Here is a 54,921-nt window from a genome sequence, read left to right as displayed (position 1 = left end):
ATTGCCTGGCGCGCATGCTCAGATTTGGCGCGTCGCGATCGCCGCGCTTGCCGTGCTGATGCCCGAGGATGACATTCGAGGAAGGCTGACGGACGAGGCGCTGCGCCGGATGGGCGAGCTGGACAAGGTGGCGGGGTATGCGTCCGCATTTCGCGCGGTCGGCAGGGAAGAGTTGGCCGGACTGGCGGCCCTTCGCTTCAACGGACAACGCCAGCGGGTTCTCGAAGGCGTCTGGTCTTTGCTCGTGCGGCTGACCGACGAGCAGGTCGTCGCTTCGATCAGGCGCGCGTTGGCCGATGCCGACGACGAGACGAGAAGCAGCGGGCTGGAGGTGCTCGCCGAAGGCGCCGGAGACCGGCGGCTGGCGCAACGGCTCTCCGTCGTCCTTCAAACGGACTATGACGACCGGAGACGGCTGTCCACGACGATGGAAGAGGCGCGTACAGCGCTCGAGCATGCTTCGCGATCGACTGACGATTGGTGGCCGGAGATGGCGGCGGAAGCGGGAAGGGAGCGTGGCGGTCTAGTGGAAGCGCAAGGAGCGCTCGGCAGGCTCGGTAAAGTCATTTATTTGAAAAATGTGCCTTATTTCGCGGATTTGACGCTGGAGGAGCTCGGCCTGATCGCCGGCATCGCATCGGAGCGCGTCTTCGAGGACGGCGAAGCGCTGCTGCTCCGGGGTTCGACCAGCGACGCGCTCTATGTCATCGTGGACGGCAACGTAGAATTGACGAGCGTCACTGCGGCAGGACTCGAAGCGACGCTTGGCGTGCTGGGGGCGGGCGATGTGTGCGGCGCCACGTCGGCGCTGGACGAATCGGCGTCGACGGTATCGGCTCACGCGCTGCTTGGCGACGTGCGTGCGCTCGGCTTGCAGCGCGAGGCGCTAATCCGGCTTGTCCGGCTTTACCCGGACATCGGTCTTGGTCTTCTAAGGGCGTCGCTGGCCCGCGTGCGGCTGCTTGAAGAAATGCTGATGCGGATCGACTCTTAATCTAGCCGATCCGCGAACACCGCATGAGGCATTGCGCCCGGCAGGTCCGATTGCATAGATTCAGTCTCTGCTGCGAATGACGAGCAGCGAGCCGCTGCGCAGCGAGATGAAACCTTCTTCGGCGGACAGCAAGTTGCTGACGCCCAATGACATGCCTTGGCGCAGCGTGGCGTCCTGCAGCGGATAGGCAAAGCCGGTCAACGTGACACCTGTCACCTCAGAGGTCAGCGGGAGCAGGGACACATAAGTGTAGCGTTGATCCGCCTGGAGACGGCTGCCTGCGGTCAGCAGGCGAATCTCGTTGTGCGCGTCCACGAGCAAAGCCGCGGCGCCGGCTTCGTTCGCGACGGCGAGCAGTTGAACATTGGCCAGGCTGTGGTCGAACCGGGTGCCGAGACCGCCCGCGATGACAATGTCACGGTAGCCTCGCGCCAGCGCTTCCCGAAGCGCGAGCTCGGTATCGGACCAATCTTTGTCCACCGCGTCGTACTCGGCCGTTTCCTTCGCTTCGGCGCGAATCCGTTCTAGCGCAGCCGCATCCACCGAATCGAAGTCGCCAAGCGCCAGGTGAGGCGCGATTCCGTTCTGGATGAGATAATAGGCGCCTTTGTCCGCGCCGATGAGATAGTCGCCCGGCTGAGCGAGCGCGAGGCTCCAGGGTCCTAAGCTGCCTCCCGTATAAATGACGGCGCGCCGGGTCGAAGATTGCTGTGGCAAGGGCGATTTCCTCCTGCTGGTCATTTGCGGCTCGAGCCGCGTCTTCATTCAGTATAATGGCAGAAGCGACGAGATGCGATGGATGGTCCCTTTGTTTTTGGTTCAAATTCGCCGTTGCAGCCCGCACGCGGTTGCCGATACAATAAATGAGGCGGGCTTCGCAGCACGGCGCCGCCTCGACAAGAGAAACGGCCGGGGGTTATCGTTTTGACTTTGGACGTATTTGAATGGTTCAGCATCATAGGCACCATCGCCTTCGCCGTGAGCGGCGCGATCGTCGCGATGGAGGAGCATTACGACATGCTGGGGGTGTTCGTGCTCGGACTCGTGACCGCGTTCGGCGGCGGGGTCGTTCGCAATCTGCTCATCGGCGTGCCCGTCACGACGCTCTGGAGCCAAGGTCTGCTCTTGAAGACGGCGGTATTTTCGATCGTGATCGTGTTCGTGCTCCCGACCGCATGGATTTATCATTGGAAAAGAAGCGAGGCGTTTTTCGACGCCATCGGATTGGCTGCGTTCGCGATTCAAGGCGCGCTGTACGCCGTGGAGGCGGGACTGCCCGTCAGCGCCGTCATGGTAGCCGCGATGATGACCGGCATCGGCGGGGGCATGATCCGCGATATTATGGCCGGACGCAAGCCGGTCGTCCTTCGCGACGAGATCTATGCCGTATGGGCGCTGCTCGCCGGACTGGCCGTCGGGATCGGGCCGATCCGGGCCGCCTGGGCTTTGCTTGCGCTTTTCGCCGCGACGGTGACGATGCGCATGCTGTCGGTACACTATAAGTGGCGGCTACCGCGCAGAAAGCTGCATGCTTACGGCAGCTTTGACGGAGCGTCTGCAGAAGAAGGGAAGGGAATTTAAGCATGTTTCGCGTATTGTTCGTTTGTCTGGGCAACATTTGCCGCTCGCCGATGGCCGAGGCTGTGTTCCGGGATCGGGTAGAGAAGGCAGGGCTCGCGGAATCGATCGAGATCGACTCGTGCGGCACCGGCGATTGGCACTTGGGCAAGCCGCCGCACGAGGGCACGCGCCGAATTCTGGAAGGCCAAGGCATTTCCTACGAGGGCATGCTGGCGCGCGGCATTCGGGCGGAAGACGGGGAGCGCTTCGATCTGCTCGTCGCGATGGACGAGAGCAATGTGAAGGCGATCCGCGAAGCGCTTGGGAACGAGTCGAAGGCGGAGGTCGTACGCTTCCTGTCGTTCGTACCCGACGCGCGTCTGGCGGACGTGCCGGACCCTTACTATACCGGCAATTTCGAAGAGACGTACGAATTGATCAGCGAAGCGAGCGACAGACTGCTTACACATTTGTTGGAGACCGGCAAAGTGAGCGCGGCCGCAAAATAAGAAGGTGACTGTACCTTAAAAAAAGAATGAAGAAAGCCGAGGCGCATCGTCTCGGCTTTCTTCATTCACTTGAATTTACTGTAAAACTCCTCTTCACTCATCGCGGTTTCTTGAAAAGCATTTTTGTACTTTTCGATGTTGCTCACGGCAATAATGCGTCCTTCTTTTAACTGGTAGATAAAGGGTTCGATAATTCCAAAGTAATTCGGACCGCCTGCGCCGCTTTGCGCAATCGTAAAAATGTATTCCTCACCTGCAACCAAAGTTGCTCGCAAGGGGGCTTTCTCATTTCTGTAATTTCCTCCGCCTATTGCGATCTTAATCTCATCGCCAGCCACTAAATCTCCCTTTAACACTTTAGATACGAGGACACGATAGTCTGTTCCCGGGACAACAACCTCTTGATTTTCTTTAGTCGGGTCAAATACGTCTCGTCTTAGATTTCGCGGTTCTCCTTTGCCGTCTATTACTTTTCCGGTAATAACGAGAGGCGCATTTAAGATTGCGACTTCAATATTGGTTGCTATAGCCTCATCCTGATCTGTATGCGTTCGGTTATTCATGTAAGAAAGACCATAGAACAATACTGTAGCGAGGAAGATCGCAACCAATGCAGTAAGAACCAAGCTGCGGTAACGATAGGTCATTTATTCTGTATCTCCTTTTTTTTTGGATGGGTATGGTATTTCATATGTTTTTATGGGTAAACAGAGTTTAACCCACTTACTTCGTCGGTTTGAGGATACTGATAATAGAGTATTCCAGACTGCATGACGGCTGGCGTTACTGATGAATGTCCAAGAGCTTGGAAATGTCCCAATTCATGGAGTGCTACCTTAATTTGAAGCTCATCTTTTCTATTAGGGGTATTATAGAAATACAAATTATTCAATCCCGAATCTGAACTATTGATTGTTGATCCGAAAATTAGAGTGCATGTGTAAGATGTGGTCCCCATTGTGTTGGAGTCTTCACTATATATTCCAAAGGTATTTGGTGTTGTTCCACCATAATCCAACGACATGTTCGCATTCGTTCCCTCAGCATTAAACCGCACGACTGCAGTTGCAAATATAGTTTTATAGTCGGTTGGTGTGGTGCTGATAAACTTGTATTTTATTGTGCCTGGCGATGCCCATTTGCAACTGTGAATGTCATAATTGTTGTACGCTAAAGCATACGAAGCAAATGTAAAGAAAAGCACAAACATAAAAACTGCTACGTGAACAACTTTGAAATTTTTGGCTTTAAACAACGTCAATATCCTCCTTCATGAAAATGAATGTTTTTAATTCGCATTAAGCGTTGATCGTAATGCAATGACACCTCCACATGTTTGAAATGATTCCTTAAAAATAATAAAAAAGGTAAATTGTTACGAAGAGAATTTATCACAAGAAAAAAATCGAGTTAATACATAAATGGAAAAAAATCAAAATAAATTAAAGTGGAGGATAAAGCCCATTTCACCACAAATGTGCATTCAAAAAAGGCAGTCGTTGAAGTCATGTGATCCATGACTTCAACGATTGCCTTTTTTGTTACATATGCGCCCTCGGCCCGAGGAAAGCGCCGAGCGCCTCAGGAAGCTCCTTCTGCCAAAAGCCCCATTTATGCTCGCCGTCTTTTTCCCGGTAATCGACGTAAGCGCCCTTGTCTTTGAGGATTCGCTTCGCCGCGCGGTTGAGTTCAACGAAGTTGTGCACGCCGCGCTCGGTCTCGTACGCGGTCTCCTGCAGGCCGACGGTCATCCAGGCGGACAGCCAGGGCAAATCGCCGGCTTCCTTCATCTGCGCGATTGAAGCGCCGTAATATGCGCCGGACAGCGACAGGAGGCGATTAAACAAATCCGGGCGCCGCAGGGCGATCGACATAGAGACGGTCGCTCCGAGCGAGTCGCCGGCAAGCAGACGCGCGTCCGCGGAGGAGCGGGCGGCGAACGTATTTTCAACAAAGGGAACGAGCTCATGCACCCAGAAGTTTAAATAAGCTTCGTGCCGCTCGCTTCCCGGCAAATACTCCTCGGTTCGCACCGATTTGTCGACGTCGACTGCTGCGATGATGAAAGGATCCCAGCTCTCTTCAAGAATGAGGCCGTGGGAGATCGTGGCGATTCTGCCGAAATTGAAAAAATCTTCTCCATCCTGGCAATAAACGACCGGATAGCTGAGCCACTCCTGGTACCCGGGGGGTAAATAGAAGCGGACCGCGCGTTCGCCGGCTTGCAGGTAATTGCTGGGAACCGCATGCTTGACGACGGTTCTGCGAACAGGGGTCTCGGACATTGGACATCGTTCCTTTCTCGGAGCCCGAATCGGGTATGACGGCGCCTCGGCATGGGCAAAACATAGGAATGTTCGTTGCCGCGCTTGCCATTTTAAGGACGGCCGATCGGGATTTGTATTAATGTGTTATACAACAAAATCAAAACTGTACTAGAAACATATTGCGCTTTCAACGGCGAAGAATTCAATAAATATGCCTTTTTTTGCTTTGACCAAACCACTAGGGCAGCTATATAATAATTCTATAACAGAAACCCCTCTTCCACAATTCATGACGAGGAGATGTAACGATGAGCAAAGGATCTTTGGACGCACCGGCCAAGCCGGAGCAGCAAGCAGCGCATATTGTACATTCGGAAGACGTCACGCCGCTTCAGGTATTGTCCCCCCGAAGGCGAAGTGGTCAATGCGGCAGCGATGCCGAACCTGACCGACGAGCAATTAAAGGAAGTTATGTACCGCATGGTATTCACCCGCACTTGGGACGACCGCGCGGTCAACCTCGGCCGTCAAGGCCGCCTGGGTTTCTATGCGCCGGTCTCAGGCCAGGAAGGCACGATGGTCGGCAGCGAATACGCCCTGACCAAGGAAGACTTCGTCTGCCCGGGCTATCGCGATATGCCGCAGCTCGTCTGGCATGGACTGCCGCTGTATCAGGCGTTCCTGTATTCCCGCGGTCACCAGCACGGCGGCCAGATTCCCGAAGGCGTGAACGTATTGATGCCGCAGATCATCATCGGCGCGCAGATCCTTCACGCGACCGGCGTCGCCATGGGATTCAAGCTGAAGAATGAAAAGCGCGTCGCCATTACCTACACCGGCGACGGCGGCTCCTCCGAAGGCGACTTCTACGAAGGGATGAATTTCGCAGGCTCGTTCAAGCTGCCTGTCATTTACTTCGTTCAAAACAACGGCTACGCCATCACGACGCCGTTCGCCAAGCAGACGGCCGCCCAGTCGATCGCGCACAAGGCGCTCGCAGCGGGCATTCGCGGCGTCAAGATCGACGGCATGGACGTGCTGGCGGTCATCTCCGCCGTGCAGGAAGCTGCCGAGATCGCCCGTGAAGGCGGCGGCGCGACGCTGATCGAAGCCGTCACGTACCGCTTCCGTCCGCACTCGATGTCCGACGACGCGACCAAGTACCGCACGAAGGAAGAAGAGCAGGAGTGGACGCTTCGCGATCCGCTCGTGCGCTTCGGCAAGTACCTTGAATCGAAGGGCCTGTGGTCGGAAGAGGACACGGCTCGCGTCAAGGAAGAGGCCAAGGCAGCGGTCAACGAGCATATAAAGAAGGCCGAGCAGACCGAGAAGATGACGGTCGCGGGGCTGATCGACTCGATGTTCGAGACGACGCCTCCGCATCTAGAAGAGCAAAAAGCTGATTTCTAAACGTTGCCCGCGGCAGCGCGCGGACGGATAACCGTCCGGCGCCCACGGTTCGGCCCGGCAGCAGCCGGTCCGTTCAATATACATGATACAGCCGCTATGATCGCGGCCGTCATCCTCTAGATGGGAGAGAACAAAATCCAATGGCGCAAATGAACATGATTGAAGCGATCAAGGACGCATTGCGCGTCGAACTGAAGCGCGACCCCGGCGTCCTGCTCTTCGGCGAAGACGTCGGCAAGGTCGGCGGCGTCTTCCGCGCGACGGAGGGTCTCCAAGCCGAGTTCGGCGAACAGCGCGTATTCGATACGCCGCTGGCCGAGTCCGCGATCGGCGGCCTGGCGGTCGGCCTTGCCACCCAAGGCTTCCGCCCGATCGCCGAGATTCAATTCGTAGGCTTTATTTATGAGGCGCTCGACCAGATGTTCGTACAGGCCGCGCGCCTGCGCTACCGCTCCGGCGGCCGCTACAACGCGCCGATCGTCTTCCGCACGCCGTTCGGCGGCGGCGTCAAGGCGGCCGAGCTGCATACCGATTCGCTCGAAGGCCTGGCCATCCAGACGCCGGGCATCAAGGTGGTCGTGCCTTCCAATCCCGCAGACGCCAAAGGCCTGATGATCTCCGCGATCCGCGACAACGATCCGGTCTTCTTCATGGAGCACCTGAACTTGTACCGCGCGTTCAAGGACGAGGTGCCCGAGGGCGAGTATACGGTTCCGCTCGGCAAGGCGAACGTCGTTCGCGAGGGTAAGGATATTACGATCATCGCGTACGGCCTGATGGTACACACCGCGATCAAGGCAGCCGACGAGCTCGCCAAGAACGGCGTATCCGCAGAGGTCATCGACCTGCGTACGCTCGTGCCGCTCGATATCGACACGATCGTCGCATCGATCCAGAAGACGAACCGCGCGATCGTCGTCCAAGAGGCGCAGAAGACTTCCGGCGCCGCCGCCGAGATCATCGCGCAGATCAACGAAAAAGCGATTCTCCACCTGGAGGCGCCGGTGCTTCGAGTCGCGGGTCCGGATACGGTTTATCCGTTCGCGCTCATCGAGGACGCCTGGCTGCCGACGCCTGCACGCATCGTGAAGGCCGCCAACCAAACGCTTCAGTTCTAAAGTGAAGGAGGGATAGCGCATGGCTAGATTTGAATACCGGTTCCCGGAGCTCGGCGAAGGTCTGCATGAAGGCGAGATCGTCAAAATGCACATCGCGGCCGGACAAGCCGTGACCGACGAAGATATTCTGATGGAAGTACAGAACGACAAGGCCATCATGGAAGTGCCTTGCCCGGTTAACGGCAAAGTGCTTGAAGTGTTCGGCAAAGACGGTCAGACGATGCGCGTCGGCGAAGTCGTCGCCATCATCGATGCCGAAGGCGAACTGCCCGAGCAAGCGGACGGCGGCCACGGCGCCGAGCCTTCCGGCCATAGCGGCGAAGCCGCGTCCGCCCAAGGCGGCGCAGACCTGAAGGGTCAGCCTGCCCAAGCGCCGGCTCAAGAGACCGCCGGCGAAGCCGCCAAGCCTGCCGCAGCCGCAGCGCCTGCGCCGGCCGCGAAGGATGCCGCGCTCGTGCTGGCTACGCCTAGCGTGCGCAAGTTCGCCCGCGAGAAGGGCGTCGCCATCGCGGACGTGTCCGGCACCGGCAAGAACGGCCGCATCACCCGCGAGGACGTCGCCGGCTTCGCCGAAGGCGGAGCGCCTGCGAAGAGCGAAGCCCCGTCCGCAGACGCCGCGCCTGCTGCCGCGCAAGCCGCAGCTCCTGCTGCGCGCGCCGCGCAATCCGGCCCTGGCGTCGAAGAGCGCGTGCCGTTCAAGGGCATCCGCAAGGCGATCGCGAACGCGATGGTCAAGTCCGTATACACGGCGCCGCACGTCACGTTGATGGACGAAGTCGACGTTACCGCGCTCGTTGCGCTTCGCAACCGTTCCAAGGCATTCGCCGAAAAGAAGGGCGTCAAGCTGACGTACCTGCCGTTCATCGTCAAGGCGCTGGTCGCCGCCGTGCGCGAGTTCCCGGTCATGAACGCGATGATCGACGAAGCCGCGAACGAGATCGTCTTCAAAAAGTACTACAACATCGGCATCGCAACGGACACGGACAACGGTCTGCTCGTGCCGGTCGTCTTCGACGCCGACCGCAAGAACATCTGGAATATCGCCAAGGAAATCAAGGATCTGGCGACCCGCGGCCGCGACGGCAAGCTGGGCGCAGGCGAGCTGAGAGGCAGCACGATTTCGATTACGAATATCGGATCCGCTGGCGGCCTGTTCTTCACGCCGGTCATCAATTTCCCCGAGTCCGCCATTCTGGGCGTCGGCCGCATCGATCAGAAGCCGGTCATCAAAAACGGCGAGATCGTACCCGCTTCGGTCATGGCGCTGAGCCTCAGCTTCGATCACCGCATCGTCGACGGCGCTACCGCGCAACAATTCGTTAACTACATTAAACAGCTGCTTAGCGATCCTGAGCTGCTCGTCATGGAGGTGTAATCGATGGTAGTAGGAGACGCTTCTCTGGACATCGACACATTAGTAATCGGCGCGGGTCCCGGCGGATACGTCGCGGCCATCCGCGCGGCACAGCTCGGTCAAAAGGTCATCATCGCGGACAAGGGCAAGTTCGGCGGCGTCTGTTTGAACGTCGGCTGTATTCCGTCCAAGGCGCTGATCAACTCCGCGCACCACTACGAATCGATGCTGCATGCCGAGGACTACGGCCTGTCGGCCGAGAACGTCAAGGTCGACTTCGGCAAGGTGCAGTCTTACAAGGATTCCGTCGTCAACAAGATGACGAGCGGCGTCGAGATGCTGCTCAAGGCGAACAAGGTTCAAATGTTCCAAGGCGAGGTCATGTTCATCAACGAAAACGAAGCGCGTCTGTTCAACGACCAAGAGGCGCCTCGCTATCGCTTCAAAAACTGCATCATCGCGACGGGCTCCCGCCCGATCGAGCTGAAGCCTTTCCCGTTCGGCGGACGGATCCTGTCGTCGACCGAAGCGCTGTCGCTGCCCGAAGTGCCGAAGAGCATGGTCATCATCGGCGGCGGCTACATCGGCATCGAGCTCGGCCAGATGTACGCCAAGTTCGGCACCGAGATCACGATTCTCGAGGGCGCGGACACGATCATGCCTGGCTTCGACAAGGACATGAGCAACCTCGTCGTCAAGAAGCTGAAGAAGAACAAGGTCGACATCGTCAACGGCGCGCTCGCCAAGGGCGCCGAGCAGACCGACAAGGACGTCACCGTGACGTACGAAGTCGGCGGCGAACAGAAGACCGTCACTGCGGACTACCTGCTCGTCACCGTCGGACGCCGTCCGAACACCGACGGCGAGCTGGGCCTCGACCTGATCGGCATCAAGACGACCGACCGCGGCTTGATCGAAGTCGACGAGCAATGCCGCACGAACATCAAGCACATCTTCGCCATCGGCGATATCGTGCCTGGCGCGGCGCTGGCGCACAAGGCTTCGTACGAAGCGAAGGTCGCCGCCGAAGCGATCGCGGGCCTGCCGTCGAAGGTCGACTACAAGTGCATTCCCGCCGTCGCGTTTTCCGATCCGGAATGCGCAAGCGTCGGCTACACGGAGAAGGAAGCGAAGGATAAGGGCCTGAACGTCAAGTCGAGCAAATTCCCGTTCGGCGGCAACGGACGCGCGGTCACGCTGAACGGCGCGGACGGCTTCCTGAAGCTGATCTCCGAAGTCGACACGGGCCTTGTCGTCGGCGCGCAGATCGCCGGCGTCGAAGCGTCCAACATGATCGCCGAGCTGGGTCTCGCGATCGAGATGGGCGCCACGATCGAAGACATCGCCCTTACCATCCACGCTCACCCGACGCTGGGCGAGATTACGATGGACGCGGCAGAGCTCGCGATGGGTCACCCGATCCATACGATCGCGCCTAAGAAATAAGCATTCAACGATAAAAGAGGAAAGCGCCGAGAAGTTATCGGTCGCTTTCCTCTTTTTTGCGTGACGGGCGGTCATACGACCTTTTCCAGCCAAATCTGTTTAAAATCAATCCATCCCTGCGGGCTGAAGCTGGCGCCTCTGACGGAAGGATGCATCTGCGTGCTCAAGCGGCGATGGTGGAGAAATACGAGATAGCATTCTTCGCGAAGCCGGTTCTCGATCTCGCGCATATGGCTGCGGCGCTCCTCGGCGCTGTAGGCGGCGAGCGCGCGATCGATCCGCTCGACAATCCAAGCCTTCAGCGTTGCGTTCAGATAGGCGCTGGTCATGCAGGCCTCGTGCTCGTAGAGGTCGATCTCGCAAACCTCGTCCTCGGCCAGGACGATGCCGGATACCGTGAAGTCGCCGCTTGCGACGACGGCCGGATCGACCGATTGCTTCCAATCGGCTATGAAAAGCTCGATGCGTACCCCGTACATTCCGAGACGTGCAGCGATCCAATTTCCGTCTGGTTCGTATTTCTCGTGCACGACCAGCCGCAGCGTCTCGCCGCCATAGCCGGAGGTCCGAAGCGCCTCCCGGATTTGCGATTCGCTGGCGGACTTCGCGATATACTTCAAGCTGTCCTCGGGGCGGATGCAATAGGCGGGCAGCGCGCGTTCTCCGCCGAGATCGGCCTGCATCGCCACAGGGTCGAGCATCGCGCGCACGGCTTTGCGGAAAGCGTCGTTTTGCTGCCAGCCTTGTTTGTTCGTGTTCCAGGTCAGCATCGTACATCCGTTGCAAAGCCGGGCCAGCGCCTGCCAATCCATCGCCGGGTCCAGACCGTCGTCCTCGTGTTCGGCGTCCGGCGCGCGCATGACCGAGGGCATCCCGATCGTGGACCGCTCCCGGCAATCCTCCGGCATAATGACGATATCCACGACATCCAGAAAGGGACGCCCGAGGTAGTACGCCGTATTGGCGCTGAGCTCGATCCGGTGCGGAGACAGCGTGACAAGCCGAAAAGCGCCGGTGCCGACCGGCAGCCGCCAATAGGCTTCGCCTAGGCCGCACAAGGCGAGCGGCAGGATAGAGGCCGCGGCGGCGCACAGGAAACGGTCGAAGATGCGGTTCGGCCGCGAGAGCGAGAAGCGAACGGTGCGCGGCCCAAGGGCTTCGACGCGCGACAGGCTCCGCATCATCCAGCTGTTCGGCACGCCGGGCTGGCGAAGCCGCTCGAACGTGAAGACGACGTCCTCGCTTGTCAGCTCGCGCCCGTCGTGGAAGTGCACGCCTTTTCGCAGGTAAAAGGTCCATTCCGTGCCTGTCGGATCGGAGCTCCACGCATGCGCGATGCCCGGTACGATCCGTCCGAGCGATTCGTCGAAGGTGACGAGCCGGTCGAAAATATGGTACATCAGGTGGCCGTCGAACGCGAAGTTGGCGCAGCCGGGATCGAGCGTCTGCACTTGCCGGTAGACGGGGATCCGGAGCGTGTCGCAGTCCGTGCGCCCGCGAACCGTTTCCTTTTGATAGCCAAACCTGACATTCAGCCAATCGATAAATCGCGCCTTGACGTCGGTGCCGTCGCCGAAGCTCGCGATTAGCTCGAACGACAAGCGATAATCGCCGTGCTCCGCCTTGGCCGTTACAAGGTCGAACAAAAAAAGGCTCCTTTTCCGCCTTGAAGGCGATATGGGAGCGATTGCCGCGGCCCCGGCCGGGCAGCCAGTCGATCAGGCCGTCCTCCTCGAGCTTTTTGAGCACCAGCTTGGCGTTTCGCGTCGTACAGTACAGCGTCTCGGCCAGCTCTTCCAGCGTAGCCTCAACCGGATTGCCCAAGGCGCGTCCGCCTTCGAAGCGATCGAATAGGGTCAAGTATCGTTCCGCCGTCAGCATCCCCGTTCACCCCTCCTGGTTTTGCCGCGTATCTCCTGTAAAAGAGGAAATCCATTAAATGCATTATACGCTTTTTATCCTCTTTTGGACAACGCATAATGGAGACAACGAACAAGCGAGCCGGCCGCAACGTGCGGCCAGGCGATGCGCGGAGGAGGAACCCCCCATGCTGGACATTCAATACACGCTCGAAAAGCTGGCCGAATACAGGGATCTCGGACATCGCGACGATGCGGGACGCTTCGGCGATTCGTTGTTAAACGGCGGCAGATTCAATCGCGTTCGACAATCGATTCTCGCGTTGCTCGTCGCGCTATTCGGACGATAAGGCAGCCCACTGCGGTTGCCTTTTTTTTGCGCCGGGCGCCGAAGCGCGTTTCGCGTTATCTTGCGTTATAATGTAGAGACTTTAGACATCCCGTGACGCGACGGTTCAAACCGGCGCGCAGCAGAAGAAAAGAGGAAATGGATACGATGACCGCTTCATCCAGACCGATCTCGGCGTCGAGGTCCGTGTTGACCGAGATGCTGTTTCCGGGAGACACGAATTATCATGGCACGATGTTCGGCGGCACGCTGATGCAGTATATCGACAAAATCGCGACGATCGCCGCCATGCGCCACTGCCATATGCCCGTCGTGACCGTCTCGCAGGACAGCCTCGACTTCCTCTCGCCGATCCGCGTAGGCGAGGCGTTCGAGCTCGAAGCCTGCGTCACCTGGACGCATCGCAGCTCCATGGAGATTTACTGCGTCGTTCGCGCGGAGGATTTGTTCACGGGCGAACGGCGGCTGACCGTCACCGCGTTCAGCACGTTCGTCGGGCTCGGCGCGGACGGCAAAACCTCGCCCGTACCCGCCGTCTACCCGGAGACCGAGGAAGAACGGCTGCTGCACGAGAGCGCGCCCGCCCGCTACGAGCAGCGCCAGCTGCGGCGCGGCCAGCGGTACTCGTCGACAGATGGACGGGACAAATGATACAATCGGAAATAACGTTACAATGAAAAGGTGAGACGTCTCTTGCGTAATTATTTAGACCTTTTACAGGATATTTTGGATAGCGGCACGGAGAAGGGGGACCGAACGGGCACCGGCACGATCAGCGTGTTCGGCAGGCAGCTCCGGTTCGATCTGCAGGAAGGCTTCCCGCTCGTCACGACGAAGCGGATCCATTTGAAAAGCGTCGTGCACGAGCTGCTCTGGTTCCTGAGCGGAGATACCAACATTCGTTACTTGAAGGAAAACGGCGTCTCGATTTGGGACGAATGGGCCGACGAGAACGGCGATCTCGGTCCCGTTTACGGCTCGCAGTGGCGCGCCTGGGAGACGCCGGACGGGCGTACGATCGATCAGATCGCGCAGGTCGTCGAGTCCATCAAGCGCAATCCCGAATCGCGCCGACATCTCGTCAGTGCCTGGAACGTCGCGGAGATCGACCGAATGAAGCTGCCGCCGTGCCACTTCGTTTTTCAATTTTACGTAGCCGAGGGCAAGCTCTCGTGCATGCTGACGATGCGCTCGGTCGACACGTTCCTCGGATTGCCGTTCAATATCGCCTCTTATGCGTTGCTCACCCATATGGTCGCCCAGCAATGCGGTCTCGAAGTCGGCGAGTTCGTCTGGTCCGGCGGGGACGTGCATATTTACGCCAATCATCTCGAACAGGTGAAGCTTCAGCTCACTCGCGAGCCGCTGCCATTGCCTAAGCTCGTCATCCGCCGCAAGCCGGATTCGATATTCGATTACAAATTCGAAGATTTTGAATTCGAGGGCTACGAATACCACCCCGCGATCAAGGCGCCCGTAGCGGTATAAAAGCTGACGCTGCCGGGGTTCTGTCAAAAAACAGTCGTTTTTTGGCTGATAGTCGCCGGGAGACCTCGTATGTTATGATAGTTACACTAATTCACGATAGCAGGGAGGCGGTGGCGCATGTCCGTCACTTTGATCGCCGCCGTCGCGAAGAACGGCGTCATCGGGGCGGATAACGCCCTGCCTTGGCGTCTGAAGGACGAGATGGCCTACTTCAAAGCCCAGACGATGGGCAAACCCGTGTTGATGGGGAGCAAGACGTTCCGCTCGCTGACGAAGCCGTTGGCCGGTCGGACGAATGTCCTTTTGTCCAGGTCGATGACCGAAGCGCCGGAAGGCTGCGTCATCGTCCGGTCCGTACAGGAGGCGCTTGAGCGCTACGGCGGGGAAGAGCTGATGGTAGCCGGCGGCGCCGACGTCTACGCGCAACTGCTGCCGCACGCGGACCGGATGCTGCTCTCGGAGCTTTCGGAGGACGTAGAAGGCGACGCGGTATTCCCGAGCTTTGACAGGTCGGACTGGATTCTTGCGTCCAAAAAAGTCACAAGCCGCGGACGAGCGCAATCCGATCGCCTTCGATATGTGCGTATACGAGCGCCGCGCAGCGGAAAGTGCAAACAATAGAGGGGATAATCCATTCTGATGACACGGGTCGTCAGGTAAGATGGTCTATCATATATAACGGTGCCCTGACCCTGCGGCTGTATCCGGTCAGACACGCGAATTACCGACAGATGGAGGAAATGGGATGTCGACGCCTACGGGATTTATGGAATATCAACGCGAGCTGCCAAGCGATCGCGACCCCCTTGAACGGATCAAGGACTGGAACGAGTTCCACCGCATGTTCTCCGAAGAACAGCTGCGCACCCAAGGGGCGCGCTGCATGGACTGCGGCACGCCATACTGCCATACCGGCATGGAATTGTCCGGCGGCGCTTCGGGCTGCCCGGTCAACAACCTTATTCCCGAATGGAATAACCTCATCTACCGCGGACTGTGGAGAGAGGCTTACGAGCGTCTGGCCAAGACGAACAACTTCCCCGAGTTCACGGGCCGCGTCTGTCCCGCGCCGTGCGAAGGATCTTGCACCGTCGGCCTCATCGGCGACCCGGTCACGATCAAGACGATCGAGCAAGCGATCATCGACCGCGCCTTCGAAGAGGGCTGGGTGGTGCCCCAGCCTCCGAAGCAGCGCACGGGCAAGCGCGTCGCCGTCGTCGGATCCGGACCTGCAGGCCTGGCTACGGCCGCCCAGTTGAACAAAGCGGGCCATAGCGTGACCGTATTCGAACGCGCGGACCGTCCGGGCGGCCTGCTCACCTACGGCATCCCGACGATGAAGCTCGAGAAAAATATCGTCCAGCGCCGTGTCGACCTGCTGGCCGAAGAGGGCATTCAGTTCGTTACGAACACGGAGATCGGCAAGGACATTTCCGCCAAGCAGCTGGCCGAAGAGTACGATGCGATCGTCCTGTGCGGCGGCGCGACCAAGGCGCGCGGCCTTGGCCCCGTCGAAGGCGCGAACCTCAAGGGCATCCATCAGGCGATGGATTACTTGAACGGCACGATCAAGAGCTATCTCGATTCGAACCTCGAAGATGGCAATTATATCTCGGCCAAGGACAAGCATGTCATCGTCATCGGCGGCGGCGACACGGGTACGGACTGCGTCGCGACGGCGCTGCGTCACGGCTGCACGAGCGTCTCTCAGTTCGGCACGCATGCCAAGGCGCCGCTGACGCGCGACCAGATCAACAACCCGTGGCCGGAATACCCGAACGTCTACACGCTCGATTACGCGCATGAAGAGGCGAAGGTGCTGTACGGCGAAGACCCGCGCGCGTTCTCCGTGCTGACGAAAAAGTTCGTCGGCGACGAAGACGGCAACGTCAAGGAGCTGCACACCGTGCAAATCCGCCGCTATATCGACGAATCGGGCCGCAAAGTGTACGAAGAGATTCCCGGTACGGAAAAAGTATGGCCGGCCGATCTCGTCCTCGTGGCCGTCGGCTTCGAAGGGCCGGAGTCGATCCTCGTCGAGCAGCTCGGCTTGGAGACGGACCGCAGAACGAACGTGAAGGCCGCTTACGGCAAGTATAAGACGAGCGTCGACAAGGTATTCGCGGCTGGCGACATGCGCCGCGGCCAAAGCCTTATCGTATGGGCGATCAACGAAGGCCGCGAGGCTGCCCGCGAGGTCGACCGTTATCTGATGGGTTCGACGATGCTGCCTTAAGGATAGACCAGCCAGCGATTAGATCATATCAGGGTCGCACCCGAGCCGTCTTCGAAACGAAGCCGGCGGGTGACGACCCTTTATTGCGAACGGAGGAAATGCGATGTTTCGATACGGCGAGGATATGCCGAAGGAGCTCAAGTTTACAGAATTCGAAGCGAACGTCGAACGGCGCGACGCGCAGTGGATCGATGCGGAGCTTCGGCTTCGCTTGGACGCGTCTACGCCGCTGCCGGACGACGTCATCGATCTGACGGCGCTTGTCGTCTGCACGCATGCCGGTCATCCGATCCAGATCGAGGCGCTTGACGAAGGCATCGACTGCGAATATCAGTTTACGATGTTCGAGAAGGAGCAGATCGAACGTTATATGAGGAGCGACGAGGTGCAGTCGCGTATTGCGGAAGCTGCGCGCGGGGCACGGGGCTAAACGGTGAACGGCGGGCCGCATGGTGGGTCTACCTGGCGGGTCGCTTGATGTAGAGCGGGCGATGAGGCGGGCTGCGAGGCTGAATCGCTAGCCAGATCGCTTTTTCAGGTCGCGTTCCTATGCTAAACTATGGAAAAGCAGTCGATATGAAAAGCTTCGAGCGGAGGGGGGCGCGGCCGGATATGGCAGGCGAAGCCTTGTTGACGCCGGGAGACGTGTCGGTCATCCGCCGATACGTTCGAACCAAATATGCGCCGATGCCCGCGACGAATCAGGCGGAGATCGTCGCCGACGCGATCGTGCGTACGATTCGGCGGCGGCTGCCCGAATGGCCTGAAGCGCTTAGAGCCGACGTGGCCGACAGGCTCGTGGCGTCTTGCGTCGTTGGCGAGCAGCGTGAGGTGTATCCGCAGGACGTGCTGCGCGTATGCGGGGATTTGACGCTTGCGGACGAGGCGCATGCGGCCAGCCTGCTTCGATGGTTGAACGAACGAACGGCCGCGGCATGGACGCTCGAGCGGATCGCGCGACGAACCGAAAAGGGGCTGGTGCTGAAGCCCGATTTGGCGGCCGAGCTCGATTCTGAGTCCAACGCAAATGATAGCGCTTCATCACTTGAAGCGGCGCATGGCGGCACTGCCGGCCTTGACAATGCATCAACGACACTTGGCGCAGACGGCATTGTCGTGGCCGCCAGCGTAGTCCATTCAGCCGCCGATGTCAACAGGATGCCAAGATCCGGATGGCTGGCGCCAGCCGCCCTGCGTCCGCTTGTTCTCGCGGCAGTGCTGATGCTTGCCGCCGCTGGCGTGCTTTTAACGTCGATTCAGCGCAGCGACAGCGAGGCGGAGTCGCCTCGACCCGAATCGGCCGCAAATCCGGCAGCGCAGCAAACCGTCCGCCAAGCCGCCGGCACGGCTCCGTTTGCTTATTTGCCGTTCGATGCGGAGGCGGTGAAGTCCTATCTGAAGGGCCGGGACTCGATGCTGGCCGAACGCCCTTACTTCGAGGCGATCGTCGAGAGCGCCCGCCAGCATGGCATCGATCCGTTGCTTCTGTTTGCGGTTGCCGGCCAAGAGCAAGGCTTCGTCCCGAAGTCCGCCAAAAAAGCGAAGCAAATCGCGAACAATCCGTTTAACGTCTTCAACAGCTGGGAGACGTACAATACGGACATCGGCGATTCGTCGGGCATAGCCGCGAAGCTCCTCGCGAAGCTGGCAGCCGGCATTCCCGAAGGCGAAGAACCGTTCGCCTGGATGAATCGGACCTATGCGGAGGACCCGCTTTGGTCGGACGGCGTCCGCGCCATTTACGCCAAGCTTCAATCGATTGGACGAGAGCAAGGGGAGTGAGTTTCGTGACGGATCGCGCGCTTTTAAAAAAGGGACTGACCGTCATCGCGTCGTGCCGCGAGCGGGCAGGCGATATTTGGGAGGCGCATTTCGGCGCGGCGGCGATCGCCGCTTATTTTTTTATCGCCGAAAATCGGCTCGACGACGATGTCGCGAGGAAAATCGCGGAGCAAGCCGATCGGATGGTGTCCGAACATCTTGGCGATCGTTTCACCTTCGTTCAGGATCTCGGCCAAGCGGGAAATAAGCCGAAGCGCAGCGCAAGCGATGACGAGCGCGCGATCGTGGAGGCGCTGGAAGAAACGATCGACGGCTTGCACGGGGTCGGTCACAATGCGATCTACGCGGCGGCGAGCTTGAAGGCGATTCGGGAATTGGGCGGTTGGGACGAAGCGGCGGACGTCGATGCAATCTCGCAGCTGATTCGATCTTTCAAGGGGGGAGATTCCGGGGCGCTCTTGGATCGGCTACAAGACGTCCGAGGTCAAGGCGCTGACGCCGCCGGAGGAAGACGGACCCGCATACATCGAAGACGGAGCGGCGCTATCGCGCGCCATGCTAAGAGAGCTGGCCGCCTTCGGGACCATCTATCGGGCGGAAGCCCATCACGACCTGATCGGCCATATGCTGACCTTTTCGCATGCGCTCGTCACGCTCGAGGAGCTGGGCTATCCGGCATTGTTCAGAAGAGGGCTACTGCCGCTGTACAAGCTCGTTCATGTACTGCGCGCAAGCCGGGACCTGCAGCCCGGCGAACCGATCCGACTCTCTTCGCCGGTCGACCGCGAGCCGCTCGCGCTAGCACGGCCGTCTTCCTCGCTGCCGACCGAGTCCGCTTTTTGGGATCGGGAACGGAGCGGGGACGAATGGGATTTTGGACATGCGTTCAAGTTCCCTTACAGCTTTTATCATCATGCCGCCCGCGCCGGCGGCGCGGACGCCGCGGCCTTCGATCGGTTCAAGCGCATCATCGGGACGTGAGCGCGGGTCGGGGTCAGCCTTGCGTCAAATAAGCGTCGATCGCGGACGGCACCTGGCGAAGCGAGGATAATGTGAGGAACGCGCCGCTCGGCTTGGCGTCTGCGATCGGCAGCACGTTGTAGTCCCATTCGCGCTCCTGCTTCAAATAAATGGCATGCAGGCCGCAGGACAGCGCGGGCAGCACGTCCGTGCGCACCGAATTGCCCACCATCCAGGTGCGGTCGATCCGCAGCTTGCCTGCGCGCAAAATCTCCTTCAATGCTTCGACGTTTTTGTGCAATCGGATATAGATGCGGTCTCGAAAGTAACGCTCGAGGCCGGCGGCTTCGATCTTGCGCTTCTGGATGGCCGGATCTCCGCCCGTATATAAATGAAGCTGATGGCCGGCGGCCGCGAGCGATTCGAGCGTCTCGTTCATGAACGGATAAGGCTCGGTCTCCTGCTCGAACACGCTAAGGCCAAGCTTCCACAGAAGCGCCTCCTCGTCGGCGGATTCGGAGCGTCCGTGCAGGGCGCTATAATGGCGGTACGTATCGACGAACGATTGAGGGAAATGCTCGCTGCTGAAGCCGACGATCTGCACGCCGGCGATGTCGATCTCGCTGTGCTTGGCGAGCACGGCCTGCTTGGTCAGGCCGAACGGCGCGAACCAGGTCGTCATCAAGTCCGCGAACTGCTCTTGCACGAAATGAAAATATTTGTTGCAATGGATCAGCGTGTCGTCCAGGTCGAACAGGATGTTCTGCTTCATATCCGTGGCTCCTTCGTCTGCTTGCCGCTCCGGCCGCTCGCCAATCGGACGGCGGACATGAATTTATTATGTCTAACCGGACGGTGTTTGTAAATGTGCCGGGCGGGCAACCTAATCGTACGGTGTGCCCCTAACCGCATCTTAATGCATCCCATGGAGGTGAGTCGGATATGCCGCCCTATCAAGGACCTAAAGCGGGAGCGAAGAGCATTACGGCCGGAGGACGCGGAAAAAGCCAGACGACGAAGCTGGACAAGATGTCCCGCCTGCCGCCCAGCTTGAACGGTATCGACAAAAACCTGCCTTAAACGTAAGCGTGCCAGCGTGCCGGGGCATGACGCCCCGGTACGGTCGCGCGTGCAGGGTCACGCGTACTTCTCGATCTTGGACTTCAGATCGCGCTTGATGAAGGCGAGCCGTTGACGCACATAAAAGTCGTAGCTGCCCCCCGCTTAACTCGCGGGGGGTTCATCGTATTGCCGCTGTCATTGTCCACGATCACGAGACGGCCGCTGTCGTAAAATTTGAAAGTCAGATCTCGTGACGGCCGGGATCCCCTTGAAGGCTCCAAGTAGCGGAGGTGTTCGCAGTTCTCCATCCATCATCCCACCTTTGACTGGAATAGATAGAACACATGTTCTTGTTTATAGTATACCAAACGTTTGTTCGTATGGAAAGCCGTTCCGTAAAGAATTACACTAGAAAAAACGGCAGGAATGAAAGTCAGGGGGGCAATCGGACGGGAATGATACATATCATCGGTCTCACGCGCAAGCTGCCGACAGGCAAAAAGGTACTCGACGGCATCCACGGGCATCTGGAGCCGGGCAAGCTGTATGCGGTCGTAGGGGCGAGCGGCAGCGGCAAATCGATGCTGCTGCGGTGCCTCGGTCTCAAGGAGCCTTGGACGAGCGGGGAGCTGCGCATCGACGGCAAGGACGCGATTGCCGGCGGCGCGTTCGCCAGACTGCGGTTGAAGCGCAAAATCGCTTATCTGGAACAGAAGGCGCTGATGTACGAGAAAAAGACGGCGCTCAAAAACGTCATTATCGGCGCGGTCGGCCAGGTGTCGTGGTTCCGGCGGATGACCGGCATGGTCAGAAGCGACGACTACATGGACGCCATGGAGACGCTGGAGAACGTCGGCTTGATCGACAGGGCGCACCAGCCGGCGGAGAAGCTCAGCGGCGGCGAACGCCAGCGCGTGGCGATCGCCCGCGCGATCGCGCACGGCGCCGAAGTGCTGCTCGCGGACGAGCCCGTGACCGGACTCGATCCTCATTCGCAGGAGAGCATCATGGGCATGCTGAAGCAGCAGGCGATCGATAAGAACATGATCATTGTCGTAGCGCTGCATCGCTTGGAGCTCGCCGAGAAATTCGCGGACGAAATATGGGGCTTGCATGACGGCAGAGCGGTGTTGACCGTACGGGGAAGACGGCTTACGGCAGCCGAAAAGCACCAAATCTCCTAAGCCGTCCTCCCGTCGCGGGGTCCATCTGTCTTGCGGATGCGGCGATTACGGTTGAAGCGGCGCTTCCGGTTCGCCATCCGGCGCCTTCGCCGGGCGGATTTGGGAGCGCTCTTTGCGGCTTTTCCATGCGCTTTCTTTTCTGCGTTTCGACGTGGTCATTTTCATCAGCTCCCATCCCGGGCGTGGACGGCCCGCCGAATTTAGCATGGCAAGGACGAATGCCCCTTATCCATCCCCGGCATGCCGGGGGTTCGGTTAGGGCTTACTGACAACTCTACGCTCAAGGAGGTTCGCGCGATGTCGAATTCAACAGCTTTGCCCGCGACACTCGAACGGTCCTACCCGTTATTGTCGGTGAACGTAGGCGCGGCGCGAGAGGCGCAGTTCAAAGGCAAGCCTGCAAAGTCGGGAATTGATAAGGAAAGGGCGCTAAGCGCCGTTACCGTCCATCACGAGGGGCTGGCGGGCGACGAGCAGGCGGATAACGTGAACCACGGCGGTCCGGACAAGGCGGTGTGCGCCTATCCGTACCGTCATTATGCCTTTTGGGAAGAGAAGCTGGGCAGGTCGCTCGAATTCGGCGCTTTCGGCGAAAACTTCACGATCGACGAAATCGACGAAAACGAGGTTTGCGTCGGCGATGTATTCAAGATCGGCGATTTGACGCTCCAGATCAGCCAGCCGCGCGTGCCTTGCTGGAAGCTTGCGATGAAGTGGGGCGCCGACGATCTGCCGGCGATGGTGCGGGATACGGGGAAAACCGGCTTTTATTTCCGCGTACTGTCGCCTGGCTCGGTCGAACCGGGCGAGCTCGTCCTCGTCTCGCGCGATCCCGCCGGCGTTACGGTCGAAGAAGCGAATGCGGTCATGCATCGGGGAAAAGAAAACCGGGAAGGCATAGAGCGGCTGCTTGCGGTCGACGCGCTGGCGGACAGCTGGAGGGAGACGTTGACGGCGAGACTGTCGCGTCTCTCGCAGTCCTGATGCCGGGCATTTACGCGGGCCGCACCGTTATCGTGACGGGCGCCGCCGGCGGCATCGGGCGCCACCTGTCGCGGGCGTATGCCGAGTCCGGCGCTTCGGTCGCGCTTAGCGACGCGCCCGGCACGGACGGGGGGGCGCTGGCCGCGCATTTGGCGGGCGAGGGCCGCTCCGCGATGTTTATCGCGGCCGACCTGACCGAGGCCGAAGCGGCCGCGCAGATCGTAGCTCGCGCGATGGCTTGGACGGGACGCGTGGACGTACTCGTACACAATGCGGGCATCGGCATCTGGAAGTCGCCGCTCGAGCTGACGCTCGAGGAATGGGACCGCGTCATGAATATTAATCTTCGAGGCGCGTTCCTGTGCGGCCGCGAAGCGGCCAAAGCGATGAAGCTGGCTGGCGGCGGCGCCATCGTCAACATCGCATCGACGCGCGCGCTGCAATCCGAGCCGAACTCGGAAGCGTATGCGGCTTCCAAGGGCGGCATCCTGGCGCTCACGCACGCGCTCGCGCTGTCGCTCGGACCGGACGGCATCGCGGTGAACGCGATCAGCCCGGGATGGATCGAGACCGGCGACTATGACGCCTTGCGGCCTGCCGATCACAAGCAGCATCCCGCCGGCCGGGTCGGCAAGCCGTCGGACGTGGTCAAGGCCTGCTTCTACTTGACCGACCCCGAGGGCGGCTTCGTCACGGGGACGAATCTCGTCGTGGACGGCGGCATGACCCGGAAGATGAACTATGAGCCGTAAGGAACGCCCGCTACGAACGTCGAAAAAATATTTAACGGCCTTAAAGGTTCGCGATATAAATCGCTCGTGAAGGAGACGACGGTCTCCGTTTCCGGAATGACGAACAGAAATTGGCCGCCATAGCCCATCGCGTAATAAATGTGCGGCTTCAGCGGCTCGCGGCCGCCGCCGGTGAACGTCCACCAGTGATAGCCGTACGAGCCGAGCCAATCGTAAGTATGATGCCTGGGGGCGGTCGATTCGGCGATCCAATCCTCGGGCACGATTCGCCGACCGCCGAAGCGGCCGCGGGACAACATGAGTTGGCCCAGCTTGAACAGGTCGCCGCCGCGCAGCGCCAGTCCGAAGCCGCCGATCGACACGCCTTGCGGATCCGTATGCCACTGCCAGGCGTCGATGCCGAGCGGCCCGAACAGATGTCGCGCGGCGTAGGCCTCGGCGGTCATGCCGGTATCCCGCTGCAGGACGAGGCTAAGCAGATGCGAGCAGCCGGAGTTGTACGACATCGCGTCGCCCGGGCGGGATTTCGTCCGTCTTCCCAGGATGAAGGCGACCCAGTCGTCCGATTCGCACATCGGATTGGGACGTCCGCCCCAGGCGCCCCACTCCGGCCAGTCCATGCCGGCCGTCATTGACAGCAGATGATGCAGGCGAATTCGCCCGAGCGGAGCCGAGATCCGGGCAGACAGCCGGCGAGCGGCGTGCCGAGCGAAGGGAATTCGCCCCGCGCGAGCGCGATGCCGACGAGCAGCGAGAGCACGCTTTTCGTCACCGAATTGACCTTGTGAACCCGTTCGGCCGAACGCGCATTGCGTGCGTAATCCAGCGTCCGCGCGGCTCGCCCGCTGCCGATCTGTACGCGGCACGTATCGATTTTGCACGCCTCGGCCGCGCGCTGCAGCCCTTCAAGATCGATCGTCCTGCTCCTCGTCGTCGTCAACGTCATCGCGATCGCCTCCTTATGTCGGCCTATTATACCCGGCGCCGGCATGTCTGAAGCGAATTTATGATATAATGTACAGCAATGCGCTCAAGGTTTTTCTGCCGCTACTAGGGGGGGACTGGCTACAATGGAAAGGCGTTTTGTCATCGAGGCGGTCATGATCGCCATATATGGTCAGCTGCTTCTGCCGAAACGGCCTGTGGAATACCGGATTCCGTATTCGACAGTGATGGAATTGTACGATATGAAGGATAGCGACGAGCCCGTCATGCCCGATCCGGACGACGACCGTCACGTCAAGGGCAAGATCGGGGAGATGATCGCGTACTTCGAAGATCCTTTCAATAAAAAAGAAGCTCGAGCGCTCGCTGCTCGCGCCGTGGCGGGAGAGTCCGCCGCTGCCGATCAACGACAAGGTGACCCTCGTCGTCGTCAACGCGGCCGAGAACATGCAGTACGGCGAGCTGCTCGACCCGATCGAGACGGAGATCGTGCTGACGTCGCTTCGCGCGCAGAGTCCGATCCTGACCGACCATATCGAATTCCAGGACAAAGTCGTCCAGAACGCGATCCCGGTCCAGGTGTTCGATATCGACGATTACGAATTCGCGGTGGAGGAGAGCCCGGCTCCGACCGAATTCAACCCTTGAGAGCTGCCGGCTGACGCCGGCGGCTCTCGTTGTTGTTCGGGGGGAACGGTATGATAGAATGAGGGCGTTCCCATTATCTTCAAGGAGGCTATTATGATGCTCGTGACGACTACGCCCAATGTGGAAGGATACAGGATCACGTCCTATTTCGGACTGGTGAACGGAGAGACGATCATGGGCGCGAACATCTTCCGCGACTTCATGGCTTCGATCACCGACGTCGTCGGCGGCAGGTCCGGCTCCTATGAAAACAAGCTGAAGCAGGCCCGCGACATCGCGGTCTCCGAGATGGTCGAGCAAGCGAGGCGGATGGGCGCCAACGCGATCGTAGGCGTCGATGTCGACTACGAGGTCGTGCGGGAAGGGATGCTCATGGTAGCGGTCAGCGGCACCGCCGTGACCGTCGAAGTTTAATCGTCGTTGACTGAATCTTGGCGAATCTTCTTCTATTAAAATAAAGGGAGGCTGAAGCATGCTGTATCGCAAGTTGGGATCGACCGATCTGAAAATATCCGCGGTAGGCGTCGGTACGTGGCAGTTCGGAGGGGAGTGGGGCAGGAACTACGAGCAGCACGAGGCGGACGCTATTTTGGGCAGGGCCGCCGAGCTCGGCATCAACCTGATCGATACCGCCGAATGCTACGGCGATCATCTGTCCGAGTCGTTGATCGGACCGGCCATCCGCGGCCGCCGCTCCGATTGGGTGCTCGCGACGAAGTTCGGACATCATTTCCATGGGCCCTTCAGCCGGACGGACGACTACGATCCGCAGGATGTCGTGCGACAGCTGGACGCCTCCCTGAAGGCGCTTCAGACCGATTATATCGATCTCTATCAATTTCATTCGGGACCCGATGCCGCGTTCGATACGGACGGGCTCTGGGAGGCGCTCGGCCGGCAGGTCGAAGCGGGCAAGATCCGGCATCTCGGCATTTCGATCGGATCGAACCGCAACGTCTATCAGACGTCCAAAGCGAAGGCGGTCGGCGCGCAAGCGATCCAGGTCGTCTACAACCGGCTCGACCGCGCGCCGGAAGAGGAAGTATTTCCGTCCTGCGAGGCGCAGGGACTTGGCGTGCTCGCCCGCGTGCCGCTCGCCAGCGGCTTCCTGAGCGGCAAGTACAAGCCGGGCGCGACGTTCCCGAGCGACGACGTTCGCTCGCGGCGCGACCGGGAGGAGGCCGACCTGCTGCTTCGCGAAGCGGAGGGAATCAAGCGCACGGAGGTGCCCGAGGGCGTCGACATGGCTTCCTGGGCGCTGGCGTGGTGCCTGCGCCATCCGGCCGTCACCGCCGTCATCCCCGGCTGCAAGGACGTCGCCCAGGTCGAAGCCAACGCGGCGGCCGTCGCGCTGGTACAGGCCGGCCATCCGCAAGACGCCTGATCGCGCGACTGCTCGCCCGCATTCGGGATCCCGGCGAATAGAAGCGGCGCTTACAAGCAAATACTGGGGGGGAAACCCAAGAAGGCGGTGCCTCCCATGTGCCAAAGATTTTCGCTTGCCGCGGATTTGTCCGAGCTCACCGAACGTTACCGGATCGATCAAGTCGTCGGACCGTACAGGCCCAGATACAATGTCGCCCCGACCCAAAATGCCGCGGTCATCGTCGAGGAGCGGCGCGAGCGCAAGCTCGAGTCGCTGCGCTGGGGCCTCATGCCTTACTGGTCCCGCGACGCCGTCAATGCGGACGGTCCGGGCATCGGCGACCGGCCGATCTTCAAGCGGATGACGAACAAGCAGCGCTGCGTCATCCCCGTCAGCGGCTTTTACGGCTGGGAGACGAAGGGCAAAGCCCGCCAGCCGATCCACTTCGTGCTCAAGGGGCGCGGGACGTTCGCGGTCCCCGGTTTTTACGAAGTGTGGCCGCGCGTCGAAGGCGGCGACATTCGCGCGTATACGATGCTGACGACGCTATCCAACGAGATGGTCGGACCGTATTCGGACCGCATGCCCGCCATTTTGGACGACGAAGGCATCGACGAATGGCTGAACGAGACGAATACGGAATATCGGGGCGTATTGGGCAGTATCCGCGGGATCGCGGCGGACGAGATGATGATGTACCCGGTCGGCGCTTACGTGAACGAGCGGGAGCGCGAGACGCCGGAATGCGTCGAACCGATTCGCAACTTTTACTCCGCGATCCGGGAGTAGCATAACGAACGTCCTAGAGGCCCTCCGCGCAGCCGCGACGGAGGGTCGATTCATTTTGTCGGGGGAGGAACCGCGATGCGCGCGCAAGCGAACGACTATGGCGATAAGCCGATACAAGTATATGTGTTATCCGGATATCTGGGGAGCGGCAAGACGACCGTGCTGCAAAAACTGCTGGAGGGCTCCAAGGCGAAAGGCTGGCGGACGGCGGTGCTCATGAACGAAGCGGGAGACGTCAATCTCGACGGCGAGCTGCTGGCGAAAGACGTGCCCATGGCCGAGCTGCTCGGTGGCTGCATCTGCTGCTCGGTCAAAAACGATCTCGGCGTCTCCTTGCTGCAGCTCGCCCGGGATCATCGTCCGGACGTCATCTGGATCGAGTCCACAGGCGTGGCGCAGCCGCTCGAGATGATGGACGCCGTGACGGAGGTGTCCATGTACGCGAAGCTCGAGCTGCGCGGGTTGATCACCGTCGTCGACGCCAGGCATCTGCTCGACCGGCTGCGGCTCGGCGCCGGCAAGACGCTTCGGCTCATGCGGGAGCAGATCCGCGGGGCTTCGCTGCTGCTGCTGAGCAAGACGGATCTCGTCGGCCCCGGAGAAGCGGAGGAGGTGCGCGCGCAGTTGCGCGAATGGAATCCGTCTGCGGCGATCGAGGACATAGTCAAGGGGGAGACAGGGACGGATCTATTGACGATGCTGCCCGGAGCCGTCGGCGTCGGGGGCAGCCGTCAGGACCGCCAAGGCCTCGAAAACGGCCATCACGATCACGACCGGCACAATCAAGTCCATCGCGCTCACGGTAATCACGATCACGGTAATCACGATCACGAATCGCCGCGCCTGCACGATCATGTGCATGTGCTGACGCATTATCCGTCCGCACCGTTCCGAAGCGATAGCTTCGAGCGCTTTCTGCGCGAGCTGCCGTCATCGGTATACCGAGCCAAGGGGATCGTTACGTTTACGGATACGGCCGCGCGTTACTTGTTCCAGTTCGCCTACCGGGAATCCGACTTCATGCCGCTCGCAGCTCAAAATCCGGCGCGCGACGTGGTCGTCCTCATCGGCGAGGACTTCAACGAGGCGGACATGCGCAAGCGGCTTGTTCGACTGGAGACAATGCGAGAGTAAGCGGGCTTGCCGCTGCACATAAACCGGACCGGCACAGGGAAACTTAAGCCGGGAAGGGAGGCTCCGGCAAATGAGGGGATTCGAAGCAGGCCGCCTGTCGGTCATCACCAGCTTGATTTTATCCGTGGGACTGGTCAATCACGTCATTATATTGCCGATCGTGTTGGGGACGGCCGGCCGGGACGCATGGATATCCGTGCTGCTGGCCGGCGCTCTGATGCTGATCCTGCTCCTGCCTGTGGCCGCGGTGCTGCGCGATCTGGGACTGCAGCCTTTTTCCGCATGGCTGATGGAAAAGGGCGGAGCCTTCTCGCGGGTGCTCATCTTAACCGTCGTCGTCGGCTACTTGCTGCTGGAGGCGATCATTACGACCGTCGACGTGCTGACCTGGACCAACAGTACGTACCTGCCCGAGACGCCGCCGCTCGTCACCGCCACGGTTTTCGTGCTCCTCTGCGTCGCAGCCGTGCTGGTCGGCATGCAGGCGATCGTCTACATGTCTTGTATCGCTCTCCCGGTCGTTACGGCTCTGGGCATATTCGTTGCGTCCGGCAATTCGGACCGCAAGGACTATAGCCAACTGCTTCCCTTAATGGAGAATGGCTTCGGACCGGTTTTAAGGGGGGCGCTCGTATCCTGCAGCGGGCTGACGGAAATGATATTGTTCATACTGCTGCAAATGTATGCCAACAAGCCTTTTCGTCGGGTTCATCTGTATGCCACCGGCCTTTTCGTCATTGTGCTGTCTGTCGGCCCGACCATAGCCGCCATTTGCGAATTCGGCGTATTCGAGTCCAGCAGCATGCGTTTTCCCGCTTTTTCGCAGTGGCGCATATTGAGTGTCGGCCGCTATATCGAGCATCTCGATTTTTTTGCCATCTACCAATGGATCAGCGGGGCGCTCATTCGCATCTCGCTTGCGCTTAGCCTCCTGCTTGAGCTGTCCGGCATTCAGAAGCGCAAGGGCAAACTGATCGCCTTGATTATCATCGGAATCGCCATGATCGGCCTGACCGTCTATCCTTTCGGAGACAACAATCAATATATTTTCTATAAGGCGATCCGGCCGTTTGTGTTTGCGGTGCAGATCTCTCTTCTGTTCTACGTATGGGTGCTGGCGCTTCGCAAGCGCGGAGGGAGGGGCGAGCTGAATGCAAACCGGGCTTGAATGGCTGGACGACGAGATCGCCGGCTGCGCGGACGTGAACGTCGAGAAGCTGTCGGCCGGAAAGCGGCAGGCCTCGCTCGTGTCGGCGACGGGCATGATCGACAATGCCATTTATAAAGACCGGCTGCTGCCCACCGTGGGAGAATGGCTGACGGGAACGAACCTTGCCAAAGGCCTTCCCGGCGCGTTTGCTTTAGCCGCTTCGGGCGACGAAGAACGCGCGAGCATCCTGGCGCGGCTGTTCTCCGGCAGCGTGCTGATCGTGAGCGACGGGAGGGTGCTTGTCTATCCGATTCCCCGCCAGTCGGAACGCTCGCCCGAAGAATCCTCTTCCGAGATTTCGGTAAAAGGGCCGCGCGACGGCTTCGTCGAGAGCTTGTCGATAAACCGAACGCTGGTGCGCAGGCGATTGAAGTCGACGGATTTGAAAATCGAGTCGTTCAGTGTCGGTACGGACAGCCGAACGGAAATCAACCTGCTTTATCTAAAATCAACCGCAAGCCGCTCGCTGATCGAAGAAGCGCGCAAACGAATCGGGAAACTGTCGCCCGACATCGTGGTAGGCTCCGGACAGGTCGAGGAAATGCTCTCCGACAGGTCCCGGGCGCTGTTTCCCCTCGTTAACTATACGGGCCGGCCGGATTATATCGTCGAGTGCCTGGGGCTCGGCCGAATCGCCATCATCGTGGACGGTCTTCCACTCGTCTACACGGCGCCGACCAATATGTTCGAGCTGCTCAAGTCTCCGGAGGACGTTCACAACTCGTATTATTTCGTGAGCATGGAGCGGCTGCTTCGCCTGGTCGGCTTGTTCATCACGCTAACGATGCCAGGATTCTGGGTCGCGGTGTCGACGTTTAACGTCGATCAGATTCCGTTCCCGCTCATGGCGACGATCGTCGTCTCGCGGATCGGCCTGCCGATCTCGACCGCGATCGAGATGTTTCTCATGCTGTTCATGTTCGAGCTGTTCCGCGAAGCAGGCGTCCGGCTGCCGAGGGCCGTAGGTCAGACCGTCGCGGTCGTCGGCGGCATAATCGTCGGGGATGCGGCGATCCGGGCGGGGCTTACTTCGCCTACGATGCTCGTCGTCAGCGCGGTGACGTACGTCACCTCGTTCACGCTCGTCAACCAGACGCTGCTCGGCTCCGTGAACCTGCTTCGCTTTGTCGTGCTGCTGTGTTCGACCGCGCTCGGCATGTTCGGCTTTTTTTATCGGCGTATTTTCGATATTGCTATACATGGTGTCGTTGCGTTCTTTCGGAGAACCGTACTTGAAGCCGGCGGCCCCTTACGAAGCGAGGCGCGCGCGTGGAGCCTTTCTCAAATTCCCGTATGCCGATCGAAGGAGCAAGGGGAGCCCCAAACGCGGCGGATGAGGAGGTGAGTGCGATGCATGTGGCGATGCGAATACTGACGCTTGCCATCATGACCGTCGTCCTGACGGCGTGCTGGGATCAGCGCTCGATTCAGGAGACCAGTTATATTACGAGCTTGGGAATCGATTATGATGAAAAGGAGGAGCAGTATTCCATATACGGGACGCTCATTACGATGTCCGACGTCGCCAAGACAGAAGGAGCCAGCGGCAGGGCGTTCCCCTCCTACATCGGGCACGGGGAAGGCGAGTCCCCCCCAGCTTGCGCTTAAGGCCATGTATCGAAGCTCGCAGCTCAGGCCGTCTCTCGATCATCTCATGACGGTCATCGTCAAGGAGAACGCGCTGGCGCGAATTCCCGACATTTTGGACAGCTTCAACAGAAGCCGAACCGTGCGTTACAACATTTCTATGGCCGCGACATCCGAGCCTCTCGAAGAACTGCTGGCTTCCGATACCTTTTTTTAATTCGCCGATGTATACGTTTTTGTACACCCGACACGTTCGCGGTCCGGCTGTGCCCGCCGTTGAGATGGTGAGTCTGCAAGCGTTCGTTCGCCAATTTTACGAAAAAAGCCATACGACGCTGCTGCCGGTTCTCAAACTGGACCGCACCAGTTGGAAGCAAGGGGGAAAATCCAAAAATTATATTTATTTCGATGGGGCGCATGCGATTGTCGGCCAAAAAAAAGCATGCTGCGCTCGGAGAGCCGCTCATACAAGGCGTGAAATGGTTCCATTCGGATCAAAAAAGGCGCTTTTTTTGGAGGTCAGGAACGACGAAGGCAAATTCGTAGCCATTTTCGCCGCGACGACCGGCAAAGGGCGTTTGACCTATGATCGTCGCCGCGGCAAAGACGGGACTTTTAAGGCCGTCGTTTCCGTAAAAGCTTATATTTATGAGCTGCATGAAAAGGCCCGCGAGCTGGAGCTGGAAGCTTGGGCCGAAAAAGGCATACGGGAGAAACTTCAGCAATCGTTAGCTACAGGGCGCGCTCGCCGAATCGACCTGATCGGTTTGGAGGACGACCTGTACCGGCACCATCCGGCGACGTGGAAAAAGCTGAAAAAGGCCGGAACAGAAGTAACGGCGATTCCGATCGATGTCGACGTAGACGTCAAGGTGACTAATTCGGGGAAGCATAAGCTTTAAACGGAGATGTCCTCGCGAACAAACAAGAAAAAGCCGTCCCTTGCGGAGGGACGGCTCGAAGAAAGGATACGCGATTAAAGGACGCGGCGAGCGGTCGTGTAGTTATTTTTCCACCAGCCCGAGTTGATGCTCGAGATCGTGACGCCCGGTTTGCCATACGTGTGCATCACCTTGCCATTGCCGATGTAGATGCCGACATGGTGGATCGGGGAGTAAAAGAACACGAGATCGCCCGGCTTCAGGTTAGCCTTGGATACGTACCTGCCGGCCTTGGACTGCGCCTTAGACTCGCGCGGCAGAGACACGCCGTACTTGCGATACAAATATTGCGTGAACGACGAGCAGTCGAAGGAGCTCGTGTTGCCGGTTTTCGCGCCGAACTTATATCGAACGCCCATGTATTTTTTGCCGAGGGCGATGAGGCTGGATGCTTTAGAACTAGCCGTGACGGTCGCTTCCGCAGCGCTGACCGGCTTCGCCGGCAAAGCCGCTGTCGCGCCTCCGAACAGGATGGTCAATGCGACGGCCGACGCCATCAATTTTTTAAAGCTATTGGATGCTGCCATGGATGCGATTCCTCCAATGATGTTGTAGTCGTGATGCGCTTGCTGCTAGAATCAATATATCAGATTGAAACTTCCCTCCATTTTCCTCTAAGCGGCGGAAAGCTGATGCGTGGCGGTTTGCGCGGCAATATGAAAAACAGCTAAGAAAATATTAATGCTAGACAACTGGACAAACGCCGAAAATACGCTGTTTTTTGCAAAATTGGTTTTGACACCGTTAAAATGGGGCAAGTAGCCGCGGCGGAAACGCGCGAAGGCCCGACACAAAGGAGAATCGGCATGAACGTAACCATTACCGAAGCGACAATGACGAAGGATGAAGTCGAAGGATATGTAGGAAAAGTGGTGTTCGAGGTCGAGGGCCACGATGCGGCTTACGAGATGGCGCTGCAGAGCGACAAAGGCAGAGAGTGGAGCTATTCGCTTTTTTTCGCGGGCAAGTCGGGAAGCGAGGAGCAGATAGACGCGGTAGACGCAGAGATCGAGTCGAACGACGAGCTTTACGAACGGTTGATCGATGCCGCCGTCGACGCGATGGCTTAGAGGCGCCTTTTTCTGTTATATAGAAGCAAAGGGGGACGCTGAACGGCGGCTCCTACGAGATTCCGGAAGACCTTGACGCCGTTCGTTTGGTCGGAGGCGCTGCGGCTGATCGCCGTGACGCGGATCTAGACGGTCTCCTATAATTTTACTTGGCTAACGATATGCGATATATTAGAGGGCAGACCTGTACAGTCAGCTTGCATATGCCCCTAATAAAGACATCGGTCCCTTCCCGCGCGGGAAGAGACCGATTTTTGTCGTTGGCGTTGACCGCGGCTATCTGCAGCCCGATTGAATTACTTGACGATCAGTACAGGCGCCTTGGCATGCTGCATGACATTGTGGCTAACGCTGCCGAGCACGAACTCGCGGATGCCGCCAAGCCCGCGGCTGCCGAGCACGATAAGGTCGGCGCCATTTTCGCCGGCATAATCGAGAATCGTGTTCGCCGGATCGCCGTCGATCAGCTTGAACGTCGCATTGACGGTACCGGGTACGAGCGCCTTCGCTTCGTCGAGCACCTTGAACGAGTGGTCCATGTATTGCTGAGACCAATCCGCCGGAAGGGTGACCATGAAGTCGCCGTTGTTGACGAGCGGCACCTGATAGACATGCAGCACCGTCAGCGCGGCGCCGTAGCTCTCCGCCAACGCGGAGGCATGGGAGATCGCCTTGCGCGACAGATTCGAACCGTCGAATGCGACCAAAATGTTGTTATAGCTCATTGAAATGCCTCCTCGCCGAATTATGTAACTTGCATAGACCATGTATCTTCCTTTATTTAACCATACCTAATCAGCGGTAATCAATTTGAAGGGGGGATGCGATCCGTGTCGGAAGACCAACGATTCCGTGAAGAAACGGTGAAGCTGAAGCATACGAAGGAAGCGATCAGAGATCAGATCGCGGGCATCGGGCCGCGGTACACCGGCAACGATTATACCGAGCAGACGCTGGACGCCATCCGCCAGGAACGCAAGATCCGGCTCGCGGCGTCCGAAAAGGAGCCGTACTTCGGCAGGCTCGATTTCCGCGAAGAAGGCAAAGGCGAGCCGCTGCCGCTGTACATCGGCAAGTCGGGCGTCGGCGAAGAGAACGGGCACCGCCTGCTCGTCGTAGATTGGCGGGCGCCGGTATCGAGCCTGTTCTACGCATTCTCGGGCGGCGATCCGGAGGTCGCCTATGACTCGCCCGAAGGACCGGTGTCCGGCACCGTCCATCTGAAGCGCAATCTGCTCGTTCGGGAAGGCGACCTGCAGCGCGTCGTCGACAGTTATGCCGAGGGCGGCGAGCAGGGCGGCGCGGCTGGCGACGAATTCTTGCTCCATAAGCTCGGCGAGAGCAAGGACAACAAGCTCCGGGATATCGTATCGACGATCCAGCAGGAGCAGGACGCGATCATCCGTACCGAGAAAAACAAAGCCGTGTTCATCCAGGGCGTGGCGGGAAGCGGAAAGACGACCGTCGCGCTGCACCGCCTCGCCTACCTGCTGTATCGCTATCAGGACCGCGTTCGCGCCGACCGCATGATGATCCTCGCGCCAAGCAAAATGTTCCTGAATTACATCTCCGGCGTCCTGCCGGAGCTTGGGGTCGGGGATATCGGCCAGCAGACGTTCGAGGACTGGGCGCTCGAGCAAATCGGCGAGGACCTGCGGCTGCGGGATCCGGCGGAGGAGCTGGCCCGCTGGTTCGAGGGCGACGCCGCGGGCGGCCGACGCGAAGATGCGCCGGCGAAGCGCAAGGGCAGCCTCGACTTTCTGGCGGATATCGACGAGGCGATCGCGGAGCTCGCGCGGACGCTGGTTCCGGACGAGCCGTTTTCGCCGGACGATAGGCGCATGCTGACGGCGGAGCAGGTTCGCGCCTGGTTCGCGGAGGAAAATCCGCTCGATCCGCTCATGAAGAAGCGGGAACGGGTGCTAAACCGGATCAAGCGCTGGATGGAGATCGAGCTCGGCAAAACCAAGTGGAACGACGCCGAGGTGCGAAAAAAGGCGAACGCCCGCTGGAAGGCGTACGCGGGAAAGCTGCCGCAGCATACGGCTTCCTCTTTTTACAAGGCCGGCGGCTGGCATTCGGATGACGCGGAAGCCGCGGCCGGAGGCAAGAGCGGCTCAGGCGTTTCTTCGAAAGCGAAGGGCAAGGGCAAAAGCAAGGCGTCCGCCGTTTTCGCGAGAGAAGACTTGGCTGCGCTCGTGCATATCCATCTGAAGCTGCTTGGACCGACCTCGCCCGCCTACGACCATATCGTGATCGACGAAGCGCAGGATTATTCGCCCGCGCAGCTGCAAGTGCTCAGGCAGCACCAGCGGATCACCTCGATGACGGTGCTCGGCGACCTGCAGCAAGGCATCCATGACTATGCGGGCATTACGGACTGGGACGAGCTCAAGCGTTTGTTCCCTTCGGCCGAAACCTCGTATTACGAGCTGGACCGGAGCTACCGTTCGACGCTCGAGATCATCGAATTCGCCAACCGGATCCTGAAGGGAATGGGCGGCGGCGTCAAGCCGGCGCGGCCCGTCTTTCGCAGCGGGCAGCCGGTGGAGGTCCGGCGGACCGCGCAGTCGCCGGACTGCGGCGCGATTGCCGCGGTCGTCGAGGAATGGCAAGCGGAGCCGGAGCTGCAGAGCATCGCGGTGCTGGGCCGAACGGCGGCGGCTTGCGCGCGCATTCACGCCGAACTGACGGCTCGCGGCATTCGGGCTTCGCTGCTCGAAGCGAAGCATCAGAATTACGAAGGCGGGGTCACGGTCGCTCCGGTGTACTTGTCCAAGGGCCTCGAATTCGATGCCGTCCTGATCCCTGACGCCGGCGCGACGGACTACAAGGCGGACGACGCCAAGCTCCTCTATGTCGGATGTACGCGCGCGCTGCACAGGCTCAAGCTGCTGTTTGCGGATGCGCCGACGCCGCTCATCGCCGATTCGGACCATGAGACTGGGGAGGCGGGCCGATGAGAAGAGGGGGGCTTGCGGGCTGTCGTTACGTTTACGCTCATTATCGCCGCTTACCTCGGACTGAACTTTTTTATCGGCTGGAACGCGCAGGCATGGCTGAGCAGCTGGCTGCCCGGTTTTCCGGACGGCTTGCTGTGGACCGTGCTCGCCGTGGCCGCGCTCGGTTATTTAATCGGACGTTTTCGATTTCTGCCGAAGCCGGCGGGACGCGGACTCAAAGTGTTCGGCGCTTACTATATCGGGCTGTTCGAGTATGCCGTGCTGCTGCTGCCCCTCGCGGATCTGGCGGCGTGGCTGTGCTACGAGGCGGGAGCGGATTATATCCAGACGGTAGAAGCGACAGGCTTTATCGTCGCCGCGCTTCTAATGCTTTTCTTCGCTTGGGGCACGTGGAACGCCTGGACGCCGATCGTGCGCAAGTACGAGTTCGACGTCGCGAAGGATGCCGGAGGCCGGCAGCGATTGGACATCGTGCTCGTAAGCGACTTGCACTTGGGCAACATCGTCGGCAACCGCCACCTGGACCGTCTGCTTCCGCGGGTGGAGGAGATTAAGCCGGATCTCATCCTGCTGGCAGGCGACGTGCTCGACGACGTGATCGAACCGTTCGTGCGCAACCGCATGGCCGAGCGCCTCGGCCGGCTCTCGGCGCCGCTCGGCGTCTACGCCGTGCTTGGCAATCACGAATATTACGGCGGACATATCGAGGAGTACGTCGGACGCATGGCGGCGCTCGGCATTCCCGTGCTGCGCGACGAGCGCGCGACGCCGGGCGGCATCGTGAACGTCGTCGGGCGCAAGGACAAGACGGCGGAATCGATGGATCCGGACGGCCGCAAGCCGGTGGCGGAGCTGCTCCAAGGTCTCGATTCCACGCTGCCGATCGTGCTGATGGACCATCAGCCTTACGGCTACGCGGCCGCCGCGGAGGCCGGCGTCGACATTCTCGTGTCCGGACATACGCACCGGGGCCAGTTCGCGCCCAACCACTGGATCACGCGCCGTCTGTTCGAGCTGGACTGGGGTTATTTGCGCAAAGGGAGGCTGCACGCCGTCGTTTCGTCCGGCTACGGCACTTGGGGGCCTCCGGTCCGTCTGGCAAGCCGCAGCGAGATCGTGCATTTGTCCGTTACTTTCAGCGGAGGAGCGTGAAAAAAGATGGAATGTCCGTATTGCCAGGCTGAGCTCGAGCGTGCCGTCGGGAGATGCCCGGGCTGCAGACGCAAGCTGTATGAGGTGACCGAAGAGGACTTCGACGATATCGCTGTAAATCCGGACGGCTTGATGGCCGATGAGGCGACTTCGAGGATTGCGGAGGACGAGGAGCCAGCCGACATGCGCGAAGTCGCGGCGATGATCGAGGATCGCTTCGTCTGCGGCAAATGCGGCCATCGCGGCGGCGCAGCCAAAGAAGTCGCGATGACCGGCCCTGGACTTAGCAAGCTGCTTGACATTCAGCATCATCACTATCTTTTCGTGTCCTGCGAACGCTGCGGCTCCGTCGAGATTTTCGATCCGGAGATGCTGCTCGGCCGCAAGCCAGGCGGTCTTGGCACCGTGCTCGATACGCTTTTCGGCAATTGATCGCTGTCCAAGCGTGGGTCGGCGAGTTCACAAATCCCGATTTGAAGGGACTGTTCGCGAGGCCGGTTTTGCTTTAAAATGTGAACCAAGCATCATTTTTCCTCATTGATCCATTCGATCCGAAGGAGCCTGACCATGTCACGTAAGCTTCTGCTGTTGTTCGCGGCGCTCTTGCTGCTCGTTCCGTCCGTTGGCGAAGCGGCCAACTGGGACACGCCGTTTGTCGTGTATTACGACAATTTGTACAAGATTACGAATGAATCCGTACCCGCCGACCGCCTGGGCATGAAGCTGGGCAAGACCTCCGCTTATGCCGAGACCGAAGGCGCTTACAAGGGGAACTTCTCCAACGCGCTGCCGATGGGCACCGTGTTCAAGGGGATCTTGGGCATCGACGTGCAGGATGCGATCGCCATCGATTCGGGCGGCGGCGCGTATGTCAAAGCCGTCTATCAAGAATCTTACGCGGACAGCAAGCTGAACGGCACGAGAGAAGCGCTGGCCCGGCTGGACTGGCTGTGGTCGCTCCTCATCGCCGCGGCCGCGATCGCCGCCTTCGTCATCTGGCGGCGCAGATCGAAGCATACCGCCGGGCAACGCCGGTGATCGTATGGATCAACGGCGCCTTCGGCGCAGGCAAGACGACGGCCGCCTACGAGCTGCACCGCAGGCTTCCGGGCTCATTCGTCTTCGATCCCGAAGAGGCCGGCTTTTACATCCGGGCGAAGCTGCCGAAGCCTCTTCGCGGCGACGACTTCCAGGACTATCCGATGTGGCGGTCGATCAATCGCGATATGCTGGCCTACTTGGCTGCAAAGCACACGGGGCCGATCATCGTGCCGATGACGGTCGTAAACGAGGGCTACTTGGACGAGCTGGTCGGCGCGCTGCGCGGCTCGGGCATCCGGGTCGACCACTACGCGCTGACGGCATCGCGCGAGACATTGCTGCGTCGCCTTCGCAGCCGGTGGGAGAGCGAGCGCTCCTGGGCGGCCAGACAGATCGACCGGTGTCTGGCCAGCTTGTCGAAACCGGCGTTCGAAGTGCACATTCAGACGGATGGCATGCATGCGGATCAGGTCGTCGCCCGCATCGCCGCGCTGTCCGGGCTCGCGCTCGCGCCGGACCCCCCGCGGTCCGATTAAGCGGAGATGGGACCGGTTGCGAACGAAAGCCGGGCATATTAGGTTTGGAAGATAGCAGGCAACGTAGGCAACAGGCGTCGCGGAGATTTCTCCGCGGCGCTTGTTTGCGATGATCTAAAGTTAGATGAGGATACGCTGTGTCATAAAAAAGTCGGGGATGAGCCCGGCAGGAAAGGCGACCTTACAGTTGCCGGACCGAACGCCTCACGATCAGCTCAGCGGGCAGCACGACCTTGCGCCGGCCGGGCGACGGCTCGTCGCGCGATTGGATCCGGTCGAGCAGCATTTGCATGCCCAGATGTCCGAACTGATAGGCCTGCTGGGAGATGACCGTGAGAAAAGGGTCCATCTCGGCGTAGGAGGCCAGCTCGTCGAAGCAGACGAGCGACACGTCTTCGGGCACGCGAAGTCCGCGCGACCGAAGCGATCGCATAAGCTCGACCGCCAGGACGTTATTGCCGGCGACGAAGGCGGTGGGGAGGGGGATCATGCGGTCGAGCCACGCCTCTATGCCCGTCAGGTCGCTGCGAGGTCCGAAGCTCGTCTCCAGCACGAGCGCTTCGTCGTAGGCCAGGTCGTTCAGTTTGAGCGCTTCCCGATAGCCCTCGAGCCGCTCCCGGGCGCTCGAGATCGTGCGCGAGCCGTTGATCAGCGCGATGCGGCGATGGCCGCCTTCGACCAGCTGCTTAACCAGCTGGCGCGCGCCTTCCTTGCTGTCGCCGAGCACGACGTCGCTGTCCATGCCCGGCACCTCGCGGTCGAGCAGCACGAAGGGCACGCGGTGTCGCCTCAGCATTTCCAGATGCGGGAGGGAAGCATCGCCCGCGGGGGCGATCAGCACCCCGTCCGCCCGCGTTTTCAGGACGGCGTCGATATAGTCTTTTTCCTTATCCAGATCCTCGTCCGTATTGCCGAAAAGCAGCCGGTAGCCGTGCTTTTTTAGCCGCATCCTCCGCACCGCGCGCAAGCGTCGTATAAAAAAGGGTTCGTAATGTCGGTGATCATGAGAAACAGCAGCCGCGTCTCCTGCAAAACGAGGCTGCGCGCCATCTGGTTCGGCACGTATCCGAGCTCTTCCATGACGCGTTTGACCTTCGTCCGCGTTATCTCGCTGATTCGCCCGGTGTTATTGATAACTCTAGATACCGTCATCGCCGAGACGCCGGCTTTTTCCGCGATATCGTAGATGGTGACCATGCGCGTCCAATCCTTTCATAAACCCGCCTTATGCTTAATATCTATCTTACAAAAGCAATGGATTGACAGCAAGACGTTTCGTTGTTAATTTAGAGTTATCGATAACATATTAATCGCTTTCAAGGAGGCATCATTGATGACTGACAACGCTTATAGGTACCAAAGCGGTTTTCCCAAGATCGGCATTCGGCCGACGATCGACGGCCGGCGGAAGGGCGTGCGCGAATCGCTCGAAGACCAGACGATGAACATGGCCAAGGCCGTGGCCGAGCTGCTGAGCAGCGCGCTGCGGTACCCGAACGGCGAGCCGGTCGAGTGCGTGATCTCCGATACGTGCATCGGCGGCGTCGCGGAAGCTGCGGCTTCCGCTGACAAATTCGCCAAGGCCGGCGTCGGCGTCTCGCTCACCGTCACGCCTTGCTGGTGCTACGGCACCGAGACGATGGACATGGACCCGACGCTGCCGAAGGCGGTGTGGGGCTTCAACGGCACGGAACGTCCAGGCGCCGTTTATTTGGCCGCCGTGCTGTCCGGTTATGCGCAAAAGGGGCTGCCGGCGTTTGGCATCTACGGCGAGCAGGTGCAGGATTCGGGCGACACGACCGTTCCCGAGGACGTCCAAGAAAAGCTGATCGGCTTCGCCCGCGCGGGTCTTGCGGTCGCGATCATGCGCGGCAAATCGTATTTGTCGATGGGCTCGGTGTCCATGGGTATCGCGGGCTCGATCGTGAACGACGGACTGTTTCAGGAATACCTCGGCATGCGCACGGAGTACGTCGACATGTCCGAGTTCGTGCGTCGCATCGAAGAGGAGATCTATGATCCGGCCGAGTTCGAGAAGGCGCTCGCGTGGGTGAAGGAAAACTGCAAGGAGGGGCCCGACAACAATCCGGAGCGACTGCAGAAGAGCCGCGCGGACAAGGACAAGGATTGGGAGACGGTCGTCAAGATGACGCAGATCGCCCGCGACCTCATGATCGGCAACCCGCGCCTGGCCGAGCTCGGCTTCGGCGAAGAAGCGATGGGCCACAACGCGATCGTTTCCGGCTTCCAGGGACAGCGCGCCTGGACCGACCATTTTCCGAACGGAGACTTCCTGGAGACGATCCTCAACTCTTCGTTCGACTGGAACGGCATCCGCGCGCCTTATATCGTCGCCACCGAGAACGACAGCTTGAACGGCATCCCGATGCTGATGGGCTACCTGCTCACCAATACGGCGCAAATTTTCGCCGACGTACGGACGTACTGGGGCGCCGATTCGGTCGAGAGAGTTACCGGTCACAAATTGACGGGCGCGGCCGCGGGCGGCCTGCTTCATCTCATCAACTCCGGTTCAGCGACGATGGACGGCACCGGCGAACAATCGAGGGACGGCAAGCCGGCGATGAAGCCGTTCTGGGACATCTCCGCCGAAGAAGCGCAAAAATGTCTCGACGCGACGAGCTGGCGGCCGGCGTCCGCGGAATATTTCCGGGGGGGCGGCTATTCGTCGGATTTCCTGACGAAGGGCGGCATGCCGATGACGATGTCCCGATTGAACTATGTCAAGGGCATCGGCCCGACGCTGCAGATCGCAGAGGGCTATTCGGTGGACCTGCCGCCGGAAGTGCACGACGCGCTCGACAAGCGTACGGATCCGACCTGGCCGACGACCTGGTTCGCGCCGATCGTGACGGGCAAGGGCGCATTCCGCACCGTATACGACGTCATGGACAACTGGGGCGCGAACCACGGCTCGATCAGCTACGGCCATATCGGCGCCGACCTGATCACGCTCGCCTCGATGCTTCGCATTCCGGTCAGCATGCACAACGTCGCCGAAGAACGCGTCTTCCGTCCACGCGCGTGGGGCCTGTTCGGCACGGACGGCATCGAAGGCGCAGACTTCAGAGCGTGCGCGAACTTCGGTCCGCTATACAAATAAAAGGCAAATAAAACGAAGCCGTCCGTACCGGGCGGCCTTCGTCCGATTTATCCTTTCGTCCCATCCTGCCCATTCATATTACCCATTGGAGGTCAATCACGCATGAGCGCCACGGAAATTCGCAATGAGCTGTGCAAGTACGCGCGCAAAACGGTATCGAACAAATTGGTCGTCGGACCCGGCGGCAATCTGAGCGCCCGTCACGAGGGCAAGATGTACCTGTCTCCGAGCGGGTTCGCGCTGGACGAAATCGCGCCCGAGCAGTGGGTGGAGGTAGACATCGAGAGCGGCGACATTACCGACATCGGCTTGCGGCCTTCGTCGGAGGTGCTGATGCACTTGTACGCCTACCGGGCCAACCCGTCGATCGGGGCGATCGTGCATACGCATCCGCCGTATTGCATCGCCTTTACGCTGGTCGAACAGGAGTTGCCCGTGATGTTCCCCGACCAGGCCGCACTCGTCGGCACGACGACGTACGTCCCGTACGTGCTGCCCACGACCGATCGCCTGGCCGACGCCGTCGTCGCCAAAGTGAACGACTACAGCACGATTCTGCTCGGCAATCACGGCCTCGTCACGACGGGACGCAATCTTCGCGAAGCTTACTACCGTACCGAGGTCGTCGAGGAGAGCGCAAAGATCTGGCTCATCGCGAGCGCCATCAAGACGCCTAAGGCATTGACGGACGCCGAGTACAAAGAGATCGCGTCGCTGGAGAGCGAGGCGTACCGGATCGAGCTGCTGCAAAAAATGAAATAAGCGGAGGAACGGGTCATGAGCGAGACAACGGCTGCAAGCGGCGCGCCGCGGCACGCGACCGCGCTGGCATTCGATATGGGCGCGAGCTCGGGCCGCGCCTATGTAGGCGAGCTTGCCCGGGAAGCGGACGGCACCCGCAGGCTTAAGGTGGCCGAGATGCACCGCTTCGAAAACGAAGCCGTGCGCGTAGGCATGCATCTGCATTGGGACATCCTGCGTCTGCTGCAGGAGATCAAGCGAGGCATCCGCAAGACGTTCCAGACCGGCTATGCGCCGCGGACGGTCGGCATCGATACGTGGGGCGTCGACTTCGGCCTGATCGACGAAGGCGGCGAGCTCCTGGGCAATCCGTATCATTACCGCGATTCGCAGACGGAGGGGCTCATCGAGGAGCTGAGCGAGCGATTCGGCGCGGACGCGCTGTTCGCGTCGAGCGGGCTTCAGTTCATGCCTTTCAATACGATCTATCAGCTCTATGCGATGAGCCGGGCCGGTTCGGCGAAGCTCGCCGCGGCGAAGACGCTGCTGTTGACGCCGGATTTGCTGACTTATTTGTTAACCGGCGTGCCGGCCTGCGAGTTCACGATGGCGACGACGACGCAACTGTTCGATCCGCGCACGCGCAGCTGGAACGCGGAGCTGATGCGCGAGCTCGGCATTCCCGAGACGATGTTTCTGGACCCCGTCGCGCCCGGCACCCGGATCGGGACGCTGTCGGACGAGGTGTTGGAGGAGCTGCGGATTCCTCCGGTCGAAGCGGTGGCGGTCGGCTCCCACGATACGGCATCCGCCATCGCTGCCGTGCCCGCGGGAGACGAGCCGTTCGCTTATCTCGTTTGCGGCACCTGGTCGCTGCTCGGAACGGAGCTTAACGAGCCGGTTCTGAAGCCGGAGACGCTGGCGCTGTCCTTTTCCAATGAAGGAGGCGTCGGCGGCACGTATCAGCTCCTTAAAAACATCATGGGCTTGTGGATCCTGCAGGAGTGCAAGCGGGAGTGGGACGACAGCGGAATACCCATCGGCTATCCGGAGCTCGTAGGACTCGCTGAAGCGGCCGAGCCGCTGCGGAGCCTGATCGACCCGGACGACGCCCGCTTTTACGGGCCGTCCGATATGACTTCCAAAATCCGCGCTTTCTGCCGGGAGACCGGCCAGCCTGAGCCGCGGGACCAAGGCGAATTTGCCCGATGCATCCTCGAGAGCCTCGCGCTTCGCTACAGGCAGGCGCTCGAACAGGCAGAGTCGCTCACCGGACGAACGTTTGCCGGACTCCACATGGTGGGCGGCGGCATTCAGAACAAGCTGCTCTGCCGGCTCTCGGCCGGCGCCATCGGCCGGCCGGTCTTCGCGGGGCCCGCGGAGGCCAGCGCGATCGGCAACTTGCTGCTGCAATTCGTCGCGCAGGGCGAGATTGCCGGTCTTCCGGAAGCTAGGCGTCTCGTGTCGGATTCATTTCAAGTCGATACATTCGAGCCCGCCGACGGCGAGGCATGGGTAGCGGCGTATACCCGGTTTAAGGCACTCTGTCCCGGCGCTTAAACGAATCGCGCTGCATCTTTTCGCATCTTTCGCAATTCGCCAATGACCGATAAAAAAGGCAAAAACCCGTCCCCATTTCAATGGGGAAAACGGGTTTTTTTGTGCGATTGCAATATGAAAATCGACATTAAACGACATAAATGTTTATTTTTCTTCGTCGATTTATTCAATTTCTACAGAAATTTGTTAAGTTTTTTTTAATTACGCACCGATATGATAATTGTAAATGCACTTTATAAAGAGCCGGACGTGCGGCGGGAGGCAGTCAACCTATGAGATGGACGGTCGGCAAAAAAATGGTGGGGGCGTTTAGCGCCATACTCGTCGCGCTCGTGGCGCTGGGCTTTATCAGCTTGGCCAATATGAGCAAAATGAACGAACAATCGCAGGAGATCGGCAACGATTGGCTAAGCGGCGTAGAAGCGATGAGCAACATCAAAATCGACCTTCAAGAGATCACGAACTTATATTACCAATCGCTGATCGCCACCGACGCAGCGGCCAAAAAAGAAGGCGATCGATCAGATGGCCGCTTTGTTCCCGGAGATCGAAAAAGGCGTAAACGGTTATAAAGGTTCGGTATCGGACGAAGAGGACAAGAAGCTTTACGCGGCGCTGAAGCAGGATTGGGCGCAGTTCAAGACAAGCTATTCGGCATCGGCGCAAAGTTCGGGAGACGCTAACAAGGGGAAATCGGCTTCCGAAGCATTCATTGCGCTCGATCAGGACGTCGACAAGCTGATTGCCTTTAATCACGAGGGTGCGGCGAGCAGCGTGAAGGACAATGACGACTTGTTCCACAGCAGCGCATCGCTCGTCTTCTATCTCGGGATTGCGATTGTTCTGCTCGCGATCGCGCTCTCCTGGCTGTTGATCCGCAACATTACGGTGCCGCTGAAACAGACGACCGATGCGCTGAGCCGAGTGGCCGCGGGCGATCTTCAAATCTCGTTTTTCGAGACGAAACGAAGCGACGAGTTCGGCACGCTGCTCATGAGGCTGAACGATACGGTCGCCAAGCTCCGCGACTCCGTCCGTCGGATGCAGGACAGCGCTTCGGTGCTCGCGACTTCGTCGATCCAGCTTTCCGGCGGCTCCGAGCAGAACAAGGGCGCTTCCGTACAGATCGCGGAGTCCGTATCCTTGATCGCCTCCAATTCGGAAAGTCAGGCGAAGACGGCAGCGGAGTGCGACCGCGTCATGGAAGAGATGGCCGAAGGCGTTGGCAGAATCGCCGAGACGACCTCCGACGTCGCGGAGCTGTCCGCAGGCGCCGCTACTGCGGCTACGACGGGGACGGACCGGATCGTCAACGTGACGGAGCGCATGGCATCGCTCGAACAAACCGTCGGTCTTGCCGGCAAGCAAATCACGAGCCTCGTCGCCAAGTCCCATCAGATCGGCGAGGTCACGGGAATCATTGGCGAGATCGCTTCGCGTACCAACCTGCTCGCGCTTAACGCCGCCATCGAAGCGGCGCGCGCAGGCGAACACGGAGCAGGCTTCGCGGTCGTCGCGGGCGAAGTGCGCAAGCTCGCCACCCAGACCAACGAATCGGTCGGAAACGTGTATGCGCTCATCACCGAGGTGCGCGAGCAAGTCGAATCGATGTCCGCGCTCATGAGCACGAGCATCGCGGAGGTTCAAGCCGGCAGCACGGCGGTGAACGAGGCGGCCGTCGCCTTTAAGCAAATCGCGAGCGCGTCGTACGAAGTGTCCTCCCGCGTGCAGGAAGCGGCAGCCGCCGCCGAACAGCTGGCCGCGAGCTCGGAGGAGGTATCCGCGTCGGTATCCAACATCGGACATATGGCGTCCATGACCGCTTCGATGACGCAGGAAGCGGCTGCATCGGCGGAGGAGCAGCTCGCGTTCAGCGAGGAGCTGTCCTCGTCTTCCAGGACGCTGTCCGGCATCGCGGCAGAGCTCAAGCAAGCCGTGAGCGCGTTCAAGCTATAAGTTATTTGCCAGGGAGAAGCTGCCGTCGCGCAAAAGTGCGACGGCAGCTTTTTGATGTCTTATGCCTTAAGATTGCGATCCGCTTTGGGAGAGCGGAAGCTCGACCGTCACGCGCGTGCCGGCGACGAGCCGGTTACCGATCGACACCTCGCCGTGATGCAGATGCACGATACGCTGAACGATCGAGAGACCGAGGCCGCTGCCGCCGGCCGCCCGGTTGCGCGATTTATCCGCCTTGTAAAACCGTTCGAATAAACGGGGGAGATGCTCGGGCGGCACGCCCGGTCCCGTATCTTCGACATGTACGACCGCGCTGCCGCCGGTTACGGTGAGCGAGAGGCCGAGCGCGCCGCCTTCGGGCGTAAACTTGATCGCGTTGTGCAGCAGGTTCACCCATACCTGGCGCAGCAGTTCTTCATCGGCCTCCAGCTCGCACTCGCAGAGGCGGATGTCAAGCTCCAGCCGTTTGGCCTGCCATTGGGGCTCGGCGGCGAGCACGACCTGTCGCAGCTGCCTGTCCAGCTTGTACGCGCGGGGCTGATAGGGCGGGCGCTTGGACTCGAGCGTCGTGAGCTTGAGGAGGTTGTCGCTGAGGCGGGACAGGCGCTCGCTCTCGGCTTCGATAATGTCCAGGTAATGCTTGCGCTGCGTCTCCGAGAGCCGGTCCGACTTGAGCGCCTGCGCGAAGCCTTTGATCGACGTGAGCGGCGATTGGATCTCATGGGAGACGTTGGCGACGAATTGCTGCCGCATATCTTCGATTTGCCCGAGATCCGCAGCCATCTGCTTGAAGTTTTTGACGACCTCGTAGTATTGACCCGCATACCTCGGATTGACCTCTAGGTTTACGTTGAAGTCGCCTTTGCCCATTCGGGACATCGCGTCGGTCAGCGCGTTCACGAGCTGCATCGCCCTGGCTTCGGGCCTGAATAAATACCGGATGACCACGATCGACAGGCCGAACAGGAAAAAAGTCAGGATCAGCGTCAAATACTCGCGCAGCGTGCCGGGCATCGGCAAGAGACCGCCAAGAGCCCGAAGCAAAAAATGCGCTGCCGTCCAGAGGATGGAGTAGCAGGACAGGAAAACGGAGACGCCGGTCAGAAAATGCAAGGGAGGCGGCAGCCGTTCGAACCATGCCCGCGTCCCGCCGGCCGCAAGCGCTTCGCTTCTGCGCTGTTCGCGCATGCGGGTCTCGAATTCTTTTTTGCAGCTTGCGATATTCCTTATGGCTCTGCGCGAAATTGCGCCATAATCGGAACAACCTCGATCCGCCGATGTTCAAGCGAGCACCTCCAGCCGGTAGCCAAGCCCCCGGATCGTCGTGATCCGGAAGCCGCAATCGTCCGGGAACCGCTCCCGCAGCCGCTTGATATGCACGTCTACCGTGCGCTCGTCGCCTTCATAGTCGAAGCCCCAAATCTGCTCGATGAGCTGGTCGCGGGAGAAGGTCTGACCCGGGTGGCTCGCCAGCTTGAACAGCAGCTCGAACTCCTTGAGCGGCAGCGTGAGCGGCTGTCCGTCCAACTGCAGCTCGAACGTCTGCCGGTTCATGAGCACGCGGCCGATCTGCGTCTGATGGGACACCGCGATCTTGTATCTGCGCATGAGCGCCTTGACGCGGACGACCAGCTCCGCAGGCTCGAACGGTTTCACCATGTAGTCGTCCGTACCGAGCTGAAAGCCCTTGACCTTCTGAGCGGTCTCGCCCATCGCGGTCAGCATGAGTACGGGCAGCTCGTAATGCGTCCGGAGCTCGCGGCACAGCTCCCAGCCGTCCATGTTCGGCATCATGATGTCCAGCACGACCAAATCGAACGGCGATTCGGCCAGCGAGTCCAGCGCTTCTTTGCCGTCCGTCGCTTCCTGAATCTCGAATCCCTCGGCCGCCAGGAAGTGACCGAGCAGCTCGCGGATATGCGGATCATCGTCTACAATAAGAATGCGCGCCATCAGTATCGGCCACCTTTTGAATTCGAATTGGAGGCGTGCGCAGGCTGCGTCGCCTTAGGTATAGAAGGTATTTTGACGCTCGTTTGTGAACTGAATATGAATCCTATTATGCTACAAGATCGCTTTTCGGAGAAAGGGGAAGGGAGATGGCTTCGAACGGTAAGGGAATGCGCGGTAGATTCGCGCCAACGCCGTCGGGCAGACTGCACCTGGGCAATGCGCTGACGGCGCTGCTGGCCTGGCTGCAGATTCGCTCGGCGGGCGGGGAGATCGTCCTTCGGCTGGAGGACCTGGACCGCCAGCGATGCAAGCCCGAGCTCGCGGCGCAACTGCCGGGAGAGCTCCGATGGCTCGGTGTCGACTGGGACGAAGGTCCGGACGTCGGGGGGCCACACGTCCCTTATGAGCAAAGCGAACGGACTGCGTTGTACGAAAGCGTGCTGGACGAGCTTCAGCGGCAGGGACGCTTGTATCCTTGCTATTGCAGCCGCGCCGACCTGCAGGCCGCGGCCAGCGCGCCGCATGGCCTCGACGCCGAAGGGCCGGCGTATCCGGGCACCTGCCGCGAGCTGACCGCCGCAGAGCGCGCGGAGCGGGCGCTGCGCAAGACGCCGTCGCTGCGGTTCGCGATGGATGCGGGCGCTGCATACCGGTTCGAGGACGGCATTGCAGGAGAGACGGCATTCCCGGGAGCGAGCGGCGGCGACTTCGTCGTGCGGCGCGCGGACGGCATCGTGGCGTATCAGCTCGCCGTCGTCGCGGATGATATCGACATGCAGATTACGGACGTGCTCCGCGGCTGGGATCTGCTCGATTCGACGCCCAGGCAGCTGGCGCTTTACGAAGCATTGGGCTGTCCGCCGCCGCGCTTCGCGCATTCGCCGCTGCTGCTCGGCGCGGACGGCAGCCGGCTGTCCAAGCGTCACGGTTCGGTGTCGCTGCAGGAGCTTCGGGAACAGTTCGGCGTGCGTGCGGAGCGGCTTGTCGGATTTTTAGCTTGGCTCGCCGGCTTGCACGATCGCATCGAAGCGGCGAAGCCGGTCGAACTGATCGCAGCCTTCGATCTCTCGAGCGTCCGCAGGCAGACGGTGACGCTCCCGAATAACTGGATTGAACTGCTGACCGGCAAGAAAATAGGGACCGAATTTTAAATAGAAGGAGACATGCTTACGATGCCTCACATTATCGGGAAGCGCGTGCGCCTGCGCGAATATCGCCACGAGGATCTCGTACCGATCCGCCAATGGGTGAACGATGAAGCCATTACGGGTTTTCTGTCGGATATTTTTCTATTTCCTCACGGCCTGGAATCGACGGAGGGTTTTCTCGCCGACATGATGGATCCTCGGCCGGACAGCCGCGGCTTCGTCATCGCGGAGGCGGATACGGAGCTGTATATCGGGCAGATCGGGCTGGATGCGATCGAATGGAAAAACCGTTGCGGACGGATCGGCATCGTGATCGGCGCGCCGGAGCGCTGCGGGCAAGGGTTGGGGACGGAGGCGATGCGTCTGCTGTGCGGGTATGCCTTTAAGGAGTTAAACCTGAATCGGCTGGAACTGGAAGTGTACGACTTCAACGAACGGGCGTACCGCAGTTATTTGAAGTGCGGATTCGTCGAAGAGGGGGAGGCTGCGAGAGAAGCTGTATCGCAACGGTCGATATGCGGACGTGATCCAAATGGGATTATTGAGGTCGGAATGGACTGAATGAAAAGCATTCATAAAATATATTATGTAAACTAATTGCGAAAAATCCTTCTTTATGCACCATTCGTGCTTATGTTCGCATCAAGGGGGCCTTTAAATTAATGACGTTAAATAAGTTAGTATATGCTGCAAGGGGGGGCGATACTAGAAGACCCTCTTTAGGGAATTTTTAGCGGACGGATGCAACTCCTAATCTTCTAAAGCGTCTAATGAAGAGATTCATAGATCGCTTGGTAGAAAAGGAGCTTACCGATGAAATTGCCTAAACCCGTTCAAAAATGGCTGCCGGCCGTCCTGGCGTCGGCTATTTTGCTGCCGCTCGGCGCACAAGACGCAACGGCGGCCGTCGCTGCCCCTGCGGTCACGATCGTGCTCGACGACGTGAAGTTCCCCGTTCCCGTGCCGCCGATCAACAGCAAGGGGACGATCCTGTTGCCTTTCCGCAAAATTGCCGAAGCGCTCGACGTTAACGCGGTATGGTTACCCGCGACCAAATCGGTCGTCGCCAAGGGCAAAGACGCTGGGGGGCAAGCGGTCGAAGTGCATCTGACGCTCGGCCAGAAATCGGCATCTATTAATGGCGTTAAATTTACGTTGAATGCGGCGCCTGTCATGTCTCACGATTCGGTACTCGTGCCGCTTGCATTTTTTAGTCAGGCCTTCGGCGCCAATGTGACATGGGACGGGCCGGCGAAAATAGTACGCGTCGTTTCGCCGCAGCGCGAGATGCGGCTGCTTGGCTTTTATGCTGTCGCGGCTTATAGTCAGCTGGCGCTAACGAAGGATATGAACGACGTTGCTTTCGGTTGGAGCCAGGTCGATTACAATGGCGAGATCACCTTAGTCGACACGACCGGCGACCGATGGTATTGGCCGCAAGCCGCCGGCGACGATACGCCGGAATCGATCGTCGGGCAGGTCAATGCGAACGGCGCCGGCAGCTACCTGGCCGTGCTGGGCAAGGACGGCAAGGGACAGCTCATGAAGATGCTGACGGACAAGACGCTGCGTGACGCTTCGATCGAACGCCTGCATACCCTTGTGAAGGACAATGCGTTCGGCGGCATCATGCTCGACTTCGAAGGGCTCGGCTGGCGTGACGATCCGGCGATGGCCCAATCGGCGCTGAATGCCTACGTCAAGCAGCTCGTCGCAGCCGTCAAGCCGGACGGCATCAAGGTGTCGCTCGCGGTACCTCCGCTGAACGGCGAATACAAAGGATACGATTATGCGGCGCTGGCCAAAATGGCCGACGAGCTTGTCATCATGGCTTACGATTACGGCGACAACAAAAAGCCGCAACCGAACGCGAAAGTCGACGAGGCGATCAGCAAGGCGATCGCGACGGGCGCGCCGAAGTCTAAGCTCTTGTTGGCGATTAATTTGGACGCGGAAAACGAGACGACGGTCGACGACAAGCTCGGCCTCGCGAAGCGCTACGGCCTGGGCGGCGCCGCTTTCTGGAGATTGGGGATTTTCACCGAGGCAGAGAGGACCGCCATTGGCCGTTCGGCGACGAAGATCGGAGGATAGGCATGCCTTTTGAAGCATTATTAAACCGCTATGATCCCGGGAGACGTTGGACCGTATCCGAAGGAGAGAGCGGCTGGAACAACACGACGCGGATCGCGGAGAGCGATCGCGGCGACAAACGCGTGCTTCGCATCTATGAGACGCACAAAGACGCGGAGAAGATCGCTTTCGAGCACGACGTGCTGCTGAAGCTCAGCGAGGCGGCACTGCCGTTCGCCATACCCCGTCCGCTCGCGCTCCCGGACGGCGCTACTTACGCGACGTTGTCAGACAGTACGGGGCGGTATGCGGCATTGTTTACCTATACGGACGGCATTCGTCCGAACGGAATGGATCCCGTCGTCGCAGAATCGATCGGTACTGCCGTCGGACGCTTGTCGCTTGCGCTGCGTGAGCTTATGCCGACGGCCGCTCCCGCCTATTTGCCCTGCTACGAGCTCGAGCGGACGCATCCGTCTTGTCCGGGCAGCGTCATCGCGGCTTTCTGCGAGGCGCCGCCGGCTGCGTTTCACGACTTGCGGGACTCGCTTCTGCGGATCGGCGAGACTATGCGCGCCTTTCAAGCGGCGCTGCAGAAGGTACGCAGCCTGCCGCATCAGCTCGTGCACGGCGATATTAACGATTCCAACTTGCTGGTGAGCATGCATGACCGTACGCAGATCGCGGCCATACTGGACTTTGAGTTTTGCACGACGGAGCTGCGCGCGATGGAGCCGGCGGTTGCGCTGGCCGGATTAATCGGCGAAGCGGGGGGACCTTCGCGCGGCCGCCGCCTTTTTTGAAGGGCTTCGGCGACATCGCTCCCTTGAACGGGGAAGAGATCGATGCATTGCCTTTGCTCATGCGGCTGCGCCGGCTGGATGTATTCGTTCACTTTCTCGGGCGTTATTTGAGCGGAGTGGACGACGCGGCGGTGCTCCGTGAACAGACGATGGAGACGGCAGCCGGGTTAGCCTTGGTGGATCGGCTTGAAGCCGAGATCCGGTCGATGTGCAGAGAGACGAAGACAAAGAATGCGAGCGGATAAAATGGCTATCGCACAAGTGACGATCGTGCCGATCGGCACGGGATCGACGAGCGTGAGCGCATATGTCGCCGAAGTCGAGCGCGTCCTGCGCATGGCGCCTGAGCGGATCAAACACGAGATGACGCCGATGAGCACGATCATCGAAGGCGAGCTCGAGGACGTGCTCGCTGTCGTCAGGCGAATGCACGAGACGCCGTTCAACCATGGCGCCCGGCGCGTGTCGACGTCGATCACGATCGACGACCGCAGGGACAAGCAGGGGACGATGGCGCAAAAAATGGAGGCCGTGGCGGACAAGCTGAGGCAGCAGACGGAATAAAAAAACGGGACGATTCGAGATCGTCCCGTTTTGGCCAAGCGTTTTTTTTAAGATTCCTGGCTGCGGCGCTTGTCGATCGCTTCCTCCATCGTTTTGTCCGTCAGATGAGCGTAAATCTGCGTCGTCTCCGGCGAGGCGTGGCCGAGCTGCTCCTGCGTCTTGTACAGATCGTTCGACAAATAATAGTCGGTCGCGAACGAATGCCGAAGCTTATGGACGGACAGATAAGGCTTGCCGAATCGCTTCGCGTACTTGATCACCATCTCTTGGACCGCTCGCTTGGTCATGCGCGAGCCTTCCTTCTTGCCGTTCGCCAGGGCAAGAAAGAGGGCTTTTTCCCGTTTGGGCGCATGATAGCGAATTTCGCGCTGCTGCAGGTAAGACTCAAGGTTAGACAGAGCGTCTTGACGGAAAAAAACGGGCGTTTTAAACGTATCGTCGTTGCTGCCTTTCCGGTAGACGTAGAGCAGTTTCTTTTTTAAGATCAAGATCGTCCAGGTTCAAATTCACCAGCTCCGATACGCGGAGGCCCGAATTCAAGACGAGGCTCACGATGCAGGCATCGCGCGTATGGTTCAACTCGTGTGCGTATAGGGCCTGCTTGTTGTCAGCCACATCCGCTGCATAGTGCTCGTTGATATAAGCGATAAATTCGGAGATTTCCTCTTCTTGAAGCAGCTTGCCTTCCAGCTTGGCGGCCGTATCCTTCGGTTTGTGCGTTCGCTTGATCGACACCTTGGCCATCACGTTGCGCTTCAGCAGCGGGTAGAAGTCGTCATCCTCCGCGATCTGGCTGAGATAGTGGAATAACGAGCGAAGGGAGGAGAGCTTGCGGGAGATCGTCGTCCGCGTGTTGGCGTGCTCGCGCCGGGTCGACAGCTCCATCCGGAAGCTGTCGATCTCGTCCATCTTCAGCTTTTCCAGCGCTTCGATCGGTATGTCGGACATCTTCTCCGCCGTGGTCAATCCTTCGCGCATCAGCCAGTTAAAAAAACGTTTCATAATCTCTCACGTACTCCAGCAGGGACGAAGGGGAGAGGTCCGGCAGCTTATAGTTAATAAACTTTTCGACGTACCAGGGCATGCTGGGCACGCGCTGATCCAATTGCTCGCGGTCTTTTGCTTTTTGCAGGTTCATAAGGTTTGCGCTCCATGCGGTTGATTTAGGGTTATTATACCAGACGGGCGGGTCACATTGGGCATCGAGGTTTTTATAAAGGCGTCGTAAATTATATTATGTAAACAAAATATGTTTAACTGCAACGAAAGCAGTTAAAAGGGGAGGGGGAGACCAATCAACATTTAACGACAATAAAATATTGAATTCGACAAATTAACGCTCTAAATCCTCGCAAACGAGATCCTTAATGCCTCTCCGAATGATCTCGCAACGCAGCATTTGAACAAATTCCGCATCCAATCCAAGCGATCTAGCCTCGAAGTAACTGCTGGCCAGATGGTCGTCCTGGAGATGCGCCAAAATGAACCTCATTTGGGGAATGACTTTTCCGGAAGGGGTCTTCACGAGTTCAGCCGCTTCCTTGAAGCGGAGCGTTTCCAATTGAACTTCTTCTGCGATATTCAATATTTCATGGCGATTAAGCCGTACCCGAATCATCTGCTCCTGCAGCACGGTCTGAACCGCGAGGGAGACGTACCACGCATCGTCGCTTTCCTTAAGCACCTTCATCGTAATCACCTGCAAACCTCGTTTACTTTTAGTATGAATGGAATAGAAATCTTTTGAATGCTATGCGCTTATATGTTAAAGTTTACCTGTAATTTATTGGTGTTGTCAGTGCAATTTGCGTGCGTGAAGATGCACCCATTTTTGCATAGTCTTGCATTCGGTTTGCAAAATAAAAAAGCGTACAACGTGAATTGTACGCTTCGCTTATTCTTTTTTTAGTACCAACCGGTTTCGGACTGGCTATCATTTGGATTCAGCAATGTTCTACGTAGGATTCGAACTTCTTTGGTTGTTAGTTTAAGTTGGGAGGAATCTGAACTTAATGCAGCTTCACGTTTTTCCTGGCTCATACCTTTAAGAGATTTTACTTTGGAAGCGATTTCTGACGAAGGCACTGTAATAATCAAATTGACTCCTCCTAGTGGATAATATTAACTTTTTCAATATAGCACATTTTGTAGAAAAAGAGGTTGTTTTAATGAAAAATATGACCGTTAAAATTGGTGTTGTGCTCCTATTGACTGTTCAAGTTTGGTTTTGTGTGACTATGTTTAGATATCCTTATTTAGATATAGATATTTCAAATAAAAATGGCGAATGGGTAGTCCAAGCG

The 54,921-nt window shown here is 59.3% G+C and carries 59 protein-coding genes and 5 pseudogenes (1 of these 64 running past the window's edge); 45 read left to right on the top strand and 19 right to left on the bottom strand.

The genetic code is table 11. The features are described 5' to 3' along the window. Nucleotides 1-994, top strand: the end of a protein-coding gene (locus OMP38_RS00525) for a HEAT repeat domain-containing protein (protein ID WP_277563443.1). The gene continues 1,532 nt to the left of window position 1, outside the view; the window shows 994 of its 2,526 coding nt (coding positions 1,533-2,526); its start codon lies off the left edge, out of view; its stop codon occupies nt 992-994. Nucleotides 995-1,054: 60 nt separating this feature from the next. Here OMP38_RS00525 and OMP38_RS00520 read toward each other — a convergent pair whose 3' ends face one another. Beyond that, nucleotides 1,055-1,711, bottom strand: coding sequence for a thiamine diphosphokinase (locus OMP38_RS00520; RefSeq protein ID WP_277563442.1), 657 nt, complete (start codon nt 1,709-1,711; stop codon nt 1,055-1,057). Between the two features lie 213 nt (nt 1,712-1,924). Here OMP38_RS00520 and OMP38_RS00515 point away from each other — a divergent pair, with 213 nt between their 5' ends. After that, nucleotides 1,925-2,575, top strand: coding sequence for a trimeric intracellular cation channel family protein (locus OMP38_RS00515; RefSeq protein WP_217594406.1), 651 nt, complete (start codon nt 1,925-1,927; stop codon nt 2,573-2,575). Nucleotides 2,576-2,577: 2 nt separating this feature from the next. Beyond that, entirely contained in the window at nt 2,578-3,063 is a 486-nt protein-coding gene (locus tag OMP38_RS00510) for a low molecular weight protein-tyrosine-phosphatase (RefSeq protein ID WP_277563441.1), read from the top strand. 65 nt (nt 3,064-3,128) lie between these two features. On the opposite strand, the gene OMP38_RS00505 is transcribed toward OMP38_RS00510, so the two are convergent. The 3 genes from OMP38_RS00505 to OMP38_RS00495 all read right to left on the bottom strand — a co-directional run bounded on the left by OMP38_RS00505 (nt 3,129) and on the right by OMP38_RS00495 (nt 5,348). After that, the gene (locus tag OMP38_RS00505) at nt 3,129-3,710 is read right to left on the bottom strand and encodes a hypothetical protein (protein WP_277563440.1); all 582 of its coding nucleotides are present in this window, start codon (nt 3,708-3,710) and stop codon (nt 3,129-3,131) included. A 50-nt stretch (nt 3,711-3,760) separates the two neighbouring features. Further along, entirely contained in the window at nt 3,761-4,318 is a 558-nt protein-coding gene (locus OMP38_RS00500; protein WP_277563439.1) for a matrixin family metalloprotease, read from the bottom strand. Between the two features lie 286 nt (nt 4,319-4,604). Continuing rightward, nucleotides 4,605-5,348, bottom strand: a complete 744-nt coding sequence (locus OMP38_RS00495) for an alpha/beta hydrolase (RefSeq protein ID WP_277563438.1) — start codon at nt 5,346-5,348, stop codon at nt 4,605-4,607. Between the two features lie 290 nt (nt 5,349-5,638). Here OMP38_RS00495 and pdhA point away from each other — a divergent pair. From pdhA to lpdA, 4 genes and pseudogenes are all read left to right on the top strand, one after another. After that, nucleotides 5,639-6,740: pseudogene (gene pdhA / locus OMP38_RS00490) on the top strand (pyruvate dehydrogenase (acetyl-transferring) E1 component subunit alpha). Nucleotides 6,741-6,880: 140 nt separating this feature from the next. After that, nucleotides 6,881-7,858: an alpha-ketoacid dehydrogenase subunit beta gene (locus OMP38_RS00485; RefSeq protein WP_090112494.1), complete on the top strand. Its 978-nt coding sequence runs from the start codon at nt 6,881-6,883 to the stop codon at nt 7,856-7,858. Nucleotides 7,859-7,877: 19 nt separating this feature from the next. Then, entirely contained in the window at nt 7,878-9,233 is a 1,356-nt protein-coding gene (locus OMP38_RS00480) for a dihydrolipoamide acetyltransferase family protein (protein WP_277563437.1), read from the top strand. Nucleotides 9,234-9,236: 3 nt separating this feature from the next. Further along, entirely contained in the window at nt 9,237-10,658 is a 1,422-nt protein-coding gene (lpdA, locus tag OMP38_RS00475) for a dihydrolipoyl dehydrogenase (RefSeq protein ID WP_277563436.1), read from the top strand. Nucleotides 10,659-10,729: 71 nt separating this feature from the next. Here lpdA and OMP38_RS00470 read toward each other — a convergent pair whose 3' ends face one another. Then, entirely contained in the window at nt 10,730-12,304 is a 1,575-nt protein-coding gene (locus tag OMP38_RS00470; protein WP_277563435.1) for an ABC transporter substrate-binding protein, read from the bottom strand. A gap of 19 nt (nt 12,305-12,323) precedes the next feature. Beyond that, nucleotides 12,324-12,539: pseudogene (locus tag OMP38_RS35435) on the bottom strand (SgrR family transcriptional regulator); the annotation flags it as partial. Nucleotides 12,540-12,705: 166 nt separating this feature from the next. Between OMP38_RS35435 and OMP38_RS00465 the strand changes: the two are divergent. The 7 genes from OMP38_RS00465 (at nt 12,706) to OMP38_RS00435 (ending at nt 18,372) form a co-directional block, all read left to right on the top strand. Next, a complete protein-coding gene (locus OMP38_RS00465) occupies nt 12,706-12,867 on the top strand; it encodes a hypothetical protein (protein WP_277563434.1) in 162 nt (53 codons plus the stop codon). Between the two features lie 146 nt (nt 12,868-13,013). Beyond that, nucleotides 13,014-13,517: an acyl-CoA thioesterase gene (locus OMP38_RS00460; RefSeq protein ID WP_277565122.1), complete on the top strand. Its 504-nt coding sequence runs from the start codon at nt 13,014-13,016 to the stop codon at nt 13,515-13,517. A 42-nt stretch (nt 13,518-13,559) separates the two neighbouring features. Then, nucleotides 13,560-14,354, top strand: coding sequence for a thymidylate synthase (gene thyA / locus OMP38_RS00455; RefSeq protein WP_277563433.1), 795 nt, complete (start codon nt 13,560-13,562; stop codon nt 14,352-14,354). Between the two features lie 117 nt (nt 14,355-14,471). Then, entirely contained in the window at nt 14,472-14,975 is a 504-nt protein-coding gene (locus OMP38_RS00450; protein ID WP_277563432.1) for a dihydrofolate reductase, read from the top strand. Between the two features lie 124 nt (nt 14,976-15,099). Further along, nucleotides 15,100-16,590: a glutamate synthase subunit beta gene (locus tag OMP38_RS00445; RefSeq protein WP_277563431.1), complete on the top strand. Its 1,491-nt coding sequence runs from the start codon at nt 15,100-15,102 to the stop codon at nt 16,588-16,590. 103 nt (nt 16,591-16,693) lie between these two features. Continuing rightward, on the top strand, nt 16,694-17,020 hold the full coding sequence (locus OMP38_RS00440; protein WP_277563430.1) for a hypothetical protein: 327 nt from the start codon (nt 16,694-16,696) through the stop codon (nt 17,018-17,020). Nucleotides 17,021-17,202: 182 nt separating this feature from the next. Further along, nucleotides 17,203-18,372 carry a lysozyme family protein gene (locus OMP38_RS00435; RefSeq protein WP_277563429.1) on the top strand — a complete coding sequence of 390 codons (1,170 nt, stop codon included), beginning with the start codon at nt 17,203-17,205 and terminating at the stop codon, nt 18,370-18,372. Nucleotides 18,373-18,395: 23 nt separating this feature from the next. Here the strand turns inward: OMP38_RS00435 and OMP38_RS00430 are convergent, their stop codons facing one another. Next, nucleotides 18,396-18,608 carry a hypothetical protein gene (locus OMP38_RS00430; RefSeq protein ID WP_277563428.1) on the bottom strand — a complete coding sequence of 71 codons (213 nt, stop codon included), beginning with the start codon at nt 18,606-18,608 and terminating at the stop codon, nt 18,396-18,398. A gap of 319 nt (nt 18,609-18,927) precedes the next feature. Here OMP38_RS00430 and OMP38_RS00425 point away from each other — a divergent pair, with 319 nt between their 5' ends. After that, the gene (locus OMP38_RS00425; RefSeq protein WP_277563427.1) at nt 18,928-19,353 is read left to right on the top strand and encodes a hypothetical protein; all 426 of its coding nucleotides are present in this window, start codon (nt 18,928-18,930) and stop codon (nt 19,351-19,353) included. A 13-nt stretch (nt 19,354-19,366) separates the two neighbouring features. On the opposite strand, the gene OMP38_RS00420 is transcribed toward OMP38_RS00425, so the two are convergent. Then, nucleotides 19,367-20,104 carry an HAD family hydrolase gene (locus tag OMP38_RS00420; RefSeq protein WP_277563426.1) on the bottom strand — a complete coding sequence of 246 codons (738 nt, stop codon included), beginning with the start codon at nt 20,102-20,104 and terminating at the stop codon, nt 19,367-19,369. 170 nt (nt 20,105-20,274) lie between these two features. On the opposite strand from OMP38_RS00420, the gene OMP38_RS00415 reads away from it, so the two are divergent. From OMP38_RS00415 to OMP38_RS00400, 4 genes are all read left to right on the top strand, one after another. After that, entirely contained in the window at nt 20,275-20,412 is a 138-nt protein-coding gene (locus OMP38_RS00415) for a hypothetical protein (RefSeq protein ID WP_217595788.1), read from the top strand. A gap of 437 nt (nt 20,413-20,849) precedes the next feature. Beyond that, nucleotides 20,850-21,578, top strand: a complete 729-nt coding sequence (locus tag OMP38_RS00410) for a phosphonate ABC transporter ATP-binding protein (protein WP_277563425.1) — start codon at nt 20,850-20,852, stop codon at nt 21,576-21,578. Between the two features lie 297 nt (nt 21,579-21,875). Beyond that, entirely contained in the window at nt 21,876-22,562 is a 687-nt protein-coding gene (locus OMP38_RS00405; RefSeq protein ID WP_277563424.1) for an MOSC domain-containing protein, read from the top strand. Next, nucleotides 22,562-23,314, top strand: a complete 753-nt coding sequence (locus OMP38_RS00400; RefSeq protein ID WP_277563423.1) for an SDR family NAD(P)-dependent oxidoreductase — start codon at nt 22,562-22,564, stop codon at nt 23,312-23,314. Before OMP38_RS00405 ends, OMP38_RS00400 begins: the two co-directional genes overlap by 1 nt. On the opposite strand, the gene OMP38_RS00395 is transcribed toward OMP38_RS00400, so the two are convergent. Together OMP38_RS00395 and OMP38_RS00390 are read right to left on the bottom strand one after the other, a co-directional pair. Further along, the gene (locus OMP38_RS00395; protein WP_277563422.1) at nt 23,302-23,946 is read right to left on the bottom strand and encodes a serine hydrolase domain-containing protein; all 645 of its coding nucleotides are present in this window, start codon (nt 23,944-23,946) and stop codon (nt 23,302-23,304) included. The genes OMP38_RS00400 and OMP38_RS00395 overlap by 13 nt on opposite strands. Next, nucleotides 23,943-24,260, bottom strand: a complete 318-nt coding sequence (locus OMP38_RS00390; protein WP_277563421.1) for a hypothetical protein — start codon at nt 24,258-24,260, stop codon at nt 23,943-23,945. Before OMP38_RS00390 ends, OMP38_RS00395 begins: the two co-directional genes overlap by 4 nt. 124 nt (nt 24,261-24,384) lie before the next feature. Here OMP38_RS00390 and OMP38_RS00385 point away from each other — a divergent pair. From OMP38_RS00385 to OMP38_RS00340, 9 genes and pseudogenes are all read left to right on the top strand, one after another. Further along, nucleotides 24,385-24,907: pseudogene (locus tag OMP38_RS00385) on the top strand (ADP-heptose synthase). Between the two features lie 96 nt (nt 24,908-25,003). After that, nucleotides 25,004-25,321, top strand: coding sequence for a YbjQ family protein (locus OMP38_RS00380; RefSeq protein ID WP_277565121.1), 318 nt, complete (start codon nt 25,004-25,006; stop codon nt 25,319-25,321). A 58-nt stretch (nt 25,322-25,379) separates the two neighbouring features. Then, the gene (locus tag OMP38_RS00375; RefSeq protein WP_277563420.1) at nt 25,380-26,291 is read left to right on the top strand and encodes an aldo/keto reductase; all 912 of its coding nucleotides are present in this window, start codon (nt 25,380-25,382) and stop codon (nt 26,289-26,291) included. Between the two features lie 96 nt (nt 26,292-26,387). After that, the gene (locus tag OMP38_RS00370; protein WP_277563419.1) at nt 26,388-27,062 is read left to right on the top strand and encodes an SOS response-associated peptidase; all 675 of its coding nucleotides are present in this window, start codon (nt 26,388-26,390) and stop codon (nt 27,060-27,062) included. Between the two features lie 75 nt (nt 27,063-27,137). Next, nucleotides 27,138-28,196 carry a CobW family GTP-binding protein gene (locus tag OMP38_RS00365; protein WP_277563418.1) on the top strand — a complete coding sequence of 353 codons (1,059 nt, stop codon included), beginning with the start codon at nt 27,138-27,140 and terminating at the stop codon, nt 28,194-28,196. A gap of 70 nt (nt 28,197-28,266) precedes the next feature. Beyond that, the gene (locus OMP38_RS00360; protein ID WP_277563417.1) at nt 28,267-29,364 is read left to right on the top strand and encodes an endospore germination permease; all 1,098 of its coding nucleotides are present in this window, start codon (nt 28,267-28,269) and stop codon (nt 29,362-29,364) included. Further along, the gene (locus tag OMP38_RS00355; protein WP_277563416.1) at nt 29,348-30,751 is read left to right on the top strand and encodes a spore germination protein; all 1,404 of its coding nucleotides are present in this window, start codon (nt 29,348-29,350) and stop codon (nt 30,749-30,751) included. The genes OMP38_RS00360 and OMP38_RS00355 overlap by 17 nt, the downstream gene beginning before the upstream one ends. 120 nt (nt 30,752-30,871) lie before the next feature. Then, nucleotides 30,872-31,210 carry a Ger(x)C family spore germination protein gene (locus tag OMP38_RS36590; protein ID WP_477100065.1) on the top strand — a complete coding sequence of 113 codons (339 nt, stop codon included), beginning with the start codon at nt 30,872-30,874 and terminating at the stop codon, nt 31,208-31,210. 295 nt (nt 31,211-31,505) lie between these two features. Next, entirely contained in the window at nt 31,506-31,895 is a 390-nt protein-coding gene (locus tag OMP38_RS00340; RefSeq protein WP_277563413.1) for a Ger(x)C family spore germination C-terminal domain-containing protein, read from the top strand. Nucleotides 31,896-31,969: 74 nt separating this feature from the next. Here the strand turns inward: OMP38_RS00340 and OMP38_RS00335 are convergent, their stop codons facing one another. Beyond that, entirely contained in the window at nt 31,970-32,461 is a 492-nt protein-coding gene (locus OMP38_RS00335; protein WP_277563412.1) for a C40 family peptidase, read from the bottom strand. A 279-nt stretch (nt 32,462-32,740) separates the two neighbouring features. Between OMP38_RS00335 and OMP38_RS00330 the strand changes: the two genes are divergently transcribed. Next, the gene (locus OMP38_RS00330; protein WP_277563411.1) at nt 32,741-33,004 is read left to right on the top strand and encodes a hypothetical protein; all 264 of its coding nucleotides are present in this window, start codon (nt 32,741-32,743) and stop codon (nt 33,002-33,004) included. 296 nt (nt 33,005-33,300) lie between these two features. Here the strand turns inward: OMP38_RS00330 and OMP38_RS00325 are convergent, their stop codons facing one another. Continuing rightward, the gene (locus OMP38_RS00325) at nt 33,301-33,729 is read right to left on the bottom strand and encodes a universal stress protein (RefSeq protein ID WP_277563410.1); all 429 of its coding nucleotides are present in this window, start codon (nt 33,727-33,729) and stop codon (nt 33,301-33,303) included. 96 nt (nt 33,730-33,825) lie between these two features. Here OMP38_RS00325 and OMP38_RS00320 point away from each other — a divergent pair, with 96 nt between their 5' ends. The 5 genes and pseudogenes from OMP38_RS00320 (at nt 33,826) to OMP38_RS00300 (ending at nt 38,751) form a co-directional block, all read left to right on the top strand. Beyond that, nucleotides 33,826-35,967 (top strand): HelD family protein, encoded by a 2,142-nt coding sequence (locus OMP38_RS00320; RefSeq protein WP_420869572.1) that lies wholly within the window; start codon nt 33,826-33,828, stop codon nt 35,965-35,967. A gap of 12 nt (nt 35,968-35,979) precedes the next feature. Then, nucleotides 35,980-37,119, top strand: a complete 1,140-nt coding sequence (locus OMP38_RS00315; protein ID WP_277563408.1) for a metallophosphoesterase — start codon at nt 35,980-35,982, stop codon at nt 37,117-37,119. Nucleotides 37,120-37,125: 6 nt separating this feature from the next. Then, the gene (locus OMP38_RS34350) at nt 37,126-37,551 is read left to right on the top strand and encodes a zinc ribbon domain-containing protein (RefSeq protein ID WP_338130375.1); all 426 of its coding nucleotides are present in this window, start codon (nt 37,126-37,128) and stop codon (nt 37,549-37,551) included. Between the two features lie 135 nt (nt 37,552-37,686). Further along, nucleotides 37,687-38,157 carry a hypothetical protein gene (locus tag OMP38_RS00305; RefSeq protein WP_277563407.1) on the top strand — a complete coding sequence of 157 codons (471 nt, stop codon included), beginning with the start codon at nt 37,687-37,689 and terminating at the stop codon, nt 38,155-38,157. Beyond that, nucleotides 38,154-38,751 (top strand): annotated as a pseudogene (locus OMP38_RS00300) (AAA family ATPase). Before OMP38_RS00305 ends, OMP38_RS00300 begins: the two are co-directional and overlap by 4 nt. 126 nt (nt 38,752-38,877) lie before the next feature. Here OMP38_RS00300 and OMP38_RS00295 read toward each other — a convergent pair. Both OMP38_RS00295 and OMP38_RS34345 read right to left on the bottom strand, forming a co-directional pair. After that, nucleotides 38,878-39,645 carry a substrate-binding domain-containing protein gene (locus OMP38_RS00295; protein WP_338130374.1) on the bottom strand — a complete coding sequence of 256 codons (768 nt, stop codon included), beginning with the start codon at nt 39,643-39,645 and terminating at the stop codon, nt 38,878-38,880. Beyond that, a complete protein-coding gene (locus OMP38_RS34345; RefSeq protein WP_338130373.1) occupies nt 39,636-39,893 on the bottom strand; it encodes a LacI family DNA-binding transcriptional regulator in 258 nt (85 codons plus the stop codon). The genes OMP38_RS00295 and OMP38_RS34345 overlap by 10 nt, the downstream gene beginning before the upstream one ends. A gap of 136 nt (nt 39,894-40,029) precedes the next feature. Between OMP38_RS34345 and OMP38_RS00290 the strand changes: the two genes are divergently transcribed. The 5 genes from OMP38_RS00290 to OMP38_RS00270 all read left to right on the top strand — a co-directional run bounded on the left by OMP38_RS00290 (nt 40,030) and on the right by OMP38_RS00270 (nt 46,077). After that, entirely contained in the window at nt 40,030-41,820 is a 1,791-nt protein-coding gene (locus OMP38_RS00290) for an L-fucose isomerase (RefSeq protein ID WP_277563406.1), read from the top strand. Between the two features lie 102 nt (nt 41,821-41,922). Next, a complete protein-coding gene (locus OMP38_RS00285; protein WP_277563405.1) occupies nt 41,923-42,582 on the top strand; it encodes a class II aldolase/adducin family protein in 660 nt (219 codons plus the stop codon). 15 nt (nt 42,583-42,597) lie between these two features. Then, nucleotides 42,598-44,121 (top strand): rhamnulokinase, encoded by a 1,524-nt coding sequence (locus tag OMP38_RS00280; protein WP_277563404.1) that lies wholly within the window; start codon nt 42,598-42,600, stop codon nt 44,119-44,121. A 272-nt stretch (nt 44,122-44,393) separates the two neighbouring features. After that, a complete protein-coding gene (locus tag OMP38_RS00275; protein ID WP_277563403.1) occupies nt 44,394-44,693 on the top strand; it encodes an MCP four helix bundle domain-containing protein in 300 nt (99 codons plus the stop codon). Further along, nucleotides 44,647-46,077: a methyl-accepting chemotaxis protein gene (locus tag OMP38_RS00270; RefSeq protein WP_277563402.1), complete on the top strand. Its 1,431-nt coding sequence runs from the start codon at nt 44,647-44,649 to the stop codon at nt 46,075-46,077. The genes OMP38_RS00275 and OMP38_RS00270 overlap by 47 nt, the downstream gene beginning before the upstream one ends. Before the next feature lie 66 nt (nt 46,078-46,143). On the opposite strand, the gene OMP38_RS00265 is transcribed toward OMP38_RS00270, so the two are convergent. Continuing rightward, entirely contained in the window at nt 46,144-47,265 is a 1,122-nt protein-coding gene (locus OMP38_RS00265) for a sensor histidine kinase (protein ID WP_277563401.1), read from the bottom strand. Between the two features lie 93 nt (nt 47,266-47,358). Beyond that, nucleotides 47,359-48,030, bottom strand: coding sequence for a response regulator transcription factor (locus OMP38_RS00260; protein ID WP_277563400.1), 672 nt, complete (start codon nt 48,028-48,030; stop codon nt 47,359-47,361). Nucleotides 48,031-48,176: 146 nt separating this feature from the next. On the opposite strand from OMP38_RS00260, the gene gluQRS reads away from it, so the two are divergent. The 6 genes from gluQRS to OMP38_RS00230 all read left to right on the top strand — a co-directional run bounded on the left by gluQRS (nt 48,177) and on the right by OMP38_RS00230 (nt 52,618). Beyond that, nucleotides 48,177-49,181 (top strand): tRNA glutamyl-Q(34) synthetase GluQRS, encoded by a 1,005-nt coding sequence (gluQRS, locus tag OMP38_RS00255; protein ID WP_277563399.1) that lies wholly within the window; start codon nt 48,177-48,179, stop codon nt 49,179-49,181. A 21-nt stretch (nt 49,182-49,202) separates the two neighbouring features. Next, entirely contained in the window at nt 49,203-49,739 is a 537-nt protein-coding gene (locus tag OMP38_RS00250; protein ID WP_338130372.1) for a GNAT family N-acetyltransferase, read from the top strand. A gap of 252 nt (nt 49,740-49,991) precedes the next feature. Next, on the top strand, nt 49,992-51,272 hold the full coding sequence (locus OMP38_RS00245) for a stalk domain-containing protein (protein ID WP_277563398.1): 1,281 nt from the start codon (nt 49,992-49,994) through the stop codon (nt 51,270-51,272). A 2-nt stretch (nt 51,273-51,274) separates the two neighbouring features. Continuing rightward, nucleotides 51,275-52,054: a phosphotransferase gene (locus OMP38_RS00240; RefSeq protein WP_277563397.1), complete on the top strand. Its 780-nt coding sequence runs from the start codon at nt 51,275-51,277 to the stop codon at nt 52,052-52,054. Next, nucleotides 52,051-52,299 (top strand): hypothetical protein, encoded by a 249-nt coding sequence (locus OMP38_RS00235; RefSeq protein ID WP_277563396.1) that lies wholly within the window; start codon nt 52,051-52,053, stop codon nt 52,297-52,299. Before OMP38_RS00240 ends, OMP38_RS00235 begins: the two co-directional genes overlap by 4 nt. A 1-nt stretch (nt 52,300) precedes the next feature. Beyond that, nucleotides 52,301-52,618: an MTH1187 family thiamine-binding protein gene (locus tag OMP38_RS00230; RefSeq protein ID WP_277563395.1), complete on the top strand. Its 318-nt coding sequence runs from the start codon at nt 52,301-52,303 to the stop codon at nt 52,616-52,618. 47 nt (nt 52,619-52,665) lie between these two features. Here the strand turns inward: OMP38_RS00230 and xerS are convergent. The 3 genes and pseudogenes from xerS to OMP38_RS00215 all read right to left on the bottom strand — a co-directional run bounded on the left by xerS (nt 52,666) and on the right by OMP38_RS00215 (nt 54,715). Beyond that, nucleotides 52,666-53,756, bottom strand: a pseudogene (xerS, locus tag OMP38_RS00225) (tyrosine recombinase XerS). A 195-nt stretch (nt 53,757-53,951) separates the two neighbouring features. Continuing rightward, entirely contained in the window at nt 53,952-54,308 is a 357-nt protein-coding gene (sda, locus tag OMP38_RS00220) for a sporulation histidine kinase inhibitor Sda (protein WP_277565119.1), read from the bottom strand. A 215-nt stretch (nt 54,309-54,523) separates the two neighbouring features. Then, entirely contained in the window at nt 54,524-54,715 is a 192-nt protein-coding gene (locus OMP38_RS00215; RefSeq protein ID WP_277563394.1) for a hypothetical protein, read from the bottom strand. Between the last annotated feature and the right edge of the window lie 206 nt (nt 54,716-54,921).

Source organism: Cohnella ginsengisoli, from assembly GCF_029525555.1.
Lineage (GTDB): Bacteria > Bacillota > Bacilli > Paenibacillales > Paenibacillaceae > Cohnella > Cohnella ginsengisoli.
The sequence above is the reverse complement of the archived record's forward strand: the minus strand, read 5'-3'. Positions and strand labels throughout refer to the sequence as shown.

What these genes read in the sequence shown, in the direction of transcription:
- OMP38_RS00285 (WP_277563405.1), top strand. Translation starts at nt 41,923, where the DNA reads ATGAGCGCCACGGAAATTCGCAATGAGCTGTGCAAGTACGCGCGCAAA.
- OMP38_RS00355 (WP_277563416.1), top strand. Translation starts at nt 29,348, where the DNA reads ATGCAAACCGGGCTTGAATGGCTGGACGACGAGATCGCCGGCTGCGCG.
- OMP38_RS00240 (WP_277563397.1), top strand. Translation starts at nt 51,275, where the DNA reads ATGCCTTTTGAAGCATTATTAAACCGCTATGATCCCGGGAGACGTTGG.
- OMP38_RS00260 (WP_277563400.1), bottom strand. Translation starts at nt 48,030, where the DNA reads ATGGCGCGCATTCTTATTGTAGACGATGATCCGCATATCCGCGAGCTG.
- OMP38_RS34345 (WP_338130373.1), bottom strand. Translation starts at nt 39,893, where the DNA reads ATGGTCACCATCTACGATATCGCGGAAAAAGCCGGCGTCTCGGCGATG.
- OMP38_RS00395 (WP_277563422.1), bottom strand. Translation starts at nt 23,946, where the DNA reads ATGACGGCCGGCATGGACTGGCCGGAGTGGGGCGCCTGGGGCGGACGT.
- lpdA (WP_277563436.1), top strand. Translation starts at nt 9,237, where the DNA reads ATGGTAGTAGGAGACGCTTCTCTGGACATCGACACATTAGTAATCGGC.
- OMP38_RS36590 (WP_477100065.1), top strand. Translation starts at nt 30,872, where the DNA reads ATGATGAAAAGGAGGAGCAGTATTCCATATACGGGACGCTCATTACGA.
- OMP38_RS00405 (WP_277563424.1), top strand. Translation starts at nt 21,876, where the DNA reads ATGTCGAATTCAACAGCTTTGCCCGCGACACTCGAACGGTCCTACCCG.
- OMP38_RS00450 (WP_277563432.1), top strand. Translation starts at nt 14,472, where the DNA reads ATGTCCGTCACTTTGATCGCCGCCGTCGCGAAGAACGGCGTCATCGGG.
- OMP38_RS00425 (WP_277563427.1), top strand. Translation starts at nt 18,928, where the DNA reads ATGCTAAGAGAGCTGGCCGCCTTCGGGACCATCTATCGGGCGGAAGCC.
- OMP38_RS00365 (WP_277563418.1), top strand. Translation starts at nt 27,138, where the DNA reads ATGCGCGCGCAAGCGAACGACTATGGCGATAAGCCGATACAAGTATAT.
- OMP38_RS00495 (WP_277563438.1), bottom strand. Translation starts at nt 5,348, where the DNA reads ATGTCCGAGACCCCTGTTCGCAGAACCGTCGTCAAGCATGCGGTTCCC.
- OMP38_RS00435 (WP_277563429.1), top strand. Translation starts at nt 17,203, where the DNA reads ATGGCAGGCGAAGCCTTGTTGACGCCGGGAGACGTGTCGGTCATCCGC.
- OMP38_RS00295 (WP_338130374.1), bottom strand. Translation starts at nt 39,645, where the DNA reads ATGCGGCTAAAAAAGCACGGCTACCGGCTGCTTTTCGGCAATACGGAC.
- gluQRS (WP_277563399.1), top strand. Translation starts at nt 48,177, where the DNA reads ATGGCTTCGAACGGTAAGGGAATGCGCGGTAGATTCGCGCCAACGCCG.
- OMP38_RS00390 (WP_277563421.1), bottom strand. Translation starts at nt 24,260, where the DNA reads ATGACGTTGACGACGACGAGGAGCAGGACGATCGATCTTGAAGGGCTG.
- OMP38_RS00445 (WP_277563431.1), top strand. Translation starts at nt 15,100, where the DNA reads ATGTCGACGCCTACGGGATTTATGGAATATCAACGCGAGCTGCCAAGC.
- OMP38_RS00290 (WP_277563406.1), top strand. Translation starts at nt 40,030, where the DNA reads ATGACTGACAACGCTTATAGGTACCAAAGCGGTTTTCCCAAGATCGGC.
- OMP38_RS00270 (WP_277563402.1), top strand. Translation starts at nt 44,647, where the DNA reads ATGGCCGCTTTGTTCCCGGAGATCGAAAAAGGCGTAAACGGTTATAAA.
- OMP38_RS00230 (WP_277563395.1), top strand. Translation starts at nt 52,301, where the DNA reads ATGGCTATCGCACAAGTGACGATCGTGCCGATCGGCACGGGATCGACG.
- OMP38_RS00480 (WP_277563437.1), top strand. Translation starts at nt 7,878, where the DNA reads ATGGCTAGATTTGAATACCGGTTCCCGGAGCTCGGCGAAGGTCTGCAT.
- OMP38_RS00280 (WP_277563404.1), top strand. Translation starts at nt 42,598, where the DNA reads ATGAGCGAGACAACGGCTGCAAGCGGCGCGCCGCGGCACGCGACCGCG.
- OMP38_RS00420 (WP_277563426.1), bottom strand. Translation starts at nt 20,104, where the DNA reads ATGAAGCAGAACATCCTGTTCGACCTGGACGACACGCTGATCCATTGC.
- OMP38_RS00380 (WP_277565121.1), top strand. Translation starts at nt 25,004, where the DNA reads ATGCTCGTGACGACTACGCCCAATGTGGAAGGATACAGGATCACGTCC.
- OMP38_RS00400 (WP_277563423.1), top strand. Translation starts at nt 22,562, where the DNA reads ATGCCGGGCATTTACGCGGGCCGCACCGTTATCGTGACGGGCGCCGCC.
- OMP38_RS00325 (WP_277563410.1), bottom strand. Translation starts at nt 33,729, where the DNA reads ATGAGCTATAACAACATTTTGGTCGCATTCGACGGTTCGAATCTGTCG.
- OMP38_RS00510 (WP_277563441.1), top strand. Translation starts at nt 2,578, where the DNA reads ATGTTTCGCGTATTGTTCGTTTGTCTGGGCAACATTTGCCGCTCGCCG.
- OMP38_RS00465 (WP_277563434.1), top strand. Translation starts at nt 12,706, where the DNA reads ATGCTGGACATTCAATACACGCTCGAAAAGCTGGCCGAATACAGGGAT.
- OMP38_RS00245 (WP_277563398.1), top strand. Translation starts at nt 49,992, where the DNA reads ATGAAATTGCCTAAACCCGTTCAAAAATGGCTGCCGGCCGTCCTGGCG.
- OMP38_RS00320 (WP_420869572.1), top strand. Translation starts at nt 33,826, where the DNA reads ATGCGATCCGTGTCGGAAGACCAACGATTCCGTGAAGAAACGGTGAAG.
- OMP38_RS00505 (WP_277563440.1), bottom strand. Translation starts at nt 3,710, where the DNA reads ATGACCTATCGTTACCGCAGCTTGGTTCTTACTGCATTGGTTGCGATC.
- OMP38_RS00440 (WP_277563430.1), top strand. Translation starts at nt 16,694, where the DNA reads ATGTTTCGATACGGCGAGGATATGCCGAAGGAGCTCAAGTTTACAGAA.
- OMP38_RS00305 (WP_277563407.1), top strand. Translation starts at nt 37,687, where the DNA reads ATGTCACGTAAGCTTCTGCTGTTGTTCGCGGCGCTCTTGCTGCTCGTT.
- OMP38_RS00485 (WP_090112494.1), top strand. Translation starts at nt 6,881, where the DNA reads ATGGCGCAAATGAACATGATTGAAGCGATCAAGGACGCATTGCGCGTC.
- sda (WP_277565119.1), bottom strand. Translation starts at nt 54,308, where the DNA reads ATGAAGGTGCTTAAGGAAAGCGACGATGCGTGGTACGTCTCCCTCGCG.
- OMP38_RS00330 (WP_277563411.1), top strand. Translation starts at nt 32,741, where the DNA reads ATGAACGTAACCATTACCGAAGCGACAATGACGAAGGATGAAGTCGAA.
- OMP38_RS00375 (WP_277563420.1), top strand. Translation starts at nt 25,380, where the DNA reads ATGCTGTATCGCAAGTTGGGATCGACCGATCTGAAAATATCCGCGGTA.
- OMP38_RS00335 (WP_277563412.1), bottom strand. Translation starts at nt 32,461, where the DNA reads ATGGCAGCATCCAATAGCTTTAAAAAATTGATGGCGTCGGCCGTCGCA.
- OMP38_RS34350 (WP_338130375.1), top strand. Translation starts at nt 37,126, where the DNA reads ATGGAATGTCCGTATTGCCAGGCTGAGCTCGAGCGTGCCGTCGGGAGA.
- OMP38_RS00370 (WP_277563419.1), top strand. Translation starts at nt 26,388, where the DNA reads ATGTGCCAAAGATTTTCGCTTGCCGCGGATTTGTCCGAGCTCACCGAA.
- OMP38_RS00460 (WP_277565122.1), top strand. Translation starts at nt 13,014, where the DNA reads ATGACCGCTTCATCCAGACCGATCTCGGCGTCGAGGTCCGTGTTGACC.
- OMP38_RS00250 (WP_338130372.1), top strand. Translation starts at nt 49,203, where the DNA reads ATGCCTCACATTATCGGGAAGCGCGTGCGCCTGCGCGAATATCGCCAC.
- OMP38_RS00410 (WP_277563425.1), top strand. Translation starts at nt 20,850, where the DNA reads ATGATACATATCATCGGTCTCACGCGCAAGCTGCCGACAGGCAAAAAG.
- OMP38_RS00275 (WP_277563403.1), top strand. Translation starts at nt 44,394, where the DNA reads ATGAGATGGACGGTCGGCAAAAAAATGGTGGGGGCGTTTAGCGCCATA.
- OMP38_RS00265 (WP_277563401.1), bottom strand. Translation starts at nt 47,265, where the DNA reads ATGCGCGAACAGCGCAGAAGCGAAGCGCTTGCGGCCGGCGGGACGCGG.
- OMP38_RS00415 (WP_217595788.1), top strand. Translation starts at nt 20,275, where the DNA reads ATGCCGCCCTATCAAGGACCTAAAGCGGGAGCGAAGAGCATTACGGCC.
- OMP38_RS00360 (WP_277563417.1), top strand. Translation starts at nt 28,267, where the DNA reads ATGAGGGGATTCGAAGCAGGCCGCCTGTCGGTCATCACCAGCTTGATT.